Origin of the sequence: Streptococcus cuniculi, assembly GCF_004570575.1 — a bacterium.
GTDB lineage: Bacteria > Bacillota > Bacilli > Lactobacillales > Streptococcaceae > Streptococcus > Streptococcus cuniculi_A.
This window is the reverse complement of sequence record NZ_SPPD01000012.1, coordinates 1-57,256: the sequence shown is the minus strand read 5'-3', so window position 1 is coordinate 57,256 and position 57,256 is coordinate 1. Positions and strand designations below refer to the sequence as shown.

At 39.9% G+C, this 57,256-nt stretch carries 63 protein-coding genes and 5 pseudogenes (1 of these 68 cut by a window edge); 53 read left to right on the top strand and 15 right to left on the bottom strand.

Going from position 1 to position 57,256, the window contains the following annotated elements; translation table 11 throughout:
- The 6 genes from E4T82_RS08440 to E4T82_RS08415 form a co-directional block, all read left to right on the top strand.
- Positions 1–583, top strand: partial view of a DNRLRE domain-containing protein gene (locus E4T82_RS08440; RefSeq protein WP_135182394.1) — the final stretch only. It extends 9,167 nt beyond the left edge of the window; the window shows 583 of its 9,750 coding nt (coding positions 9,168–9,750); its start codon lies off the left edge, out of view; it ends in the stop codon at positions 581–583.
- Complete coding sequence (locus E4T82_RS12670; protein ID WP_194185883.1) at positions 580–987, top strand: hypothetical protein; 408 nt, start codon at positions 580–582, stop codon at positions 985–987. The genes E4T82_RS08440 and E4T82_RS12670 overlap by 4 nt, the downstream gene beginning before the upstream one ends.
- Positions 984–1,427 (top strand): NADAR family protein, encoded by a 444-nt coding sequence (locus E4T82_RS08430; RefSeq protein ID WP_135182393.1) that lies wholly within the window; start codon positions 984–986, stop codon positions 1,425–1,427. Before E4T82_RS12670 ends, E4T82_RS08430 begins: the two co-directional genes overlap by 4 nt.
- A gap of 93 nt (positions 1,428–1,520) precedes the next feature.
- Positions 1,521–2,915 (top strand): hypothetical protein, encoded by a 1,395-nt coding sequence (locus E4T82_RS08425; protein WP_135182392.1) that lies wholly within the window; start codon positions 1,521–1,523, stop codon positions 2,913–2,915.
- A 16-nt stretch (positions 2,916–2,931) separates the two neighbouring features.
- Positions 2,932–3,618, top strand: a complete 687-nt coding sequence (locus E4T82_RS08420; protein ID WP_135182391.1) for a PoNe immunity protein domain-containing protein — start codon at positions 2,932–2,934, stop codon at positions 3,616–3,618.
- Positions 3,619–3,620: 2 nt separating this feature from the next.
- On the top strand, positions 3,621–3,947 hold the full coding sequence (locus E4T82_RS08415) for a hypothetical protein (RefSeq protein WP_135182390.1): 327 nt from the start codon (positions 3,621–3,623) through the stop codon (positions 3,945–3,947).
- Positions 3,948–4,061: 114 nt separating this feature from the next.
- On the opposite strand, the pseudogene E4T82_RS08410 reads toward E4T82_RS08415, so the two are convergent.
- Positions 4,062–4,697 (bottom strand): annotated as a pseudogene (locus tag E4T82_RS08410) (XRE family transcriptional regulator).
- Positions 4,698–4,843: 146 nt separating this feature from the next.
- Positions 4,844–6,073 (bottom strand): DNA (cytosine-5-)-methyltransferase, encoded by a 1,230-nt coding sequence (gene dcm / locus E4T82_RS08405; protein WP_135182389.1) that lies wholly within the window; start codon positions 6,071–6,073, stop codon positions 4,844–4,846.
- A 62-nt stretch (positions 6,074–6,135) separates the two neighbouring features.
- Here dcm and E4T82_RS12840 point away from each other — a divergent pair, with 62 nt between their 5' ends.
- Together E4T82_RS12840 and E4T82_RS08395 are read left to right on the top strand one after the other, a co-directional pair.
- A complete protein-coding gene (locus tag E4T82_RS12840) occupies positions 6,136–7,773 on the top strand; it encodes an AAA family ATPase (RefSeq protein ID WP_228065116.1) in 1,638 nt (545 codons plus the stop codon).
- Entirely contained in the window at positions 7,754–9,034 is a 1,281-nt protein-coding gene (locus tag E4T82_RS08395; RefSeq protein ID WP_135182388.1) for an LlaJI family restriction endonuclease, read from the top strand. Before E4T82_RS12840 ends, E4T82_RS08395 begins: the two co-directional genes overlap by 20 nt.
- Before the next feature lie 21 nt (positions 9,035–9,055).
- On the opposite strand, the gene E4T82_RS08390 is transcribed toward E4T82_RS08395, so the two are convergent.
- Both E4T82_RS08390 and E4T82_RS12835 read right to left on the bottom strand, forming a co-directional pair.
- Positions 9,056–10,006 carry a hypothetical protein gene (locus tag E4T82_RS08390; protein WP_228065115.1) on the bottom strand — a complete coding sequence of 317 codons (951 nt, stop codon included), beginning with the start codon at positions 10,004–10,006 and terminating at the stop codon, positions 9,056–9,058.
- Positions 9,979–10,209 (bottom strand): hypothetical protein, encoded by a 231-nt coding sequence (locus E4T82_RS12835; protein ID WP_228065114.1) that lies wholly within the window; start codon positions 10,207–10,209, stop codon positions 9,979–9,981. Before E4T82_RS12835 ends, E4T82_RS08390 begins: the two co-directional genes overlap by 28 nt.
- A 345-nt stretch (positions 10,210–10,554) precedes the next feature.
- Between E4T82_RS12835 and E4T82_RS08385 the strand changes: the two genes are divergently transcribed.
- Positions 10,555–11,151 (top strand): hypothetical protein, encoded by a 597-nt coding sequence (locus E4T82_RS08385; RefSeq protein ID WP_135182387.1) that lies wholly within the window; start codon positions 10,555–10,557, stop codon positions 11,149–11,151.
- A gap of 57 nt (positions 11,152–11,208) precedes the next feature.
- On the opposite strand, the gene E4T82_RS08380 is transcribed toward E4T82_RS08385, so the two are convergent.
- The 4 genes from E4T82_RS08380 to E4T82_RS08365 all read right to left on the bottom strand — a co-directional run bounded on the left by E4T82_RS08380 (position 11,209) and on the right by E4T82_RS08365 (position 15,388).
- Positions 11,209–13,152 (bottom strand): DNA polymerase, encoded by a 1,944-nt coding sequence (locus E4T82_RS08380; RefSeq protein WP_135182386.1) that lies wholly within the window; start codon positions 13,150–13,152, stop codon positions 11,209–11,211.
- Between the two features lie 231 nt (positions 13,153–13,383).
- Positions 13,384–13,947: a DUF2815 family protein gene (locus tag E4T82_RS08375; protein WP_135182385.1), complete on the bottom strand. Its 564-nt coding sequence runs from the start codon at positions 13,945–13,947 to the stop codon at positions 13,384–13,386.
- 3 nt (positions 13,948–13,950) lie between these two features.
- Entirely contained in the window at positions 13,951–15,072 is a 1,122-nt protein-coding gene (locus E4T82_RS08370) for a DUF2800 domain-containing protein (RefSeq protein WP_135182384.1), read from the bottom strand.
- Positions 15,065–15,388: a hypothetical protein gene (locus E4T82_RS08365; protein WP_135182383.1), complete on the bottom strand. Its 324-nt coding sequence runs from the start codon at positions 15,386–15,388 to the stop codon at positions 15,065–15,067. Before E4T82_RS08365 ends, E4T82_RS08370 begins: the two co-directional genes overlap by 8 nt.
- A 358-nt stretch (positions 15,389–15,746) precedes the next feature.
- Between E4T82_RS08365 and E4T82_RS08360 the strand changes: the two genes are divergently transcribed.
- The 43 genes and pseudogenes from E4T82_RS08360 (at position 15,747) to E4T82_RS08155 (ending at position 52,999) form a co-directional block, all read left to right on the top strand.
- Positions 15,747–18,032 (top strand): phage/plasmid primase, P4 family, encoded by a 2,286-nt coding sequence (locus tag E4T82_RS08360; protein ID WP_135182382.1) that lies wholly within the window; start codon positions 15,747–15,749, stop codon positions 18,030–18,032.
- A gap of 347 nt (positions 18,033–18,379) precedes the next feature.
- Positions 18,380–18,661: a VRR-NUC domain-containing protein gene (locus tag E4T82_RS08355; protein ID WP_135182381.1), complete on the top strand. Its 282-nt coding sequence runs from the start codon at positions 18,380–18,382 to the stop codon at positions 18,659–18,661.
- The gene (locus E4T82_RS08350; RefSeq protein ID WP_135182380.1) at positions 18,642–20,018 is read left to right on the top strand and encodes a DEAD/DEAH box helicase; all 1,377 of its coding nucleotides are present in this window, start codon (positions 18,642–18,644) and stop codon (positions 20,016–20,018) included. The genes E4T82_RS08355 and E4T82_RS08350 overlap by 20 nt, the downstream gene beginning before the upstream one ends.
- Positions 20,011–20,520 carry a hypothetical protein gene (locus E4T82_RS08345; RefSeq protein ID WP_135182379.1) on the top strand — a complete coding sequence of 170 codons (510 nt, stop codon included), beginning with the start codon at positions 20,011–20,013 and terminating at the stop codon, positions 20,518–20,520. The genes E4T82_RS08350 and E4T82_RS08345 overlap by 8 nt, the downstream gene beginning before the upstream one ends.
- Before the next feature lie 235 nt (positions 20,521–20,755).
- Complete coding sequence (locus E4T82_RS13190; protein WP_416222659.1) at positions 20,756–20,893, top strand: DUF6900 domain-containing protein; 138 nt, start codon at positions 20,756–20,758, stop codon at positions 20,891–20,893.
- 41 nt (positions 20,894–20,934) lie between these two features.
- Entirely contained in the window at positions 20,935–21,972 is a 1,038-nt protein-coding gene (gene metK, locus E4T82_RS08335; RefSeq protein WP_135182378.1) for a methionine adenosyltransferase, read from the top strand.
- A gap of 1 nt (position 21,973) precedes the next feature.
- Entirely contained in the window at positions 21,974–22,339 is a 366-nt protein-coding gene (locus E4T82_RS08330; RefSeq protein WP_135182377.1) for an HNH endonuclease, read from the top strand.
- A 287-nt stretch (positions 22,340–22,626) separates the two neighbouring features.
- Positions 22,627–23,082: a helix-turn-helix domain-containing protein gene (locus E4T82_RS08325; RefSeq protein ID WP_135182376.1), complete on the top strand. Its 456-nt coding sequence runs from the start codon at positions 22,627–22,629 to the stop codon at positions 23,080–23,082.
- Positions 23,054–24,310, top strand: coding sequence for a site-specific DNA-methyltransferase (locus E4T82_RS08320; protein WP_135182375.1), 1,257 nt, complete (start codon positions 23,054–23,056; stop codon positions 24,308–24,310). The genes E4T82_RS08325 and E4T82_RS08320 overlap by 29 nt, the downstream gene beginning before the upstream one ends.
- Positions 24,307–25,566 (top strand): DNA cytosine methyltransferase, encoded by a 1,260-nt coding sequence (locus tag E4T82_RS08315; protein WP_135182374.1) that lies wholly within the window; start codon positions 24,307–24,309, stop codon positions 25,564–25,566. The genes E4T82_RS08320 and E4T82_RS08315 overlap by 4 nt, the downstream gene beginning before the upstream one ends.
- 64 nt (positions 25,567–25,630) lie before the next feature.
- A complete protein-coding gene (locus tag E4T82_RS08310) occupies positions 25,631–25,819 on the top strand; it encodes a hypothetical protein (protein WP_135182373.1) in 189 nt (62 codons plus the stop codon).
- 66 nt (positions 25,820–25,885) lie between these two features.
- Positions 25,886–26,149, top strand: a complete 264-nt coding sequence (locus E4T82_RS08305; protein ID WP_245167494.1) for a hypothetical protein — start codon at positions 25,886–25,888, stop codon at positions 26,147–26,149.
- 70 nt (positions 26,150–26,219) lie between these two features.
- The gene (locus E4T82_RS08300; RefSeq protein ID WP_135182372.1) at positions 26,220–26,471 is read left to right on the top strand and encodes a hypothetical protein; all 252 of its coding nucleotides are present in this window, start codon (positions 26,220–26,222) and stop codon (positions 26,469–26,471) included.
- Positions 26,468–26,677: a DUF4314 domain-containing protein gene (locus E4T82_RS08295; RefSeq protein WP_135182371.1), complete on the top strand. Its 210-nt coding sequence runs from the start codon at positions 26,468–26,470 to the stop codon at positions 26,675–26,677. Before E4T82_RS08300 ends, E4T82_RS08295 begins: the two co-directional genes overlap by 4 nt.
- 48 nt (positions 26,678–26,725) lie before the next feature.
- The gene (locus tag E4T82_RS08290; RefSeq protein WP_135182370.1) at positions 26,726–27,199 is read left to right on the top strand and encodes a phage terminase small subunit P27 family; all 474 of its coding nucleotides are present in this window, start codon (positions 26,726–26,728) and stop codon (positions 27,197–27,199) included.
- Positions 27,196–28,788 (top strand): terminase large subunit, encoded by a 1,593-nt coding sequence (locus E4T82_RS08285; protein WP_135182369.1) that lies wholly within the window; start codon positions 27,196–27,198, stop codon positions 28,786–28,788. The genes E4T82_RS08290 and E4T82_RS08285 overlap by 4 nt, the downstream gene beginning before the upstream one ends.
- A gap of 104 nt (positions 28,789–28,892) precedes the next feature.
- On the top strand, positions 28,893–29,237 hold the full coding sequence (locus E4T82_RS08280) for a hypothetical protein (protein ID WP_135182368.1): 345 nt from the start codon (positions 28,893–28,895) through the stop codon (positions 29,235–29,237).
- 53 nt (positions 29,238–29,290) lie between these two features.
- Entirely contained in the window at positions 29,291–30,574 is a 1,284-nt protein-coding gene (locus tag E4T82_RS08275) for a phage portal protein (RefSeq protein WP_135182367.1), read from the top strand.
- On the top strand, positions 30,567–31,262 hold the full coding sequence (locus E4T82_RS08270; RefSeq protein ID WP_135182366.1) for a head maturation protease, ClpP-related: 696 nt from the start codon (positions 30,567–30,569) through the stop codon (positions 31,260–31,262). Before E4T82_RS08275 ends, E4T82_RS08270 begins: the two co-directional genes overlap by 8 nt.
- A 12-nt stretch (positions 31,263–31,274) precedes the next feature.
- Complete coding sequence (locus E4T82_RS08265; RefSeq protein ID WP_135182365.1) at positions 31,275–32,480, top strand: phage major capsid protein; 1,206 nt, start codon at positions 31,275–31,277, stop codon at positions 32,478–32,480.
- Between the two features lie 2 nt (positions 32,481–32,482).
- Entirely contained in the window at positions 32,483–32,740 is a 258-nt protein-coding gene (locus tag E4T82_RS08260) for a head-tail connector protein (protein ID WP_135182364.1), read from the top strand.
- A complete protein-coding gene (locus tag E4T82_RS08255; RefSeq protein WP_135182363.1) occupies positions 32,740–33,078 on the top strand; it encodes a head-tail adaptor protein in 339 nt (112 codons plus the stop codon). The genes E4T82_RS08260 and E4T82_RS08255 overlap by 1 nt, the downstream gene beginning before the upstream one ends.
- Positions 33,071–33,439 (top strand): HK97 gp10 family phage protein, encoded by a 369-nt coding sequence (locus E4T82_RS08250; protein WP_135182362.1) that lies wholly within the window; start codon positions 33,071–33,073, stop codon positions 33,437–33,439. The genes E4T82_RS08255 and E4T82_RS08250 overlap by 8 nt, the downstream gene beginning before the upstream one ends.
- A gap of 8 nt (positions 33,440–33,447) precedes the next feature.
- Positions 33,448–33,774 carry a hypothetical protein gene (locus E4T82_RS08245; protein WP_135182361.1) on the top strand — a complete coding sequence of 109 codons (327 nt, stop codon included), beginning with the start codon at positions 33,448–33,450 and terminating at the stop codon, positions 33,772–33,774.
- 2 nt (positions 33,775–33,776) lie between these two features.
- The gene (locus tag E4T82_RS08240; protein ID WP_135182360.1) at positions 33,777–34,346 is read left to right on the top strand and encodes a major tail protein; all 570 of its coding nucleotides are present in this window, start codon (positions 33,777–33,779) and stop codon (positions 34,344–34,346) included.
- A gap of 11 nt (positions 34,347–34,357) precedes the next feature.
- Positions 34,358–34,777, top strand: coding sequence for a hypothetical protein (locus E4T82_RS08235; RefSeq protein WP_135182359.1), 420 nt, complete (start codon positions 34,358–34,360; stop codon positions 34,775–34,777).
- Positions 34,778–34,809: 32 nt separating this feature from the next.
- The gene (locus E4T82_RS13015) at positions 34,810–34,941 is read left to right on the top strand and encodes a hypothetical protein (RefSeq protein ID WP_265588323.1); all 132 of its coding nucleotides are present in this window, start codon (positions 34,810–34,812) and stop codon (positions 34,939–34,941) included.
- A gap of 44 nt (positions 34,942–34,985) precedes the next feature.
- Positions 34,986–38,105, top strand: a complete 3,120-nt coding sequence (locus E4T82_RS08230; RefSeq protein ID WP_135182358.1) for a phage tail tape measure protein — start codon at positions 34,986–34,988, stop codon at positions 38,103–38,105.
- Positions 38,102–38,824, top strand: coding sequence for a phage tail protein (locus E4T82_RS08225; RefSeq protein ID WP_135182357.1), 723 nt, complete (start codon positions 38,102–38,104; stop codon positions 38,822–38,824). The genes E4T82_RS08230 and E4T82_RS08225 overlap by 4 nt, the downstream gene beginning before the upstream one ends.
- Positions 38,824–41,745 carry a phage tail spike protein gene (locus E4T82_RS08220; protein WP_135182356.1) on the top strand — a complete coding sequence of 974 codons (2,922 nt, stop codon included), beginning with the start codon at positions 38,824–38,826 and terminating at the stop codon, positions 41,743–41,745. The genes E4T82_RS08225 and E4T82_RS08220 overlap by 1 nt, the downstream gene beginning before the upstream one ends.
- A gap of 12 nt (positions 41,746–41,757) precedes the next feature.
- Complete coding sequence (locus E4T82_RS08215) at positions 41,758–41,964, top strand: hypothetical protein (protein ID WP_135182355.1); 207 nt, start codon at positions 41,758–41,760, stop codon at positions 41,962–41,964.
- A gap of 5 nt (positions 41,965–41,969) precedes the next feature.
- Complete coding sequence (locus E4T82_RS08210; protein ID WP_135182354.1) at positions 41,970–42,326, top strand: hypothetical protein; 357 nt, start codon at positions 41,970–41,972, stop codon at positions 42,324–42,326.
- Entirely contained in the window at positions 42,304–42,708 is a 405-nt protein-coding gene (locus tag E4T82_RS08205; RefSeq protein ID WP_135182353.1) for a phage holin family protein, read from the top strand. Before E4T82_RS08210 ends, E4T82_RS08205 begins: the two co-directional genes overlap by 23 nt.
- A 1-nt stretch (position 42,709) precedes the next feature.
- Positions 42,710–43,618: pseudogene (locus E4T82_RS08200) on the top strand (LysM peptidoglycan-binding domain-containing protein); the annotation flags it as partial.
- 131 nt (positions 43,619–43,749) lie between these two features.
- Positions 43,750–43,893: a putative holin-like toxin gene (locus E4T82_RS08195; RefSeq protein ID WP_167753599.1), complete on the top strand. Its 144-nt coding sequence runs from the start codon at positions 43,750–43,752 to the stop codon at positions 43,891–43,893.
- 432 nt (positions 43,894–44,325) lie between these two features.
- On the top strand, positions 44,326–45,567 hold the full coding sequence (locus E4T82_RS08190; protein WP_135182350.1) for a recombinase family protein: 1,242 nt from the start codon (positions 44,326–44,328) through the stop codon (positions 45,565–45,567).
- Positions 45,455–46,816, top strand: a complete 1,362-nt coding sequence (locus E4T82_RS08185; RefSeq protein WP_245167495.1) for a recombinase family protein — start codon at positions 45,455–45,457, stop codon at positions 46,814–46,816. Before E4T82_RS08190 ends, E4T82_RS08185 begins: the two co-directional genes overlap by 113 nt.
- A 172-nt stretch (positions 46,817–46,988) precedes the next feature.
- Complete coding sequence (locus E4T82_RS08180) at positions 46,989–47,339, top strand: hypothetical protein (RefSeq protein WP_135182349.1); 351 nt, start codon at positions 46,989–46,991, stop codon at positions 47,337–47,339.
- A 31-nt stretch (positions 47,340–47,370) separates the two neighbouring features.
- The gene (locus E4T82_RS08175; protein ID WP_135182348.1) at positions 47,371–48,804 is read left to right on the top strand and encodes a PIN domain-containing protein; all 1,434 of its coding nucleotides are present in this window, start codon (positions 47,371–47,373) and stop codon (positions 48,802–48,804) included.
- Between the two features lie 499 nt (positions 48,805–49,303).
- Positions 49,304–50,378: pseudogene (locus tag E4T82_RS13185) on the top strand (recombinase family protein).
- 267 nt (positions 50,379–50,645) lie between these two features.
- A complete protein-coding gene (locus tag E4T82_RS08165; protein ID WP_322783542.1) occupies positions 50,646–51,233 on the top strand; it encodes a TetR/AcrR family transcriptional regulator in 588 nt (195 codons plus the stop codon).
- Entirely contained in the window at positions 51,233–51,745 is a 513-nt protein-coding gene (locus E4T82_RS08160; protein ID WP_135182347.1) for an HdeD family acid-resistance protein, read from the top strand. The genes E4T82_RS08165 and E4T82_RS08160 overlap by 1 nt, the downstream gene beginning before the upstream one ends.
- 39 nt (positions 51,746–51,784) lie before the next feature.
- Positions 51,785–52,999: a chloride channel protein gene (locus E4T82_RS08155; RefSeq protein ID WP_135182346.1), complete on the top strand. Its 1,215-nt coding sequence runs from the start codon at positions 51,785–51,787 to the stop codon at positions 52,997–52,999.
- On the opposite strand, the gene E4T82_RS08150 is transcribed toward E4T82_RS08155, so the two are convergent.
- The 7 genes and pseudogenes from E4T82_RS08150 to E4T82_RS12665 form a co-directional block, all read right to left on the bottom strand.
- A complete protein-coding gene (locus E4T82_RS08150; RefSeq protein ID WP_135182403.1) occupies positions 52,996–53,364 on the bottom strand; it encodes a potassium channel family protein in 369 nt (122 codons plus the stop codon). The genes E4T82_RS08155 and E4T82_RS08150 overlap by 4 nt on opposite strands.
- Positions 53,354–53,617, bottom strand: coding sequence for a GIY-YIG nuclease family protein (locus tag E4T82_RS08145; RefSeq protein WP_135182404.1), 264 nt, complete (start codon positions 53,615–53,617; stop codon positions 53,354–53,356). The genes E4T82_RS08150 and E4T82_RS08145 overlap by 11 nt, the downstream gene beginning before the upstream one ends.
- A gap of 137 nt (positions 53,618–53,754) precedes the next feature.
- Positions 53,755–55,170: a Y-family DNA polymerase gene (locus E4T82_RS08140; protein ID WP_135182345.1), complete on the bottom strand. Its 1,416-nt coding sequence runs from the start codon at positions 55,168–55,170 to the stop codon at positions 53,755–53,757.
- Positions 55,171–55,174: 4 nt separating this feature from the next.
- Entirely contained in the window at positions 55,175–55,303 is a 129-nt protein-coding gene (locus E4T82_RS13010; RefSeq protein ID WP_014636309.1) for a hypothetical protein, read from the bottom strand.
- Positions 55,293–55,520, bottom strand: a complete 228-nt coding sequence (locus E4T82_RS08135; RefSeq protein ID WP_135182344.1) for a hypothetical protein — start codon at positions 55,518–55,520, stop codon at positions 55,293–55,295. The genes E4T82_RS13010 and E4T82_RS08135 overlap by 11 nt, the downstream gene beginning before the upstream one ends.
- A 2-nt stretch (positions 55,521–55,522) precedes the next feature.
- A pseudogene (locus tag E4T82_RS08130) lies at positions 55,523–55,917 on the bottom strand (S24 family peptidase); the annotation flags it as partial.
- Positions 55,903–56,232 (bottom strand): annotated as a pseudogene (locus E4T82_RS12665) (helix-turn-helix domain-containing protein); the annotation flags it as partial. The pseudogenes E4T82_RS08130 and E4T82_RS12665, both read right to left, overlap by 15 nt.
- A gap of 229 nt (positions 56,233–56,461) precedes the next feature.
- Between E4T82_RS12665 and E4T82_RS08125 the strand changes: the two are divergent.
- The gene (locus E4T82_RS08125; protein ID WP_209304578.1) at positions 56,462–56,809 is read left to right on the top strand and encodes a flavodoxin; all 348 of its coding nucleotides are present in this window, start codon (positions 56,462–56,464) and stop codon (positions 56,807–56,809) included.
- The last annotated feature ends 447 nt before the right edge of the window (positions 56,810–57,256 follow it).

Genomic DNA, 57,256 nt, shown 5'->3' with positions numbered 1-57,256 from the left:
AAAAGCTGGAGATGTGCCAGTTACGAAACCTCGCAAGGATGTGACTCCTGTTCAACAGCTAGCCTTACCTGGGCCGACTAATAAGCCACTAGCTTTGCCAGCGCCAGAGCCTGTGTTAGCCTTACCAGCTCCTAAATCTACACCTAAGACAGATTTTTATGTTGATTCAAATGGAGTAGCTACTAAAGCAAATCTAGGAGAGCCAGTCACTTTATATAGAGGAGATCGTTCAACGGTTTCACCAGATATTGTGTTTGATTCAGGTTTTAAGTCCAAGGGCACTTCGAATAATTTACAAAACCATGTGAGTAGTAACACAACTGCAGGAAATTTTGTTTCAACAAGTTCTAGTCCAGATATTGCTACAGGATTTGCAGGAAAAAATGGCTACATTTATGATATTTCAACTAATAGAGGCATAGATGTAAATTCAACACTGGGAGTAAATGCTCCTTATCCTGAGCAGATGGAATTTTCTGTTCCTGGAGGAATCGATGCTAGTGAGGTAAGAGGAGCATGGCCAGTTAATAAGAATGTAGTTGGTAGCTATATTTCAAATCCAAACTTTGGAGGTAGAAGATGAGACTAGTAACATTATTTGTTTCTTATGTAGATAGAGATGAAGAAATTACTTTGAATTTGATTGATGATGAGGAATTTTGTATTATAGAAATACTGAATGATAACGATAATGTGAAATATGAAGCAGATTCCTTTTTTGAAGCCCTAACTAAACTTCGAAATGATCTCGAAAAATTAGGTGGTATTATTCAGTGTAACGGATCAGATAAATATGTTTTCCCTTCCCCTTTACAAATGTCTATGGGTGGGGAAAAGGCATATCACTTAGAACTTGAGAAACCCGCTAGTTTAAAAAATATATATGAAATTTTTGGCACAGATAAACCTAGTCTTCGGTGTGTCACTGTTGAAGAACAGAGAGAGTTCTATGATAGATGGCTTAATAGTATAGTTAGAAGAGTATGAAAAAAATTTTATTTTATAAGGTAAGAGATCCATACGGCGAGTTTTCAAATTTTTCTTCATTTGGGTTTACTGATGATGAAAATATGTACTGGCCAACTAGTGAACATTATTTCCAAGCTAAAAAATTCAAGTCTTTAGTTCTTCAAGAGAAAATTAGAAATTTGAAATCCCCTATGGATGCTGCTATTGAGGGGAGGAATCGTAAAAACCCTTTAAGACAGGATTGGGAAGATATCAAATATGATATTATGTTTTATGCTGTTTATCAAAAGTTTAATCAAAATTCAATATTGAAGGAACTACTGCTTTCTACAGCTAATCTTCCAATTATAGAACATACTGCTAATGATTCTTATTGGGGAGATGGAGGTGATGGAACAGGTCAAAATCAACTTGGTAATATTTTAATGGAAGTACGAAATAAACTGAGAAGTAGCTAATTACTAAGAGGATAAATTTGTTGTATAAATTAGTTAGTATAGCCATTAACTTTTGGAAAAAGGCACTCAATTGACTTACTCCACAAGCTACTAATGCCCAAAATTGGGCAGAATAAGTTTACTCAGACGTCAGTTTATCTGGCTGGACAACAAGCCTATCAAAGTGCGAGTGATTATGCCCAAGCTCAGTACCAGCAGATGCAGGCTCAAATTCAAGCTCAACGTGAGCAGGCTGTTCGAGATGAGTTCACTCAAGCAACAGGTTTGAAAGACGCTCCTAAGGGTCGAGAAGGTAAGAACCTTCTACGCAACTGGGGTTCAGCATTGGCTAAGACCTTGAAGCATGTATGTACGACAGCCAAACGTGTTGGTAAGCAGATTGTTAAAGCTGCTAAGAAGATTAACTGGAAGAAAGTTGCGATTGTAGCAGTAGCTGCCGTTGCGGCAACAGCTGTCACTATTGCGACAGCAGGAGCAGCAGGACCTGTTATTGCAGGATTTGTGAGCGGTGTTGGTTTAAGTGGTGCAGCAGCAACTGTTGTGACTGCGGCAGCTGTTGGTGGCGTTGCAGGAGCAGCAGGTGGAGCAGTTAGTGGCTTTACGACAAGTGTTCTTTCAGGAGATAAGCCTAAAGATGTTTTCATGAATACTTTGGGTGGTGCTTGGAATGGACTTAAGTCAGGAGCCATGACTGGTGGTCTTCTTGGAAGCTTTGGCGCAGCAACTTCTTCAGTGAGTGGTCCAGTAGCTCGTTATGCGGTTGATACCTTTGGGGAAACTGCGGTTGATACGATTGTGGATGCGGCACAGGGTGGTAAAGTCACCCCTGGTAGCATTATGACCAGTCTAGCGATTAATGCGGTATCTGAAGGCATCTCAGCTCGAGGAGCTAAGGGGGCTAAGGCAGATGTAGCTAAGAATAAGCCGAAGTCTGGGGATGTACCAGCCGGCAAAGTAACAAAGCCTGCTTCTTCTGAATCAGCTGAAGATATTAGACATAGAGTTCTTTCTAATATTGAAGATAGCAGAAAAGCAAGAAATAGTTCAAACTTTGATGAACATCTTCGTCGTGAACAGACTATAAAAGCGATTCAAAATGTTGAGAATGGTACAACACCTCTGACAAATAATAACCAAAAAGGTAATTATGGAGAGTTGAAGATGGATCGTTATATGGAAGAGAGAGGCTTTACAAGAGTAAGCAAAGATAGGGTATCAAGTATAGATGATAAAGGACATCAGGGAATTGATGGTGTTTATTATAATAAGAACACAGATACTTATGTGGTAGCAGAAGCTAAATATAATACGGCACAGTTAGGAAATACTAAAAATAGTGGTAAGCAGATGGGAGATTATTGGATTGAACCTAGATTGTCTAAAGCGGTTAATCCAGATGTATTAAACAAACTGGAAGAAAATGGATTTGATAAACTACTTGTTAGAGTACTACCAAATGGTAGTGTTTCTTCAAATGTATTGCCTTAAAAGGAAGTAGGTTAGCATGAGAGATTCACTATTTGATAAAACTCACTTTGATAGTTTATATAACCATTATAATGAAAAAATTAGTAATTTAGAAGATTCCATATGTCAGGATACAGTTAAAGATAAAGTTCGTAAAATAGCTCCAATACGACTATTTAATTGGAAGTTCCAACAGCTCAAAATTATGTACTCAAGAGGAGACTCTCTAGATGATATAAAGCAAGCTTATTTAAAGTTGTTTGATAATTTTATAGATATTTTCACTCCTGATATTAATATTGACATTCAACATTTCGTTGCGTTAGGTGTGTTACTTAATATTCCTAAAGAAAAGTTGACCTTACTAAATAAGATTAAGGATAATAGAAATATCATAGATGGATTTATTGCCTTATGTTTATCAGAGTATCAGATTTTGTCCAAAGTTGATTTAGAAGATTTTTTAGAAAATTATGATAGCTTGTTTAATATTTATAATTCATCTACTTTAGATAAGAAAGAAAAAACAATGGACTATTTGCAAAATTGGTATAATAAAATGAGAGGAACATATTTTTGGGGCTCACACAAAGATACAGGTTTTTTATATACTGGATATTGGTCCTTTGAAGTTGCCGCACTGGTAAAGATACTCAACATACCTGATGCTTCTTTTAGAGACCACAAATATTACCCTTATGATTTAGTGCATTTTGGAGGTTAAATGTGTTTAAAAAATTATTTCAAAAACCGAGAGAAATAGAACCTAATTTTTACGAAAATGGTTCAGAATTCGTAGGTGTATTTCCTTTAGTGGAGAGTGATGAGAAAGTCTCTTTCCCAAAATATCCTGAAAGGAAATACCAAGTAGATGGGAACCCAATAGAGGAGTTTCGTTTGTTAGTTATGTCTGAGATAAAAGACTTAGTGATTGCGGATATAGCTTTTAGAGATGGTTTGGAAAAACTATCTAGCAAGGTTCAAAAAGAAACGGCTGACTCAATCATTGTTTCTGCGCTGACTACTGATGATTTGCTAGCTCTCTTTTCATGACAGTTGAATGAATAATGAGAGTGAGTAAGAAACTCAAGTAGTGAGTTGTTTCATCTAAATGTATTAGCATTTAGAGACTAAAAACCCAGCTTGTCGTGTGAACAAGCTGGGATTTTAAGTCTCTATGGGCATAAAATTTCTGATAATTTTTCCAACGATACGAGGTTCTTCTTCTGCTGACACAAAGAGGTCCTCGTATTTTTTATTGAGGGAAACAAGTTGATATCTGTTTTCTGTTAGGATGCAAACTTCCTCATTTCAGGCTACCGCATAAATAGTTCCGTCATAGTCAAATCCACTAGCACGAATAAGAGCTACCTCACCGTTTTGATAGACAGGTTTCATAGAATTACCGCTAATCCACGAAGCAATGTCGTAACCGTATTGTTCCTCATCAGAGTAAACTGTCTCAGTTTCAAACTCGTCAAAGAATCCTGCACCAAGACCAGCAGATAGCTGAATATCTGATAGTACTTGTACGGAGAAGAGTGGAGTGATATTGGAAGTTTGTTGGGAACGCAATAGTTCTTCAACACAGTCTCCTGCCTTTACTTGATTGTCAGGAGATGACTGAAGGTAGTTATTAACGATATTATATTCAGATTTGAAATAGGTGACTGGGACATTAAGGATTTTGGCGAGGGTAGTTAAGTTTTTGTGATTAGGGATATTTCTTCCGTTTTCCCAATTATGGTGAGCTGAACGGTGAACATTTAATTGAACAGCAATTGCAGTCTGTAATATCTTAATTTCAAGTCTTCATTGTTTTAACTCTTGTGTGAAAATACTAGCAGCTCCTTTGTTCAGCTATAACTCAACAAAATTATATCAGATTTTTTATTTTGCAACTAGAATGAAAAAAAGTCTATCAATACAAATCGATAGACTAATATTTACTAATCGTTTTTAAGGACGGCTAGTATTTGTTTGGCAATTTCATGAATTGTTGGCACACATACAGAATTTCCGAATTGCTTGTAGGCTTGTGTATCAGAGACTGGAATTATATACTCTTCAGGGAATCCTTGAAGTCTAGCTGCTTCCCGTGGAGTAATTTTACGTGGATTTTTATCTTTTTGTTCTATTAAAATTTCACTTCCATCTTTATAGTATCGAGCAGAAAGTGTATTTGTGTATGGACTGTCAGCGTTAAATAGTGAGTAACCGAATCCATTTCCTTTTGTTTTATGCTCGGCTTTCCTTCGTTGATGTCCTTCCCAAAGTTTATCAGAGATGGTGTATTTTTTATCAACATTACTTTGTAGAATATTTCCTAGTTTAGTTTCTAATTTTAACGGTTTGGGGAATTTGAATTCTCTATAATTCTTTACACAAGTTTTATCAAATCCAACAATGTAAATCCTTTCTCGATTTTGCGGTACACCAAAATCTCTTGCCTTAAAAAGTACAGTAGAAGTACTATATCCTAAATTCTCAAGAGTTGAGATGATTATCTTGTAAGTCTTCCCTTTATCATGTGTCTTTAGATTTTTGACATTTTCAAGTAAAAAAGCTCTTGGACGTTTAGCCTTTATGATTCTAGCAACATCAAAAAATAGTGTTCCACGAGTATCTTCAAACCCTAGACGTTTACCGGCTTGTGAGAATGCTTGACAAGGAAAACCAGCGACAAGTATATCATGATTCGGTATTGTGTTTTCATCAATCTGAGTAATGTCACCTTCTGGAGTATCTCCAAAATTTGTAATGTATGTTTTTTGAGCAAATTTATCCCATTCACTTGTAAATACAGTTTCTACTTCATTTGTTAATTGGAAACCTAGTCTAGTCCCGCCTATCCCAGCAAAAAGATCAATCATTTTGAACGGAAGATTTTCGTTAATAGTAAATGGTGGATTTTTTAAAGAATTAAAAAATGCCTGAATACTAGACTGTTCCAGTTTTGAAGGACGTGTTTCATCTGCTTCCCACCGTCTAATAGTTCTATCTCCAAATTTTTGAAGACCGAGGGCATCAGCTAATTCTTTTTGAGTGAGATTATATTTTTTTCGTAGAAATTTTATATCATTTCCCGAAAGATTATCTACAATTGGAGATTTTTTTGATAAAATATTGGTAGTAGTCAATTTTCTTTTACTTTCTAAAATGTGTCTATTGAAGGTCAATTTGTCCTATGATTGACACTTTAACACATTTTATAATATTAGTCAATCTAGGAGGCCTAATTATGCTAAAGGATTTAGCAGTTATTTTTGATGAACAAAGTAAAATTGCATCGGAATTTCTATTAAAGAATGACACTGAGGTGATTCTCTCTACTGAATTTAAAGCGAAATATAACGAACATCTTGATACCCTAGGTGATGAAATTCGTTTTGAACAGTATAATTCGAAATATATCACTAATGGTAAGTTTATAATAATTCCGAATCAGTGGTTTTATCTTGCTTTTATAGCGGCGCCATATTACAAAGAATTTCTTAAATATAAATCAATCTTGTTGGATGCACTATCAGGCGATGATTTTAAAGCATTTTGTCAATCAGCTAGAAATGGTGAATTAGATGAAAATGTATTTGATTCTATCTCAGATGGTTTATCGGAAATTGAAAAGTTATTTCTAAAGAAATTTGTTACCGATTATCATTGGTGGCACGGAGGGAAGGAAATCCACAGGGGTGATAGTTATATATCACCAATTTTAGCTTTATTAAAGCTAATTAATGCTTCCTCTGAACATGTAGCAATTATTGTAAAGTATCTCGTTGATGCAGATTTTGATTTAAGTGATGTGAATAAGTACTTTGAACTAGTTGAATTGGAAAGTCAAAGCCTAGATACTACCACTTATGACAATACTAACCCTGTGGGGGATAATATTCTTCTCTATGGGGTTCCAGGATCTGGAAAAAGTTATAAAATTGCTACCGAATATTGTAATGATGAAAATAGAATGGAGCGATTAGTTTTTCATCCAGACTATATGAATACTGACTTTGTCGGTCAAATAATGCCTACTGTAAAGGAAAATGGAGATATTACCTATCTTTTTTCACCAGGACCTTTTACAAGAATTGTGAAAAAAGCAATTGATAATCCTAGTGAACACTATTATCTTGTAATTGAGGAGTTAAATCGAGGCAATGCCCCCGGAATATTTGGAGAAATCTTTCAATTATTGGATAGAAGTGCTAGTGGTGAGAGCGTCTACGGCATTAACAATTCAATAGTTGCTGCGGAAATTTATGGTGATAAGTCACATCAAATTAAAATTCCATCTAACTTATCGTTACTTGCGACAATGAATACAGCTGACCAAAATGTATTTACTCTTGATACAGCATTTCAACGTCGATGGACAATGGAAATGATTGAAAATGATGTTGATTCATCGGAATATGGGAATTATTATATTGCTGATACACAATATTCTTGGAAAGTATTCAACAAAGTTATCAATAAAAAGATTCTTGAGACTAGTAGCCAGACTCTAACTTCAGAGGACAAGAGAATGGGAGCATACTTTATTTCTGGTAATGTATTGAATATTGAACGGATACGCCAAGTACCAGAAGGTGATTCCAGTAAAGATTTCAATAGAAAAAATAAACGCTTTGCAGAAAAAGTTTTGAAATATCTTTGGGATGATGCCTTCAAGTTTAATCGTGAAGATATTTTTGATGTTGCTTTGTATCCAAGTTTAGAGGCAATTATTAAGCGTTTCACAGATAATGATAATCCTGAAAATGGGCGTTTTGATGTTTTCGCAAAAGATATCAAAGAGGAGTTAGATAATCTTAGGGAAGCAACTTTAATAGATAATAACATCGACATAGGAGAAGATGATGCTGACAGTTCCGAATAAAACCTTACTGGATATGTGTCGTGTTGCAACAAATATGGAAGGTGATACGTTTGTTGGTATTAAAGCTGAGATAATAGATGGTATACAAGAAGTTACTGTAAATTTTCCATTAGGTTTTGAACTTGCAAAAGATGCAGAAACTGCAAGAAGGGATATAATTGCCCTTGTTTCCGTCTTACAAGCTCATAATGATGAAGAATCTCGTCTAAGATCCGTAAACGTTAACCAAGCTTTAAAAACATTAAACTTTCCAATGGAGGCTTACACATTTGTTATACACGATTTTATTAATCGTGGTACATACTATAAGGAAACTGAAGAGTACTATATTCAAACTTTGGGAGGTCGAATTAATTGGTCAAGAACTATAAAACGTGTTCAACCAGTTGTTCAAGAAAGTGGATTCAAATTTTTGAAAATGGAATCTAAAAAGCAAAGTGATACTAATATCACTCTTTTAACGGAAATAAACAAATTCTGTGTGTATGAAGCGTTTCTAAATATGGGGTGGTTGTATCAGCTTCCTCAACCTGAAAAAGCTTGTATTAATTACAATAGATCTCAATTTGAGTCTATAATCAAAAAAAAGATGGCAACAACTTTTAATGATATGGAGAGAAGACTTTTCCAAAGTATGATTGACATACTTAATTATAAGGATAGGCAAGAGGAACCAGATAAGTTTTATTTTGGAACTAATAATTTCCAATACATTTGGGAAAATCTTATAGATTATACATATGGAATTGCCAATAAAACCTTATATTTTCCTAGAACAAAGTGGGATTTAGTTTTTGAGACAAAGAGTTCAAAAGGGTATGCTTTAGAACCGGATACTATTATGGTTTATAATGATAATGTTTTTGTCTTAGATGCAAAATACTACAAGTTTGGTCAAACTAACTTAATGAAAGATTTGCCTCCGTCAACAAGTATTAATAAGCAAATTACATATGGTGAGTATGCAGCAAATCAAGATTCGCTTAAAAAAATACATGGACAGAATTCAAGAATATATAATGCATTTTTAATGCCATTTTCAAAGAGTCACGAAATTTTTCAAACTGATGGAATGTATCAGTATATTGGAGAAGCTCTTGGTGATTGGAAGGGTCAAGATAAAACTTACGAGCGAGTTCAAGGTATTTTAGTTGATGTAAAAACTTTGATACATAATTCCACTAGAAATCGGACTCAGTATATCCAAGAGTTATCCGATTTAATCTCCGAGAAGGTTGATGAAAAAATAGCGAATATGTAAGAAGACTTTTAGTGATTATTATCACTGAAAGTCTTTTTGTTTATTTCTATATCTTCTCTGGGAGGAGGCATTTTTACAACTTTCAGAGCAATATTTTTTAATTGTATTTGACCTTTGGACATAAAATGGGGTGTTACATCCGATATTTTCACAAATTTTATACATTGCAATTTTAGGGTTTGAGTAAAATAAAGTGAAGTAAAATGCTGAAATTAAATCTGGTAAATTCCAATCAGGTAGTAGAGTATCTAAATTTATTTTAGGTTGCACTTTAGCTAATCCACTATTAATTTCCAGTGCAAGTATTTCCTTTGACAAGATTAATAGTGCATTTTTTAATTCACTTGATTTCATAAAATTTGATAAGTCTTCATCTTCAAAATCTAAATTTGCATTTGTAATGTCGCAAATACCAACCTTACTGAAGAACAAATATATGAAGTCAATAATGTGTACTGTTATTGGTTCAAGATTTGCAGGTTTGTTTACATACAGATAAAAAATATCCTTTATAAAATCATCGTATTGTGAATTTTCAATTATGTCTTGATAAAGTAAAATATCTAAATCACATGTAAATCCGTTTTCGGAAAATTTATTCTCTACCTTTATGTACGTTGTTATTTTACCAGTTGAAGAGGTATGTCTTGATGTCATATCATTTAAGTTTTTTTCTGGTATTGAATTGCGAAGTCCATGAAATGGAAACAAAGAAGGGAATATGTATTTACTTTTTCCAAGATTTAGCTCTAATTGTGGCTTACCAATTAATAAGAATGTACTTAATAATAATTCTTTGTATTCAATCGATTTGGCGATATTGTTGAAAATTGATAAAAGAAGTTTAAGTCTGATTTGGAATTCAAGAATGTAATTAAACTCAATGCTATCAAAATTTTCACTACTTTCCCAATCAAATAAAAATCCATATTTATTTAAATAATCTATAAAGGTACTTTTGTTAATGGACAAGAACTCACCAAACGGATTATTTTTTTTGACTCTACATTACTTGTAACAAGACCCGTTAAGCTATCAAAATTATATTTTGCATAATCAGGTTTAGGCAAATGTGAGCAATATAATGTAAGAATCTCCTGACCAGAGTTAGGATCAAAAGTGTCTGTTAATGAATACTTTTCAATCTTATTTTCAAATGTAAATTTACTTTCCATATATAGATTACTTTCTGGATTATTATAAACTAATTTTAATCTAAAATAAACAAAAAAACAATAACGATATTAAATAATAATCGTTTTAATCGTGAACTTCAATTACGTAATGTTTTCTATTACAATTTAACTATGAGATGAGATATCTCTAAACGATTATCATTACAAAAACTGAGTCGTGACGACGACCATAATTTCAGAAGTTTTGGTATAGATTACTTATTTCAGCTTGTGAAATTGGCTGACCGATAACATAGAGGAAAGTAACTGTGCGGTCAAGAATATTTTTTGCATGCCTTGATTTGTCATGTGTGCTTTCGGTATTAACTGGAAAGTCAATCAATCATGATAAACAAGGACAAGATTTATAACGAATGTCAAAAGCAAGAATGCTCGCTAGAAGTGGAAGTATTAGAGGGACAGGTGTTAGCTCCTATGTTGGTTGAGAACCAACAAGTTATCGAGGATATGAAACTCAAACGAGAAACCCTTCGCTCTTGGCGACCTGCTAAACAGTTGAATGTTTATGTATTGGTTGCTTTTATTCCAGTGTATCCTGAAGAATATGCTCAAACTGAACGAATATATAAAGATGCTGTTGAGAACTTTTTGAATGAGTTTCGTCAGCGTAAGTCAAAAAATGTGAAAGAGATTATTTCATACGAAGCATGGATTGATACGGATGAATCCAGTCTTTACAGTTCTACTGAAGAATTGGAAGGGTTTATGTTTGCAGAAATGCTGCAAGATTTGCTGGAGAAAGTAAGGCAAGCAGATAGGGATTTGTATGATATCACTTTAGGGTTACTAGCTAAAGAGTTTGATGAGAGCATTGAGGATGTGTTTGCGAGAATTGGGGTTAAACGTTCTACAGGTTTCTATCGTTTGCCCAAAGCTCGTGCTCTGCTGGCAGCACTATTGAAAGAATTAGATCCGAAATAATGAATAAACGAAAAAGGTTCATTACCAAATTCAGGTAGTGAACCGTTTTTTTGTTGTTTAGTCTTTTTGGTAGAAGGAACATTCATATCCATCTGCACGAAGATTGATATCAGGCATCCAGTCTGGTGCATTACTCATCAAGGTTGCGATTTCCTCAAGCCTTTGGTCTTGGTCACACTCAATGATTACCTCATCATAGATGTGACCTACAATCTTGAAGCCTTTCAGTCGTTTCATAGCATACGCAAGAATATCACGACTGATAGCTTGAACAATGTTCTCGACAAATTTTGGTCCATAGCTTTCAAGTATTTCCCAACGTTTGGCAGTACCTGTTCCCTCATAGGTAACGGATTCGCCACCAAATTGGTTTTCCCCCATTTTAGGTTTGACATAGGAGAGTTTTCGGCCTGATGGAAGAGTGATGAATAACATCCCTTTGATGACTTCAAATTGCACGCCGTGGGTTTCCGTCTGAATTTGCTCTTTTACTGCAGTTTTTACAGCCCTGTCTACATCCCACCAAAAAAGGACAACGTTGGGGTTAGCTTGTCGCCAAGAGTCTACAAGTGGCTGGAGTTCTTCTTCTGATAGCCCCATTTCAATAGCTCCCATGGCTTTTAATGCACCAACAGATCCGCCATAGCCACAGGCTAACTCCGCAATCTTTCCTTTCTGACGCAGTTCGACATTTTGGCCATGTTTTTCGACAGGAACTCTAAACATCTGAGAGGCGGACATGCAGTAGATGTCCTTGCCCTGTTCAAAGACCTTGCTCCGCCATGTCTCTCCTGCGAGGTGAGACAAAACACGCGCCTCAATGGCAGAGAAATCGCAGACGATGAACTTCTTACCGTCATTTGGTACAAAAGCAGTGCGGACGAGTTGAGATAGGGTCTCTTGGGTATCGTAGAGTAAGTTAACAGTGGTATAGTCTCCATTTTTCACTAAATTTCTTGCCTCTGTTAAGTCGCTTAATTCATTCCTAACGAGGTTCTGAATTTGCACCAAGCGACCAGCCCAACGCCCTGTACGGTTTGCGCCATAGAATTGGAACATTCCCCTTGCTCGGCCGTCCTTACAGACACAGTTCACCATGGCTTGGTATTTGGAGACACTGGATTTGGCAGCTTGCTGACGAAGTTTGAGAATTTGTGCTGTTTTCTCGTTGACTGTTTTGATAGCTTTCTTATCGAGAGAATCAGTCGTTACTCCGTGTTCTCGTAGCCAACCTATCATCTGAAGAACAGAGTTTGGATTTTCAAGACCAGTAAGTTCTTTAAGCTCTTCTTGGATTTTAGCTTTGCTTTCTTTGTCAATGGCAATAGCTGCTTTGACAAAGTCCACATCAATACCAATCCCACGGTCATTGATAACCTGGTCTTGATGATATTCGTCCCATACAAAGTCAGGAACAGGGTGGTTACGGAGTTTGTCTTTGATAGCTAATTCAACTTCAACGTCTCGTTTGTTGTAGGCTATAAAAGTACTCCATTTATCTGGGGCATGGTGTGGGTAATTCCGTGTCCGTCCACCATTGACCTTAGTTGGTTTACAAGGGAGACAGAAGTAACGGATCAAATCCCCACCAGTTTTGAGTTTCTGGTCTTTGAGTTTGAGAACAGTACCAACTCCATCAAGTGAGAGTGGCAGTCCAAGGTATGCTGACCAAACCATACTACATCGCCATGATTTTGGATTTAGGAAGCTATCGGACAGTAGTTCAGGGTGGTGTTTCTTCAACCAGTTAGACAGGCAGATACGTTCAAAGGAAGCATTAAAAGCCCACTTGATAATAGTATCGTCAACTAAGGCTTGAATAATCTCGTTAGGAAGTTTTTCATTAGTTAGATCATGAATAGTGACTGGACCATTATCAATAGAAATAGCTAGAAGAAGAATTTCAAAGGAATCATCTTCTGCATAGCGATAGACGCCAGATTTCCGTAAATCAACTTCTGAATACGATTCAATATCAATACTCAATTCTTTCATTGTCAATTCTTATCCTTTCTTAAAAAGGTGGCAGGAGTGCTGCCACCAGAAGTATTATCGGCTACAACGTAGCGGAGTTGAGTTGCTTTTTTGAAGTTTCTTCTCTGCTTTTCGTTTCTTTTCCTGACGGATGTCATCTCTAATTAACATATAGTTAAAGTAGAGTCCGAGAAAGATGTAAACCCCAATCAAAATATAACTCAAAATAATATCAAACATTTACTATACCTCCCAATCTTAGTTCAAGAAATCATCATCATCTTCAATCGCAAAATCATCTTCTGCACGAGTACGCCCACCAAGTAGTTCTCCGTCACGGAGTTTTTGCAGGTTGTTAAGTCCACAGGCGATTCCTTTATTCCCATTTGAGTTAAAAGTGTAGAAAGTGATGGAGGCACGCCCGTAGATACCTGAGTAGAGTTCAGAAGTATCGATAATCTCTTGGCGATTACCATCCACCACTCCTGGTTTATGTGGTGAGTTGGCGTTCACAAAATAGGCGTTTTGATAGGCTTCATCATCTGGACGTTCTAGATCACCGTCACGCAGTGGTGTTTTAAGGATAGAAAGTGCAGGAACAGTTTTTCCATTACCTTTGAGTTTGGATTCGCCTTCTTTGTAGGCTAATTCAATAGCTGCTTTGATTTTATCAATAGTTTCCACATCATCTTTTGGAATGATGAGAGAGACACTGTACTTGGGAGTGCTACCATTGATGGATTTTGGTTCATTGGCATTCAAGTAGCTGAAGCGAGTGTTTTTACCAGTAATTACTTTTGTTGTGTTTGCTTTTGTTGACATATGTTAATCCTCTTTGAATTCATTTGTTGCTAGGTTCATCTCTTGACGACTATCGTCAAGAGGAACGAGTGTTGGTTTACCGCTTGGTTTTATGATGAGACTACCAAGTAAGTCATTAAAGGTTTTCTTGCCAATGAGCTTTGTCATGGCAGTAATGGTAAGAAGTTTCTTTTCGTAAGGGTTAAAGCCAGCTTCAATCACAGCCTGACTGACGGCAACTTCGTCCGAATACTTACGAACAGAACGTCCTTCTACCAGTTTATAACCAGGGATTTTATTACCTTCAGTGGCTTCTTTCAAAGCATAGGCTTTGACATCATTAGCCCAAGAAACCAGTAAGTCTAGTTTAGGTAATATCTCTGCAATATCCTCGTTATCAAGAGTAGCGGGATCCGCAAACTCCATCTTGGCGAGCGCTAAATTATCCTCCGCCCGTTTGCGACAGACATTCTTGAGTTTGCAGAACTGGCAGTGTTTGCCTGATGTCAGTTCTCCCTCTCCCTTGAAGGCGAGTGTTGCTTTGGGTGAGAGTTGGTTTTCAGCCCACTCAAGGAGTTCAGCCTTATCCATCTCAAAGGTAGAAATGTTATTCTTTCGTGGTTGAAAGATGGTCATGGTGACCTTATCAAAATCATAGAGTCCATCAAACATTTCAAGAGCACCTAAGGCATAGCACATCATTTGTGGGTTGTGGTCTGCATCAACCAGAACGCCAAGACCGTGCTTGTAGTCGATAACTTGAAGAAGTCCATCTGCCACAATCAAACAGTCGCTTGTACCGAACCCTTCAGGAACCCATTTGGAGAAGTCAAGTCGCTGTTCGACCAGAACCGTTGGGTCTCGAGAGTAGCCTTTGGCTTTCTCCACTTGTTCCATGACGAAGTTGCGATATTCTTCGGCACAAGCCTGCATTTCTTCATTGTAGAAAGCCAAGTCCTCTGTTGGGTCTCGCGCTTTTCTTCCAAGTGCTTTCTCAACAAGGTAGGCACAAAGCTCGTGAGCGTCAGTTCCTTCGAGGGCAAACTCAGAGGTCACATCAGGCATATCTTCCGTTAACCGAACGGAAGGTGGGCAAGCCATCCAGCGGTGGGATGCTGAAGCAGACAGGATGGCATGACTAGGCATTTCCAATTCCTCCAGCTTCTTCAAGAACCGCTACGTAGTGTTCAGTAGCTAAGGCTGATAGGGATTCTGCCCCATATTTGTTTAGAAGAGCACGGACCTCATTTTTATAGCCATCTTTAGCTTTGGTCGCAAGGACTGCACGGATATCTTCTAGTTTGAGTTCCTTTTGTTGTTCAGATTTTGGTTCTTCCGAAGTTGCTCCAGTTTTTTCCTCGGTAGAGAGGAGTTTCTTGAACTCGTCTACCAAGCGAAGGTAGTATTTAGCTGTGCCTTCCATCTCGGTAATCAGTTCAAGTAGTTGTTTGTGTTGACTCATTTTGTTTCCTCCTTTTTTAATTTACGAGCTAAGAGCCTAGCGATAACGCTGATAGCGATGAGTGTGTCTGTCAAGTCTTCTTGTTCTTGACGATTCATGGTGTTTTTCATAGAAAGTCCTCCTTTAGGTTTGTTTGGGTTATTCTTTCCCTTACACCTACTAGGGGGACTTTTTTGCGTTTTAGTCTAAACAGATTCAAAAAATCATAAAAAAATTGAGCGATGGGAGGTCGCTCAATAGCTATTTATAGAAGAAAAAATTTTTTTGAAACTTTTTGGACTAAATGTCTTCATTCTTCCCCTAGTAGGTAGGAAGGGAAACCTTCACAGATTATTTTCCCAAATGGAGGCTATGATTTATGCAATTTACCCTATCTCATTCAGGACAGACTGGAGTTCAAACAACTACGGTCTATCCTTATCAAGTAACGATTACCGATAAAGCAACCTTACAAACCACTGCTCAGTATGACCATGTAGCCAGTTTGTTTACAAACAACACCCGCTCCAATGCCAACTTCATCAAGTCGGATGTGCTGGTCATGGATATAGACAATGACCACACAGATAAGTCCGATGAATGGGTAACAGAGGAGCTACTTAAAGATATCTTTGCGGATTACAACTTTGCCTTGGTGACTAGTCGAAACCATATGGTTCAAAAAGGGGACAAGGCTGCTAGACCTAAATTCCATATTTACTTCCAAATTGATGAAGTTATGGATAGGGATGCCTATACATTACTTAAAGAAGAACTCGTTAATCGCTATAGTTTCTTCGACACTAATGCCAAGGATGCGGCTCGGTTTTTCTTTGGAAATCCTAACGCAGAAGTCCTATGGCATGACTCTTGGTTAACCATCGACGATGACTTACGAGATGACACGACTGCCCAAGATACTGAAGAGGACTTCGATGTTGATTTCTACACACCACCTACTGGGCCAATCAATGAAGGCAGTCGCAATTCAACCATGTCAGTCTTTGCCGCAAAGATTTTAAAACGTCTTGGTGTTACAAGAGAAGCTAGAGAAGGATTTGATGAACAAGCTCTAAAATGTGTTCCCCCTCTTGAGAAAGCAGAGCTTGATACCATTTGGGGAAGTGCCGTTCGATTCTATAACAAAACGATTAAGCAGTCACAGGGGTATGTATCGCCTGATGCTTATCAACAAGAAGCCATGCGACCTGATGACTATACCGATATTGGTGAAGCAGGTTTACTAGCTCGTGAATATGGAGACCGAATTGCTTTTACTCGTGAGACTGACTATCTTGCTTTCAATGGGAAACACTGGGTGGAGGATGAGCAATTGGCCATGCGACAGGTTCATGTTTTCTTGGATGAGCAACTAGCAGTGGCAGATGCCAACCTAGAGGATAAGACAAAATGGCTCATCCAAACAGGTATTTCAGAGGAGCTGATTTTTAAAGGGCTTAAAGCTATCGAAAAAGCTATTGATAGTCCAATTCAATCATCAGCCTTTAAGGACTATAAAAAAGCATTTGATTTCCATAAATTCGTCATGAAGTATCGAAACTATCGTAATATGTCAGCTATTGTCAAAACAGCCAAGCATATGGTTCGTATGAGTGTGTCTGAGTTTGATAACAATGAAATGTTGCTCAATACTCCTAAAGCCACCATTAACTTATCGCAAGGCTTAGCTGGTGTAAAAGACCATGATTCGACTGACTATATCACTAAGATGGCAACAGCCTCACCAAGTGATAAAGGAAAAGGCTTGTGGCTAGAGACTCTAGCAACTTTCTTTTGTGGTAATCAAGAACTAATCGACTACGTTCAGATGGTGGTGGGTATGGCTGCTATTGGAAAGGTCTATCAAGAACATTTAATAATCGCTTATGGTAGTGGAGCCAATGGAAAGTCAACCTTCTGGAATACCATTGCTCGAGTACTTGGGAACTATTCTGGAAAATTATCGGCTGACGCTCTGACTATGAGTGTTCGACGAAATGTCAGTCCTGAGATGGCTGAGTTGAAAGGAAAACGCCTCATCATCGCTTCTGAGATGAGTGAGGGAATGAGACTCAACACTTCGATGGTGAAACAACTCTGTTCAACCGATGAAATCCTAGCAGAGAAGAAGTACAAGGCACCTTTTCATTTTGTACCATCACACACGCTGGTTCTTTACACCAATCATCTACCTAAAGTAGGTGCGAACGATGATGGGATTTGGCGACGTCTGATTGTTATTCCTTTTAATGCCAAAATCACTGGGCGTTCAGATATTAAAAATTTTGCGGACTACCTTTACGATGAAGCATCCGAGGCAATTATGTCATGGATTATTGAAGGTGCAGAAAAAGCAATCAATGCCAATTTCAAGTTAACTCTGCCAAAGGTTGTTGCTCAATCTGTGTCTGCCTACCGAGAAGCTAATGATTGGATGGGACAGTTTCTTGGTGATTGTTGTGAGATCGGCGACCAATTAACTGAGAAATCAGGAAAACTTTACTCGGCTTATCGAGCTTATTGTGCTGGTATCAATGAGTACACGCGCAGCACGACGGATTTTTACACAGCTCTTGCGAATGCTGGTTTCACCAAGAAAAGAACAAACAAAGGCGTTATAGTGAAAGGTTTACAGTTGAAATTAGATGATGATTTCCTTGATTAACAGTGTAAATCAGTGTAAGTTGCCTCTAGCATTAGGAGGTGTTAGTGCATGTCGTGATAGTTAAGTCACAGAGTGATTACCAGAGTAGCTGAAAGTTGCTGTTTTTAGTGACGAAAAACGTTTATGCAAAACTATCACGACTTTCACTGGGGTTAAAAAGTGCAGGTTGAGAAGGTCACATACAAAAGTTACTATAGGAGATTTCAAGGTGTAGGTTTAGTTGGTCTTTTCTATAACTTAGATATAGAGAAAAATAAAAAAAGATAAAAGAGATATAGGAAAGTAATGTAACTGACTGTCGTGAATTGCACTTTCCTCTTGGCGATGTTTTGACGAAAGGATTGGTTATGAGAGAAAGATTCGTAGAGCAGAAGGTGGTAAGTGAAGTGAAAAAGCGTGGTGGAATTTGTCCCAAGTGGGTATCGCCATCTTTCGCTGGTGTGCCGGATAGGTTGGTGTTTTTCCCCAACGGAAAGTTTGGTCTGGTGGAAGTAAAAGCCCCTGGCGGAAAGCCACGCTTGTTACAAGTGACAAGGCACAAGATGTTTGAAAGTTTAGGCTTTAAGGTTCATGTGCTAGATAGTGTTGAGAAGATTGGAGAAGTGTTAGATGAGATTGAGTTTACATGAGTATCAAGAAGTCACTAAGGACTTCATCATAAGAACCCCTTATGCGGCAGTCATCCTAGACATGGGGATGGGAAAAACTGTCACCACTCTATCAGCCATTAACGAGCTGATGTTTGACCGATATGAAGTGCATAAGGTATTGGTCATCGCTCCCCTTCGTGTCGCAAACACGGTATGGAGTGACGAGATTGAGCAATGGGCAGAGTTGCGTCACTTACGGTATTCGAAAATTGTCGGCACTCCAAAACAACGGAAAGCAGCTCTAGAGAAAGATGCGGATATTTACATCGTCAACCGTGAAAATCTCCCTTGGTTGGTGGAGCAGTGCAGCCCCTATTTCAAGTGGGATATGGTAGTCATTGATGAACTCTCGTCTTTCAAGTCATGGCAGTCTAAACGTTTCAAGGCTTTCATGGGCATGCGTCCCTACATGAAACGTGTGGTTGGCTTGACTGGGACACCAAGTTCCAATGGACTGATGGACTTGTTCGCAGAGTTCAAAGTCATTGATGGTGGTGAGCGTCTAGGTCGATTTATCGGAGAATACCGTAGTCGATATTTTGAGGAAGGTCGTAGGAACGGCAATGTCGTCTATGAGTATATCCCAATGGATTATGCGGAGTACCAGATTTACGACAAGATTGATGACATTACCATTTCCATGAAAGCAATGGATTATCTTGAGATGCCTGAGCTGATTTCAACCAAGAAGTTAGTACGACTAACGGAGAAGGAAAAAACAAGCTACACCCAGTTCAAAAAGGACTACATCTTGGCTGACCTTGAAGAAAGAGAAGTTACGGCTGCCAATGCGGCTAGTCTGTCAAACAAACTGGTACAAATGGCAAATGGTGCCGTCTATTCAGATGACAATCAAGTGGTGACTCTTCATGACCAGAAACTGGATGCCCTTGAAGATATTATCGAAGCAGCCAACGGTGAGCCAGTACTGGTTGCCTATTGGTTCAAGCATGACCTTCAGCGTATCGAGGAGCGTTTGGCAAAGCTCAATGTTAAGGGCACAGCCCTTAAAACTGAGGGGGATATTCGTGAGTGGAACAAGGGGAAGATTTCTGTTGGACTCTTACACCCTGCAAGTGCCGGTCATGGACTGAACCTTCAAAAGGGCGGACACCATTTGGTTTGGTTCGGTTTGACTTGGTCCTTAGAGCTTTACCAACAAACCAATGCCCGTCTGTGGCGACAAGGACAACAAGCTGAGACAGTTGTCATCCAGCACATCGTAACGGAAGGCACCATTGACGAAGAAATCCTCAAAGCACTGGAAACCAAAGATGCCCAACAGTCACGGCTGATTGAAGCTGTCAAAGCACAAGTAGGAGGAAGGGATGGATAGAATTGAGTATTTGATGAAAAATTATAGCGATGTGAAGTTGAAGTTTTCCTTGGTGGAAAATCAACTGCTAAACTTTCGTCCAATCAGCGAGGAGAGTGTGATCCAGTCATTGGTTTATGAAAAACCAGATATGGAGAGGGTAAAAACTTCTCAGACCAATTCACGTTCAGAGAATATTGCACTCAGTTTCCGAGAAAAGTTGGAGAAAGAAAACAAGGAATATTGGGATAGTTTGATGGCGTGCTATCATTTTCTTAAGACTGAACTAGAGTTCTTTGAAAGTATGGTTAACCTTATACCAGATGACTTGAAGCAGTTTGCGAAGGACTTGATTTTCAATGAGATGAGCTGGGACGATATTTCTAGTCACTATGAGATTAGTCGTTCCACAATCTCTTACCGTAAACGTAAGGTACATCAGCAACTAAAGAAATGTTATGGTTGGATGAGCAGGAACATTGATTTAGATGAATCAGCGTTTCAAATTCCTCTTTCGAACTAATTTCGAACCGAAATTGAACTAAATTCGAACTGTTTTCGAACCAAATTTATACCAAATTCGAACTGTTTTTATTTTGAGACTGTGCTATACTTAAACTGTCGAAAAATATAAAAAATCTTCCAGTAATGACTGGATATACCTTCGCTTGTACGGTAATATACAGCTACAAAAACAAGAGGAGGTCATCAAAATGACAAAACGACAACAAGAAAAACTCAATGCTCTTTGAACAGCGATTGCTCAAGAAGAACTTTTGGTTGAAACTTTAGAAACTCGCATGAGTGACAACCTTGATTTCTATGATGTTTCGGTTTGGGGAATCAAAAGAGCACTCGAGCGAGCCTACGAAGCAGGCCAACAATCAGTAAACTAAAGCCTAGCCACAAGGGTTGGGCTTTTTGCGTGGAGGAAAACATGATTTTTACCAGTGAACAAGTTTCAAGCGGACATCCAGACAAACTCTGTGACCAAATCTCAGATGCGATTATGACGGAATGTCTCAAGCATGATAAGAACAGTCGGGTGGCTGTTGAGACACTTATCAAAGATAACCAAGTAATTGTAGCAGGAGAAGTCTCAACCAAACATTTATTTAACTTAGAAGGAATCGTAAAAAATGTTCTGGAACCTTACGGCATGACGGATGTGATGGTAACTAATCTTCTTGGTGTTCAAAGTCCAGATATTGCACAAGGTGTTAATGCTGGTGGAGCTGGTGACCAAGGCATTATGTTTGGTTATGCGACCGATGAAACACCAGAGTTCTTGCCACTCCCTTATGTGTTGGCGACTCGTGTTCTTGAAAAGTTAGCCAACCTTGGTCACCCTGCCTTGGGTAAAGATGCCAAGGCTCAAGTCACTTACGATTACAAAAACAAGCGTATCGACACCTTCCTCGTTTCTATTCAACACGATGAAGAGGTTGACCTCGCATTAGTGAAACGCATAGTCACCCAAGCCATGATGTCGGTTGCTCAATGCTATTGTCAGAACCTTGACTTCAGGGTTTTGGTTAATCCAACTGGTCGCTTTGTTCTTGGTGGCTCTTATGCAGACGCTGGTGTGACTGGTCGTAAGATTGTGGCAGATACCTACGGTGGCTTTGCCCACCACGGTGGTGGAGCTTTCTCTGGTAAGGATCCCTCTAAGGTCGACCGTTCAGCTGCCTACATGGCACGGAAGATTGCCAAGGACTTTGTTCGTGAGGGTTATGCCAAACGTTGTGAAGTGCAGTTGGCTTATGCGATTGGAGTTGCGGAACCAGTTGGTGTTTTTGTTAATACCTTTGGGACAAGTGATTACCCAGCTGACCAACTGGAGTGGGTGGTTCGTGAACGCTACGACTTGACCCCACAATGCATCATCAAGGAGCTAAATCTTTTGGACGTGGACTACACCAAAACCACTTGCCTTGGGCATTTTACAAAGCCTTACCTGCCTTTGGAGCAGTAAGATGCCACGTCGACCAAGCACCCCATGTAAGCAGAACGGTTGCCCTAACATTGTGACCTATGGAAACAAATACTGTAATGACCACAAGACTAACCACATGTTTGACGCCAAGTCAACCAAAGCTAAAGGTTACAATGCATGGTGGAACAAGGCAAGGCTTCGTTACTTAAAGCTCAATCCTCTGTGTGTCTATTGCCAAAGAAAAGGAAAACTGACCAAGGCAACGGTGGTTGACCACATCACTCCCCACCGAGGAGACCAAGAACTCTTCTGGAATCAATCCAATTGGCAATCTTTATGCAAATCTTGTCATGACAGAAAGACCAAGACGACTGACCGATATGTGGAATATAGCTATCGGTTTTAATATTGGAGTTTCGTTACAAAAGTATCCCTTTTTCTACCCTTGGGGGTAGGGGGGATCAAATCTCTAAACCCTTGTCTCACAAAGACCGACGCCCTCTCAAACGTGTAATTTCGCAAAATTCGTTAACGGGTACATCACATGAATTAGAAAATGGTGTAAAACCTTGAAATAACTACTTTTTAGCTTGGGGTATTATCGTCTTTGGATTACCAAAAAGGGTGGTTTTTGAACGAAAAATAGACTGAAAAACATAAAAAACAAGTATTTTAGATTAAGGAGAGAGACCTATGGACGAAAATCAACGTAGGCAGATTTGGAATCTGCGAAGTGAAGGATTTAGCTATGGAAAGATTGCGACTACGCTGAATATGTCTTACAATGCTGTCAAGAAATATTGCGGACGATTTCCTGAGTTAAAGGGTTATGGAAATGTTGTGAAGCAGATGTTTGACGAAGGAAACGGGAAGTATTGCAAACAATGTCATCAGCTGTTGAAACATCATCCCAAGGGTAGACCTAAAAAATTCTGCTCTGACTATTGTCGCAAAACTTGGTGGAATACTCATTCTGAAGAACATGACAAAACCAAAACTGCATATGATGAATTGACTTGTCAGAACTGTGGCAGGTCTTTTTTGTCCTATGCCAATCCAAAAAGAAAATATTGTAGCCACGAATGCTACATTCAAACACGATTTTATAAAGGAGGTCACAATGATCAATCAACCAACTATGGAGATTAAGGAGTTCCCTCTAAGTGACTTACAGCCAGCCTCGTACAACCCTCGAAAGAAACTCAAAAAGGGGGATAAGGAGTACGAGAAAATCAAGCAGTCTCTTCTCAAGTTTGGCTACGTGGATCCTATTATTGTCAATAAAGATTTGACAGTTATTGGTGGTCACCAGCGATTGACTGTATTGAAGGATTTGAATTATGAAACCGCTAAATGCGTCATCGTCGATTTATCCAAGGAAGATGAAAAAGCACTCAACATCGCTCTTAATAAAATCACAGGTCAATGGGATGAAGATCTTCTAGCCGATTTACTTTTGGATTTGCAGGAGTCGGATTTTAATCTCGATCTGACAGGTTTTGAACCACCAGAGATTGATGACATTCTCTCAAACGTTCATGATAAGGACTTGTCTGAAGATGACTTTGATGTGGAAGAAGAGTTGAAGAAACCGAACTTTTCAAAACGAGGGGACATTTGGCAACTCGGTAAACATCGAGTGATTTGTGGTGATTCCACTAAAGCAGAAACCTACGACCAGCTACTGGGCGATAAGAAAGCCAACCTAGTTGTGACGGATCCCCCATATAATTGTGATGTCGAAAAAACAGCAGGCAAAATTCAAAATGACAATATGTCAGACGGAGACTTCTGTCAGTTTCTTTATGACATGTTTACTCAAGTGGAAAATCACATGGAAGCCGATGCCTCCATCTACGTCTTTCATGCCGATACTGAAGGACTTAACTTTCGCAAGGCTTTCAAGGACGCTGGTTTCTATTTGAGCGGTTGTTGTATTTGGAAGAAGAACTCATTAGTACTTGGACGTAGTCCCTACCAATGGCAACATGAACCCTGTCTCTTTGGTTGGAAACAAAAGGGAAAACACCAATGGTTCAGTGACCGCAAGCAAACAACTATCTGGGAATATGACCGTCCCAAGTCTAGTAAAGACCACCCGACCATGAAGCCGATTCAGCTCATGGCTTATCCAATTCAAAACTCCTCCATGCGAGGAACTCTGGTGTTAGACCCATTCCTTGGTTCAGGGTCAACCCTTATGGCAGCTGACCAGACTGGTCGAGTTTGTTATGGGATTGAACTTGACGAGAAGTTCGTGGATGTCATTGTCAAACGTTATATGGAGTCAACTGGGGATACAGACGTGTCAGTCATCCGAGATGGTCAGATATTGACTTACGATGAAGCAAAAAGAAAGATGGAGGAAGAGGCATGACTCTAACTTTTCTTGATTTCTTTGCAGGAGTGGGTGGGTTTAGACATGGTTTAGAATTAGCTGGTTTCAAATGCATCGGTTACTGTGAAAAGGATAAGTTTGCACGGAAATCTTATGAAGTAATGTATGATACGAAAGGAGAGTGGTTTCATGATGACATCACAACTATTGACCCAATACGACTACCAAAAGCAGATCTCTGGTGTGCGGGAAGCCCTTGTCAGAATGTGTCTATCGCAGGCAAGCGAGCAGGCCTACGAGGTTCACGAAGTGGACTCTTTTTTACATTTGTTGATCTCATCCAAAGCCAAAAAGAAGAAGATAAACCCGAATGGGTTCTCCTTGAAAATGTTAAGGGACTTTTATCAAGTGGCGGGGGACGAGATTATCTCGACTATCTCTCTATCTTGGATGAAGCAGGGTACGACCTTGAATGGCAAGTGTTCAACTCAAAAGATTATGGAGTCCCCCAAAATCGAGAACGGATCTACACTCTCGGACATCTTAGAAGCCGAGGTCGACGAAAAGTATTACCTATCAGCGGAGAAAGCGGTCGCCATCTTAAGCAACTTATAGGTGGGATGCAGAGTTACCGTGTCTATGACCCGAGTGGGATTGCGACAACTCTTGTCGGTGAGGGTGGAGGACTGGGTGCTAAGACTGGTCTTTATTTGATTGACCAGTCTTTAACTGAACCGAAGCTGACGGAAGAAGCACGGTGTCTCACAGCTCGCTACACCGCAGGAGCTACCAAGCGTACGGCTATGAATTCTGGTGTCCTTGAGGTTCAACCCATTTTGACACCCAATCGAATCAACAAGCGTCAAAATGGACGTAGACTCAAGGAACAGGATGAGCCAATGTTCACATTGACCTCTCAAGACCGCCACGGTGTCCTTGAAGGCATTAAGGTCAGAAATGGGACAAAGCAGGGCTACCAATTGGCAGAGGTTGGAGATTCGGTGGATTTATCTTATCCAAACTCTCCAACGAGACGAGCAAGAGTAGAAAAAGGTATTGCCCATAACCTCTCCTGTGGTGGTCAAATGGGAGCTGTGGTTTGGAATGGTCGAGTGGTGAAAATCAGACGCTTGACCCCACGAGAGTGTTTCAGACTCCAAGGTTTTTCAGATGATTTATTTGAAAAAGCTGAAGCTGTCAACTCCGATGCCCAGCTCTATAAACAGGCTGGCAATGGTGTGACGGTAACCGTGGTTTATGCGATTGGCAGAGCCATAGAGACAAAATCAAAATAAATTTAGGTCAATTAAGCATTTTTTGAAACTTTTCTCGAATAGATAAGTTGAGAGGTGGAAGACTATGCTTGATTTGAATGATTTTTTGAAAGAGGTAAAGAGTGGACGTATCTCTAAAGATAGTGTCAGGGTGGCTCGTCGAAATGGTGTGATTATCGATTACGTTCTTCCTCAGGAATCTGTGAGCGAAAACGAGGTTGTTGAAGTAATGTCTTTGAATGATATAGTGGCGGAGATTTTTGAGCTTTGTTAGCAATTACTACTGGATATACTCTGAGAGGTACGGTAATATACGACTACTAAAAGAGAAGGAGTCAATATGATGACCAAAGCTGAAGCAAATCAGATGATGGATTATTGTTACGTCCACTTGATGGTGATGAAACACTATTATGAAAAGACCAGAGAATTTGAACTGGATATCATTGAAAAAGCTAATTTAGAACAGATTGATGAATTGCTTTCTGCTATCCAGAATGGGATTGATAGAGGGTATCTTATAGATATGGAAGTGACTTGTATCAATGACGATGCGACCCAATTATGGGAAGAAGTGTCGCAAATTTTCTCAAAAACTAAGTAGAAATGACTGGATATCTCTTTGCTTTAGAGTTAATATGAACACAATAACATGATGAAAAGGAGCAAAAAAAATGTACCTGACAACTCTAAAGAGTCTAGAAAATGATCAGAATATGCAAGTGATTCACTTTAATGATTGGGTGATTGTACTCGAAGATATGTTAGTAGGAGATGTTTCTGTTGATATTTTTAAACTCTATCCTACAAGTAATTGGTGTGAGGAATCGGATACTGCAGTAAAATTAATTCATAGTTCAGAAGACCGTTTTGAAGATTCAGGTCATGCCATAAAATGGGCGTTCGAAATGATTGAAGAGAGCTGAATCATAAAATTCTAAGCTCTTTTCAGTCGACCTACCCAAAAGACACAAGGGTGGGGTTAGTCCAGATGGATGATCCTTGCCCAGTTCAAGTAGGAACGCTTGGTACGATCCTTGATGTGGATGACATTGGTTCACTCATTGTCTCTTGGGACAATGGTCAAAGCTTAAACGTATTATACGATATTGATAGTGTTGAAAAGATTTAAAAGGTTTCTGTTGAAGCCTTTTTCTTGTGCCCAAAAGGAGGTGAGACCGTGGCAGTTAGAGGGCGAAAACCAAAGCCTACCAATTTGAAACTACTTGAAGGAAATCCTGGGAAACGACCTCTACCGACTAACGAGGTTAAACCCAAACAGAAAGCACCACGTTGCCCACAGTGGCTTGAAGACGATGCCAAGAAGGAATGGAGGCGGATGGGTAAAATCCTTGAACAGATGGGGATATTAACGGAAATGGATATGACGGCCTTTGCAGGGTATTGCCAAGCCTATGCGAGATGGAAGGAAGCTGAAGAGTTTCTTTCCAAACACGGTTCCATCATTAAGACTCCAAATGGTTATCTCCAACAAGTGCCACAGGTTTCGGTTAGTCAGACTAATCTGAAAATCATGCTCAAGTTCTGTGAGCAATTCGGTCTGACGCCATCTGCGAGAAATCGCTTAGCCACTATGGATGCGGAGGTGGGTACTGGAGATGAAATGGAAGATTTGTTAGGAGGTATTCTATGACTTATCATTATGAACCAAGTCCCTTTATGCTTCCGACTTCTCGTTACGACAAGGCAAGGGCAGATAGGGCTGTCACTTTTATCAATAACCTCGCCCACACCAAAGGCAAGTGGGCAGGGAAAAAGTTTGACTTGTTGCCGTGGCAGGAACAGATTGTCCGTGACCTCTTTGGAATTGTAAAGGAAGATGGCAACCGTCAGTTTCTGACGGCCTATATCGAGATACCAAAGAAAAATGGCAAGTCTGAACTCGCTGCAGCGATTGCTCTCTACCTCCTCTATGCTGACAATGAAGCCAGTGCTGAAGTGTATGGAGCTGCTTGTGATCGTAACCAAGCCTCGATTGTCTTTGATGTCGCAAAGCAAATGGTACTGATGAGTAGACCTCTTGAAAAGCGTTCCAAGATTATGGGTGCGACCAAGCGGATTGTGAACTATTCTAATGCTGGTTTTTATCAAGTCCTCTCTGCTGAGACAGGAACCAAGCACGGACTAAATGTGTCAGGGCTTGTCTTTGATGAAATCCATGCCCAACCCAATCGCCATCTCTATGATGTCTTGACCAAAGGTTCTGGTGATGCTAGGGAACAACCTCTCTTTTTTATCATCACAACAGCAGGAACAGATAAAAACTCTATCTGTTATGAACTTCACACCAAGGCTCTCGATATTCTCAAAGGCAGGAAAAAGGACACGTCTTTTTATCCTGTGGTTTATGGCTTGTCTGACGAAGATGATTGGAATGATGAAGCAAACTGGATGAAAGCCAATCCGTCTTTTGGGCATACCATTGGTATTGACCGTGTGCGAGAAGCCTATAGGCAAGCCCTTGATAACCCAGCTGAGGAGAATGTCTTTAAGCAACTCCGTCTGAATATGTGGACAAGCTCGAGTGTGGCTTGGATACCTGAACATGTTTATGACAAGGGTAAGACACCCATTGATTATGAGAGCCTTAGGGGTCGTGAGTGTTACGCAGGTCTCGACCTTTCTAGTACGTCTGACATTACAGCCTTTGTCTTAGTCTTTCCGCCTCGACACAGTGGGGAAAATTACATCATCTTGCCTTTCTTTTGGTTGCCAGAAGATACCTTAGAGTTGAGATGCCGTAGAGATCATGTCCTATATGATGTTTGGGAGCGTCAGGGCTACATCAAAACTACGGAGGGTAATGTTGTTCACTATGGTTTTATCGAAAAGTTTATTGAAGACCTATCGGAAAACTATCATATCAAGGAGATAGCCTATGACCGTTGGAATGCGACACAGATGGTTCAGAATCTAGAAGGAATGGGCTTGACCATGGTGCCTTTCGGTCAGGGCTATAAAGATATGAGTCCACCTTCTAAGGAACTCTACAAACTGATGATGGAAGGTAGGATTCAACATGGTGGGCATCCAGTTTTGAAATGGATGGGACAAAATGTGGTCATGAGACAAGACCCTGCTGGCAATATCAAGCCAGACAAGGAAAAGTCAGTCGAGAAAATTGACGGAATTGTGGCACTCATTATGGGACTTGACCGTTGCATTCGTCATCAAACCGATGAAGGAAGTGTTTATGATGAACGTGGTATTTTGAGTTTTTAGGATAAAAATGATGTCATATTCTTTAAAAATATCGCAGAAATAACTGGATAATTCTCTCCTTTAGAGTTAATATGTGTCTAACAAAAGAAGAGGAGAACAAAACAATGTCAACAACAGCACAAATTGGAATTTTAAGAGAAACCAGAACAGCAACATTGATTGAGGTTGCTTCAGACGGTTATCCAGACTACATGAAGCCCTTACTAAAAGACCATTACAACACTTTGGAAAAAGTCAAAGAATTACTTGCAAATGGAAATCTCATGTATCTGGATGAAACATTAAAAGCCAGTCCAAAAGATACGGTGATAACAACAATAGGTTGCCTACAATTTGTAAGTAGTGCAAGTGACATTGACACAGGTCGATTAGTTGATTATCAGTATATCTTCAAGGAAGAAGATACAAGATGGTACATCATTGACAACGGAGAATTTAAACCATTATAAAACGCAAAAGCACTTCAAACGAGGTGCTTTTTTCGTACTCAAAAGGAGGAATTATGGGACTACTTGATTTACTTGGACGAAAAAGGGCTAGAGATAAGCCCCTAAATAGCTATGAGGGTCAGGATTTCTCCTACCTGTTTGGGCGAACGACCAGTGGTGAGAATGTGGATGAGTTTAAGGCCATGCAGACGACAGCTGTTTATGCTTGTGTCCGCATCTTAGCTGAAGCAGTAGCCTCACTCCCCATTCATGTCTACGAGAGAACGGCAACTGGAAAGGAGAAGAAGGTCGAACATCCGCTTTATTTTCTCTTACATGATGAACCTAACCCTGAGATGTCATCCTTTGTCTTTCGAGAAACGGTGATGACCCATCTTCTGATATGGGGAAATGCTTATGTACAGATTATTAGGGATAAGGCTGGACGAGTGATTAGTCTCTATCCGCTATTACCAGACAAGATGTCTGTTCATCGTGATGATAGCGGAAAGCTTTATTACAAATATCAAAGGCAAACGGAGGAAAATCCAAACTTCACGGATAAGGGAGTTGTTATTTTAAAACAGGAGGATGTGCTCCATGTGCCAGGCCTTGGTTTTGATGGGCTGATTGGCTATTCTCCCATCGCACTTGCGAAAAATGCCATCGGTATGACTCTAGCAACCGAAAACTACGGAGCCTCATTCTTTAAAAACGGGGCTAATCTAGGAGGTGTCCTAGAACATCCTGGAATCTTAAAAGATCCCAAACGAGTGAGAGATTCTTGGAATGCCGTTTACAATGGGGTTACAAATGCCCATAAAGTGGCTGTATTGGAAGAAGGCATGAAGTATACTCAAGTGGGAATTCCTCCAGAAGAAGCCCAATTCTTGCAAACACGGAAATTTCAAATCAATGAGATTGCAAGGCTCTACCGCATTCCTCCTCATATGGTGGGTGACTTGGAGAAATCCTCATTTTCAAACATTGAGCAACAATCCCTTGAATTTGTGAAATATACCTTAGACCCTTGGGTGGTTCGTCTGGAACAGGCCTTCAAGCGATCTTTGTTTTTACCCGAAGAAAAAAAGACTCACCTTGTCAAGTTCAATGTGGATGGTCTACTTCGGGGGGACTATCAAAGTCGGATGAATGGCTATGCGATTGGTAGACAAAATGGCTGGCTATCAACGAATGATATTCGTGAACTTGAGGACTTGAACTTACTTTCGGATGAGGAAGGAGGAAATCTCTATTTGATTAATGGAAATATGACGAAGTTGAAAGATGCAGGTGGATTTATGAAACAAACACCGCCAGAACAAGAAACTCAATCTGAGGAGGACTTTGATGCATAAATTTTGGAATTTTACAGAAGATGATAGCGGACGAACGCTTCGTATAGAAGGTCAGATTGCGGATGAAACATGGTTTGGCGATGAAGTTACCCCGCAACTCTTTAAGAATGACTTACAAGCAGGAACAGGAGACATCACCCTCTGGATCAATAGTCCAGGGGGTGATGTTTTTGCGGCCGCTCAAATCTATAACATGTTAATGGATTACAAAGGTGATGTCCATGTCGCGATTGATGGCTTAGCCGCAAGTAGCGCTAGTGTCATCGCCATGGCAGGTACAACGGTATCCATGAGTCCAGTTGCTATGATGATGATTCATAACCCTTGGACAGTAGCACAAGGTGAGGCCAAGGATATGGCAAAAGTGATTGAGATGTTGGGTGAAATCAAAGAATCCATTATCAATGCTTATGAGCTGAAAACAGGGCTTTCAAGAGCTAAGCTATCTCATCTCATGGATTCAGAGTCTTGGTTCAATGCCAGAAAAGCTGTGGAACTTGGCTTTGCGGACAGGATTCTCTTTGACAAAGAAGAGGATCAGGATTTGGAAACCAAGAGCTATTCATTCAGTCGAACCGCTGTCCATCACGATTTACTTGTAAAAATGCAGGCAAAACTGGAACCCCAACAACCAACGAAAACAATCCCTCTCAATCAGTTGGAAAAACGATTGAACTTGCTTAAATAAGGAGAAATACCGATGTCTAAACTACTTGAATTGAAAGAAAAACGAAACCAAGCTTGGCAACAGGCTAAGATCTTCCTTGACTCAGTCCGTACAGAAGACGGTCTAGTGTCAGAAGAAGATTCTAAGCGTTATGATGAGATGGAAACCAAAATCAATCTCTATAATCAAGAAATTGCTCGATTGGAGCGACAAGAAAAGATTGACCTTGAACTTGCTCAACCAGCCTCACAGCTACTAACCACTCAACCAACCACTGTCTTGAAAGACAAGCTAGCAGAAGATGAAAAGAAAGGTGTTGCATCAGACGTCTATGCCAAAACATTTTGGACCAGTGTTCGCAAACGTCATTTCTTTGATGTGAAGGATGTCCTTCGTGTCGGAGAAGATACAGAAGGTGGACACCTTGTTCCAGATGAGTATGAGAAGAAATTAGTTCAAGGCTTGCAAGAAGAAAACTTCTTCCGTAGCCTTGCGACTGTTATCAAAACATCTAGTGGTGAGCGTAAGATTCCAGTTGTGACAGGACATGGCTCAGCCTCATGGATGGATGAAAATGGTCTTTATCCTGAAACGGAAGAATCCTTTGGTCAGGTGACACTAGACTCCCATAAGATTGGTACAGCCATCCGCATTTCAGAAGAATTATTAAATGATTCTGTCTTTGACCTAGAGTCCTATATGACGACAGAGTTTGCTCGTCGTATTGGTACGGAAGAAGAGAAAGTTTTTCTCATTGGTGATGGTTCTAAGAAACCAACAGGTATCTTTACGCAAGCTGATGTCACAGGTCCAACAACCGCCACAAAGGATATTACTTTTGATGACATGATTGAACTGTATCATTCTCTACCAGCACCATATCGTAAAAATGCGGTCTGGATCTTACATGATACAACTGTGAAAGCCATTCGAAAGCTCAAGGACAATAACGGCAACTATATCTGGCAACCGTCAACCCAAACTGGACAACCAGATTTGATTTTGAATCGTCCTTACTACACATCGACCTTTGCGCCACTTCCTGAAGCAGGAAATAAAGCCATTGCCTTTGGGGATTTTTCTTACTACTGGATTGCGGACCGTCAGGGTCGTACCTTCAAGCGTCTCAATGAGCTTTACGCCAATAATGGACAGATTGGTTTTCTTGCCAGCCAACGGGTGGACGGTAAACTAGTTCTTCCAGAAGCGGTGAAGACACTAACTGTAAAGGCTAAGTAGATATGGTTAGTCTAGATGAAGCAAAACTCTACCTCAAGGTAGAACATGACGGTGAAGATGACTTGATTGAGCAATTGATTGAAACCAGTCACCAACTCTGTGAAGAGATTCTTCGTCAAACGAGTAATTCAGAAGTTCTAAAGACGGCAATCCTTTATGGGGTTGCCTATCTTTATGAACACCGTGAAGTTGCCAACCACAAGGAGTTGAAGGAGACCCTTTATCATCTTCTTTTGGCAGAACGAAAGGATGTGTTCTGATGAAGATTGCGCCATTACGAGAGCGACTAACCTTTCAGGTGTGTCAGATTGTTCAAGATGAGATTGGCAATGAATCGTCTATGTGGATCTCCGTATTTGAACGATGGTGCTCAGCACGACCGCTTGCCTTGACAGAAAGTGATGGCAGTGCGACTAAATTTGTTCATAACAAGGTGCAGTTTATTCTGCGTTACGACAAGGCGGTATTTGCCTTGAACAGTTTAACCATAAGGGTGTCCTTTCGTGACCAAATTTATACCATTGATTCCATAGATGGCGACTCAGTGCCACGAACGTTGATTTATATCGTTGCGACCAAGGAGGAGAGTCATGACTAAGATTGGACTAGATGAATTAGACACAATCATCACAAAAGAGTTGGAAGAATATGCCAACAATACCACTGATACCATGCGAGAGGTGGTTGAGGAAGTGACGGATGACGCTGTTGAAACGTTAAAGATGACGTCACCCAAACGTCGTGGCAAGTATGCCAAAGGCTGGAAGAGTAAGGCGACGACTGACACCAATACAGCTTTGACCAAGACCATTCACAACCGAACGCCGGGGCTTACGCATCTTCTCGAAGATGGGCATGCCAAACAAAACGGTGGTCGGGTTGAAGGGAAAAAGCACATTGCACCAGTAGAGAAACAAGCGATTCAGTCTTTTGAAGAAAAACTGGGAAAGAAACTGTGAGGTGACGAATGCAAGTTCAAGAACTCTTTTTAGTCCTTAAAGAGACCAAACTCCCAGTAGCCTATCATCACTTTGAGGAAGGACATAGTCCCAGTCCTCCCTTTCTGGTGTATCTGGTGACGGATTCAGCGAACCTTGGGGCAGACAACTGGGCTTATCACAAGCAAGAAAATGTTCAGATTGAGCTTTACACAAGTAAGAAAGATTTAGCAACAGAAGAAACGGTGGAAACATTGTTTGATACCCACCAACTTTATTTTGACAAGGTAGAGACCTATATTTCATCAGAAAAACTCTACCAAATTACCTATTACATCATACTAAATGGAGGATAGCGATGGCTGAAAAGAATAAAGTCACCTTTGGACTGCAAGATGTCCATTGGGCAGAAGTTACGAATGAGGGAGCAGATGGTGCTCTCACATATGGAACGGTTGAGCCCTTGCGTGGTGCGGCAGAATTAACTCTTGAACCAACTGGAGACAAAGGTTCTTACAAGGCAGATAATATCAACTTTTACACCTCAGAATCAAATGATGGCTATGAGGGCACACTCAAGGTAGCTTTACTGTCGCAAGAGTTTCTCACTCGTGTGCTCGGAGAACAGTTGGATACGACCACCAACACCATCTCAGAAGTGGCGAATGCCGAGAAGAAAAACTTTGCTTTGATGTTCCGATTTGAGGGAGATAAGAAAGAAACCTTACATGTCCTTTATTACTGTTATGCTTCACGCCCTGCGGTTGGCTCAAAGACCAAGTCAGGATCGGATATCAATGAAGTTGAGCTTTCTTTTACGGCCAGTCCACGACCACTGGACAAGGTGGTACGTCGCAGAACCACAGAAGAGACCAGTGATGAAGTCCGACAAAATTGGTTCAAGACTGTCTTTGAAGCTCATAAATAAGGGAGAGGAATATGAGAGAAAGTATGACTATCGCAGGAACGACCTATGAGTTAGCCACCAATGCCTATACACCAATTGCTTATAAGGAGCAGTTTGGCAAGGACTATTTCCAAGATTTATTTTCGATGGTCAATAGCCAAGCCATATTGGATAAGCTAGACCAGTTGGAAGAGGGTGAAGAGCTAAAGGCAGATCAGATTGATGTTTCGATTCTTTCTGACTTTGACATGACCTTTTTCCATCGCATTTTCTGGGTTTTTGCCAAATCTGCCAACCCTCGAGTCAAACCGTTCATGGACTTCTTTATGGAGATGGAGGAATTTCCGGTTCAGGAAGTAGCACCAGTTTTGATGTCTATGCTTAACCAAGGGATGTCAACTAGAAAAAAGCAGATAACTCAGAGAAAGCGAGCGAGGAAATCTTCACAGTAGAGAGTTATTTTTCCTGTTGTAAGGAGACAGGTTTGACCATTGACGATTTAAAACATATCTCCATTGGGATGGCTCTTGACTATCAAACGGATTATGTGGACATGCGTACTAGAGAAACTACACAAACTCGAAGAGCGACTCAAGCAGATTTTGATCATTTTTGATAGGAATTGAATACGGGCTACAAACTGTGTAAAGAGGAGGGATTATGGCCGGAAACATCAAGGGAATTACGATTGAAATCGGTGGCGATACCCAGCCCTTACAACAGGCCCTAAAGGGTGTGAACAAGGCGTCCAGCGAAGCCACCAAAGAACTACGTCAAATCGATAAGGCTTTGAAATTTGATACAGGTAATGTTACCCTCCTAACTCAAAAGCAGGAAGTCTTAGCTAAACAAGTTGAAACCATCAAAGAAAAACTAGCCACGCTTCGCCAGGCTCAATCTCACGTTGAAGCCCAGTTCAAGGCTGGAAACATTGGTGCAGATCAGTACCGTGCCTTTCAACGTGAGGTGGAAAGTACACAAACTGTCCTGAAGAGTTATGAATCAAAGCTAGAAAGTGTGACCAAAGCTCTCTCAGAAAACGGAGCGCAGGTTAATACGAATCAATCAAAACTGAATAGTCTTCAAAGTGAACAAGCTCAGTTGGTGTCAGAGAGTGAGAAACTCAACAGTTCCTTCAAGTTACAAGAGTCTGCATTAGAATCGTCTGCCAGTGAATCGGATAAATTGGCATTGGCGCAGAAAAAGATTACTTCGTATTCAGAAATCCTTGAAAGACAAATTCATAATCTTGAGCAACAACTGTCTCTTACCAAGGATGAATATGGTGAGAACTCTGTTGAAGCTAATAAACTTGAGAAAACACTCAACGAAACAAAAACAGCCTATAACCATCTCCAACATGAAATGGAGGAAATGGCTTCTAGTTCTCATTCTGTCCAAGAAAGCCTATCAGAAACCAATAACCTTCTTAAAGCTGACCTACTCATGGAATTTGGGGAACAATTGGGAGAGTTGTCCCAGAAGTTGATTGACTTTGGTGGACAGACCTTGGATGCCTTTTTAGAGGTTGATGAGGGAATGGACATTATTGTCACAAAGACTGGAGCGACTGGATCAGCCCTTGACGAGATGACAGACATCGCAAAGGCTCTTGCGACGAAGATTCCAACAGATTTTCAGACTGCAGGTAGTGCCGTAGGGGAGTTGAATACGCAATTTGGCCTAACAGGAGATGCCTTAAAAAGTGCATCGAGCCAGTTGATTCAATTCTCTGAAATCAACGGGAGTGATGTGACAAGCTCTGCGATTTCTGCTAAACAAGCGATTGAAGCCTATGGGCTTAAAGCGACTGACTTATCACGTGTTTTAGATACGGTTACGTACACCAGTCAGGCAACTGGTGTCGGTGTTCAAGAGTTGATGGACAAGGCAGTAGCTGGAGCACCACAAATCAAAGCACTCGGACTTTCCTTTGATGAGGGTGTCACTTTGATGGGTCGGTTTGAGAAAGCAGGTGTGGATTCATCTGCGGCTCTCTCTTCATTATCAAAAGCAGCAGTAGGTTATGCCAAAGATGGCTTGACTCTGAAAGATGGTTTGGCTGGAACGGTAGAACAAATCAAACAATCCACCAGTGAAACAGAAGCCCTGTCATTGGCATCAGAGGTATTTGGCAGTAAAGCTGCCCCACGAATGGTTGATGCCATTAAACGAGGAGCCTTAACATTTGAAGCCCTAGCAGGAACAGCAGAAAAAGCTGCAGGTATCGTTACTCAAACCTATGAAGGGACGCTTGATCCCATTGACCAGTTCACAACAGCACAAAACAGTGCCAAATTGGCCATGGCAGAAATAGGTGACGCCATTGCTTCAACGCTTGCCCCAATCCTTCAGGTGCTAGCGGAGCTATTGCAAGAGGTAGCGACATGGTTTTCTGGACTATCAGAGCCTGTGAAACAGTTTATGGTCATTGTTGGTCTTTTGGTTGCTGGCTTTGGGTTATTACTCCCTGTTTTTCTTGCCCTGCAAGCTGCCGCTGTGGCAATGGGGACAACGATTGTCGGTTTACTAACTGCAGCAGCTCCGATTGTTGGTATTATTCTTGGTATCATTGCCGTTATTGCCTTACTGGTTGTTGGGATTCAACAACTCTGGCAACATCACGAAGGCTTTCGGACGGCTGTCATGGAAATATGGACAGCTATCTCCAGCTTTATCTCAACCGTCATTCAAGAAGTTTCCCGTTTTATCATGTCCATTTGGGGAACACTCACTACTTGGTGGAGTGAAAATCAACAACTGATCCTCGATGCCGCAAATACCGTATGGAATGCCATTTCAATGGTCATCACAACAGTTCTGACTATTCTTGGACCATTGATTCAAGCTAGTTGGGAACATATCAAACTCATCATCACAACCGCTTGGGAAATGATCAAGATAGTGGTCGAAACAGCTATCAATGTGGTTCTAGGAATTATCAAAGCAGTGATGCAGGTCATAACTGGTGATTGGTCAGGAGCTTGGGAAACCATCAAGCAGGTTTTATCTATGGCATGGGAGGCGATCAAATCATTCATTTCAATTGTGCTAAGTACCATTTCACAGTTGATTTCCAATGCGTGGAATGGAATCAGAGGGACGATATCCAATCTTATGTCTACGATTCAGGGTATTATCTCGTCTATTTGGAGTAGTATTCAATCCTTTATTAGCTCAATTTTATCGGGAATTAGTGGAACGGTTTCTTCGGCTTGGAATAATATTAAGGCTACCATTTCTGGTATTTTAAACGGTATTTCGAGTACCGTATCTTCTATTTGGAATGGTATCAAAAATAGCATCCGCAATGCCATTAATGGGGCAAGAGATGCAGTTAGTTCAGCTATTAATGCGATTAAAAATCTCTTTAACTTCCAAATCAGATGGCCGCATATTCCTCTTCCTCACTTTCGAGTGAGTGGTTCCGCAAATCCCCTAGACTGGCTCAAGGGAAACATTCCCAGTATCGGCATTGATTGGTATGCCAAAGGAGGGATTTTAACCAAGCCAACCGCCTTTGGGATGAATGGCAATAGTCTCATGGTTGGTGGTGAGGCTGGACGTGAAGCAGTATTGCCTTTGAATGAACAGACGCTTGGTGCAATTGGTCGAGGAATCGCAAATACCATGATAAGTAACCTACCAACCATTCACATTACCATTACAGGAAATACGGTGAGAGAAGAGGTAGACCTTCACCGTCTAGCGGAGATGGTTGGAGAAAAACTAGTGTATGAGTTAGAACGACAACAAGGATTGAGAGGAGTGAAACCATGATTCGACAGAATGCATTAACCATTAGTGGAGTGTCCACGGCTAGTTTTCCATTTAAGGTAATCGTGGAAGATAGCCCTTCTGTTACAGTGAGTGAAAGCAAGACACAATTGATAGAACACCAAGGCTTGTCAGGAGCAGTTCTTCAAACCAATCCTCGCAGAAGTGTCATGGAACTGAGCTACACCCTCTATCTTGTTAAACCAAGTGAAGAACAGCTATTTGCCTTTTTGAAGCTATTTTTGAAGGAGGGATTTTGGCTTGAGAATGCTAGTTTTACGACCATACGCTTTTGGTGCTACAAGGTTCACCATACTCCAGTTCAGAAGGATAAGCTGGGTGTGTATGAAACCAAGGTTACCTTTTCTTGTCACCCGACCAAGTGGTTCAAAACGACAAACATACAGGTGTTTAGAACTAGCAGCACATTACGATGTCACGGTTCAGCCATTGCTTTTCCAAAAATTACCATAAGCGGCAACTCAAGTAGTGAAACGAGCTTTACGATTGGAGATGATGTCATCCGCTTGGAGCGATTACAGGAAACACTCATTATGGACAACAATCCAAGTCAGCCACGTTTTAGGACACAAAGAGGTCAGCTTATCAAATGGGCGGGCGATTTTATTTCTATTGATGCAGGCAGAAATGACATAGTTGGAGTGGTCCTTGGTCCAGGTATCACATCATTAACGATTGAGACGAATTGGGGGTGGGCTTAGTGTTATCTTTATTAGACAAAACTGTTCGAACGGCAAAATGGCATGGGCAACCACTCCCTGAGACTAGTCAGGCGAGTGTCAAAGAAACCTTGAATGGTGATTTTGTCCTGACCTTTACTTATCCCATCACGGATAGTGGTTTGTATCATAATCTTAAAGAGGACTACCTCATTTGTAGTCCAACTCCAGTATTGGGACACCAATTGTTTCGGATAAAGAAAGTCATTGAAGGCGATACCAGTCTTGAGGTGATAGCTTATCACATTTCAGATGACATCATGACGAGGTTGGTATCACCTTTTAGGTGTGAACAAGTATCGTGTGCGACAGCTCTATCTAGCATGGTCATGGCAAGCAAGTCACCATTGGGAGATTTTTCCTTTACCAGTGACATTGTCAAGAACAGAACTTACACAGCTGATAAGGAACAGACGCTTTATTCCGCCTTGCTTGATGGGAAACATTCCATTGTTGGTACGTGGGAAGGTGAGCTTGTTAGAGACAATCTTGCTCTTTCCATTAGAGCTGAGCGAGGACAAGACCGTGGTGTGGTGATCTCAACACACTATAATTTGAAAAAGTATCAGAGAACAAAAGAAAGTTCACAGATTATTACTCGCATCCATGCCACTTCACCCTTCAAACAGGAAAGTCAAGACGAAGAAACCGTGCTTCAGGTGACGGTGGATAGTCCATTGATTACGCAGTATCCTTTCATCAATGAAGTGACCTATACCAATAACAACCTGAAAACCAGACAGGAGTTGATAGAGTGGGCAAGCGCTAAATTTCGCTTGGAGGGGATTGATAAGCCGAAAGATGCCATCGTCATTGGGGCCTTTGAGTTGGATGGTCAATCCGTTCATCTAGGCGATACCGTCACTTTAAAAAGCAAGTTACATGAGATTGACATGAAGAAGAAAGCCGTCGCCTATGACTATGACCCATTGGCGAAGAGTTATCGTGCCATTACCTTTGATGATCAGGCAGGTGTTGCCTCTAGCCCATCCAGCGGTAGCTTATCCACTTTGGCAAGTAATCTCATTGATGGGAACAAGCGGAGTGAAGATGTGGCTATTGATCGTGCGATTGAAAATGCCAATAGAGCCATTGAAGCAGAATTTGAGAAACGAAAAGTAGCGATTGACGACGCCATCGAACAGGCTCAAAGTCATGGAGAGGTCTATGCGGATCAACTAAAGGCTGGGATTGATGGTGAACTTTCTGCCCTTCAACAACAGATGCGGCAACAGGAAGAGGAGAATAATCGCACAATTCGTGACTTATTGGCAAAGGCTGGGGCAAACACCGACCTAGCAACAGAAGCTAAACAGCGAATCAGTACGGCTGAGAACTCAATTACGCAGACAGTTAATGGGCTGGAACAGCTCTCCACTCGGGTAACCGAATCGGCTGGTAAACTGAGCCAAGCAGAAACCCAGATACAGCAACTGGTTGGTGAGGTCTCAAGTAAGGTTTCTCAGACAACCTTTGCCAACCTGAAAAGGAGGGTTGATAGTCAGGCTACTTCAATCAATCAAAACCAGTCCGCCATTGCCTTGAAGGCAGAACAGCTCTATGTGGATGGGGTAAAAATGGTGGCAGATAGTGCCTTGTTACAGGCTAGTTCAAATCAGAGTCTCATTGTGCAAACCAAGGCCGAGTTGAGGGTCGCAATGGATGGTATTCAGTCTTCGGTAGCGAAAATAGACTATGACTCTTTGACAGGTCGTATCTCAAGTGCTGAGACAACCATACGAATGCAGGCAGGTGAAATCACCAAACGGTTGACGAGTACTGATGTCGACAGTAAACTCAAACATTATGCGACCGTGACCACCTTTCAGGAAGTTAAAGATACTGTCACTGGCCATACTCGAACGATTGGGGATCATACCAATCAAATCAGTCAAGTAGTTCAAACGGCTAATGGAATTGTGACACGAGTTGGCAATCTAGAAACAAGTCGCGCAACCACTGCGACAGTAACTGCCATTCAAACGCAGGTTTCAACCCTTGCAGGTTCGTGGGCAGTACGAAATTTGACTAGTAGAGGGACGGTATTGAGTCAACTCAATCTCAATAAGGATGGGACTGTCAAAATAGATGGGAAACTCGTCCAAATAACAGGTACCACCTATATTCAGGATGGGGTTATTGCAAGTGAGAAGATAGCCAGTCTGGATGCAGGAAAGATTACGTCTGGTATTATTTCAGCTACTCGAATTGGTGCAGAAGCGATTACAGCAGATAAGCTAAAGGTTGACCAAGCTTTCTTTCATAAGTTGACAGCTAATGATGCCTATCTGAGACAGTTGTTTGCCAAGTCTGCCTTTATTACGCAAGTGCAGGCGGTGACCCTCTCTGCCAATAAAATAGCTGGCGGGGTGTTAACTGCGACCAATGGTGCTATGAAGATTAACCTAACTCAAGGAAACATCAAGTTTTTCACCAACTCCCCCTCCATCTCTCGGGAAGTGACAGGCTATCCCCATCAGTGGGTTTCCTTTGAGACGGGAACCTCCAACGGCAAACCCTGCGGAGTGACGGTTATCGGCTCTAATAGATGGAACAATTGGAACACCAATGACGGTGGTTTTGTCGGAATAAGGGCATGGAATGGTGCTAATAATGACCAGATTGATATTGTGGGAGATAAGGTGAGATTAGCCAGTTCCCCTTATACTAATCCAGACGGCTGGTCGATTATGACCTTGCCTAAGCGCCTCAGTATCGATGCCTATGACAGTTCTGACAGACCAAGTTCTGTTCTAAACATTGGAGATATCCGTCTTTTTCGAAGTGGGACGAACTACGTCAGCTTAAAAGATGTCCTTCATCAATTCAATCATAATTTTAAACACTTAGTGAATATCACAGGTCGAGGGGATGTGCTTTTGACATGGGATACGATTAAATAAAGGAGTTCAAAAATGAATCTAGAACAAATCAACCAATCATTAAAACTAACCATTCAGGAGCTTGTCACAAAGCTCTCTGACCAAATGACTGCTAAGAACCTCATTGCCATCCAACTGGTGGAAAGAGATGAAGAACTTAGCTTATTGCGTAAAGAAAATCAGGAATTAACGGAACTGTTAGAAGTTCAGACAAAACCTGAAGAAGGGAAAGGAGAATAGATTTTATGGCACTCCTCAATATTGATAACGTAACAGAACCATTTGATTTAGAATGCGCCCTATCTTACATGCGAAAAAATGGCGAGTTTATTCGCTGTAAAACAGCAGAGCAGGATTTTTACATGTACCTAGAAGAAATCAAACGGCCTGCCATTAAAAATGGCAAGCGACAGTTGGTTACAACAGAAACGGTTTGGGCATTTAATCAGTGGGGAAGCACCACATTAACCTTGAATATCTCTGAGCTTTTCCAAGATTGTTTTTATCTGATGCGGTTTGATGAGAACGGTCAACCAGACTGGTCAGATCCTAGGGAAACAACAGAAAGTGAGGTAGCAGATGAAAGAATTAGTAACGCTTAATAAGATTTTATTCTCTGTGATTGGAGGACTGATTGGCAGTCTCTTTGGAGAGGTGGACGGTATCTTATATACCCTCCTTGTCTTCATTGTGATGGACTATCTGACAGGCATCTTTGCGGCGGTCGTTGAAAAGCAGCTGTCCAGCAGTATTGGGTTCAAGGGGATCTTTAAGAAGACTGTCATTTTGTGTTTGGTGGCAATCGGGCATCTGATTGATACAGCCATTATCCAGCAGGGTGGGGCGATTCGCACTATGGTGATTTTCTTTTACTTGAGCAACGAAGGCGTGAGTATTTTAGAAAATGCGGTACGAATCGGTTTACCTATTCCCGAGAAACTGCAAACACTCTTAAAACAATTCACGGAGAAGGAAGGAGATTAATATGGGAAAACATCTCATTATTTGTGGACATGGACAAGGTCCCAGTGGGTATGATCCAGGAGCGACCAATAGCTCACTTGGCGTTACAGAAGCAGGAAAGGTACGTGAGTTTGCGTCATTGATGAAACGATACTCTGGTCATCAGATTGATTACATCACGGACCAAAATGTTTACGACTATCGTAGTTTAGCTAGTCTTGGAAAAGGCTATGAGACGATAACAAAACTTCATTTCAATGCCTTCAATGGGCAAGCCAAAGGAGCAGAGGTATTACTTTATGCAGGGTACAATCCAGATGAGTTGGATCAGAAACTCCTTCATGTGCTCGCACGTCGCTTTACGAATCGAGGGTTCAAGAAAGTAGAGTGGCTCTACAATGCCAATGTCGCAGCAAGCCGTGGGTATAACTATCGCTTAGTTGAAATTGCCTTTATTGATAACAACAGCGATATGGCTATCTATGAACACCATAAAGATGCCATGGCTCGTGAGTTTGTACAAGCCATCACTGGGCAATCTCAAGCAGCTTCTCCCAGTCCCAACACTCCTCAATCAGGGGTTGCTTCCTATCACGTTGGTGATTCTGTGGTTGTTCAAAAGCATGCGACGCATTACCAGACGGGGCAAGGAATTTCGGCATGGGTAAAAGGTAAAACTTTTAAGATTATTCGTGTGAAGGATGTGAAACAATCGAACAGTAAGAAAGCCTATCTACTTGAAGGTATCCATTCATGGGTCTTGGAGCAGGATGTCAAAGGCACCACCAATGGTCATAGTGAAAAGACTTATACGGTTCAAAAGGGAGATACGTTATATGGTATTTCCAGGAAGTTTAAAACAAACTTAAAAGATTTGGTTCGATTGAATGAGATCAAAAATCCGAGTCTCATTTCTGTAGGTCAGAAGTTAACATTAAAATAAGCTACCGAATAGGCAGCTTTCATGGTATAATACTATTTGTAGAAAAGTGAAGACGGTGGCTCCTGAAACCGAAAGAGAGGTGTAGGGAGAGTCTGGGGATAGACTCTCCCTACTGGGCAATTCATCAAAATCTGACGGAAAGGAGGGAGCGCTTTTTGACCGCTTTTGAAGTCGTGCAGACGATTCTAGGCTTTGGTAGCTTTACCATTGCTTTGATTGGCTTGTGCTATAAAATCTTCAAAGATAAGGACAAAAAGAAATAGCCGTCAATACTTTGGCGAGTAACGGCTATTTCTATTAGCTTATAAACGAGCCACCGTCTTAGACGGTTCTACGTTGGAGTTTAGTTGGTAGCTCAGCTCCTTTTCTATACTTATTATACCATACTCCACGAAAATTTCAAATTATCTAGTGTATTTTTCAGCCTGACGACATGTTGGGCTTTTTCTTTTTATACTTTTTCTCAAAAAGTGCGGAAAAACATCTCTAACAATTACCTAGTAAGGTAAAGGGAGAAAATTTCCAACGATTTGGACTAAATCCCTTAAAACTGTACCTAGTAGATAGAAGGAATCATTTGTATTCCAATGACTATCGGCATAAAACGTTAAGGTTGAGATAGTTGGTCTGATAACTTGACTAATCCTCCTTTTAGAGTGATATATAGTGTGCCATTACATAGAAAGGAAGCGTAAATGACCGTAAAGAAGATTAGTGTTAATAAAAAAGTGTGTAAAAAACGAGTCTGTGCCTATATTCGAGTTTCAACAACGAATGGAAGTCAGTTAGATTCGTTAGAAAATCAGAAACAGTATTTTGAAAACCTGTATTCGAATAGAGAAGATATTGAGTTCATAGGTGTGTATTATGACCGAGGTATCTCAGGCTCTAAGGATAAACGTCCCCGTTTTCAAGCCATGCTAGAGGATTGCCGTGCAGGTAAGATTGATGTTATTCATACCAAATCCATTGCTCGCTTTGCCAGAAATACAGTTACTGTTCTTGAAATAAGTCGTGAACTGAAGGCGATAGGAATAGACATATTCTTTGAGGAACAACATATCCACACTCTTTCAAGTGAAGGTGAAGTGATGCTTTCAGTCTTAGCTAGTATTGCGGAGGATGAATTGAGGAGTATGAGTGGGAACCAGCGGTGGGCTTTTCAGAAGAAATTTCAACGAGGTGAACTAGTCATTAACACCAAACGTTTCCTAGGTTATGATGTCGACGAGAATGGATCGTTGATTGTCAATCCAGAAGAAGCTCTAATAGTGAGAGAAATATTCTCATTATATCTTGAAGGAAATGGTACACATCGCATTGCCAAACAGTTAAATGAACAAGGAGTTGCGACTGTTACGGGTGCTAAATGGCATGATACCACCATACGTCACATGTTAAGCAATGAAAAATACAAAGGGTCGGTCTTACTGCAGAAGTATTTTCATGATGGAGTGAATGGTCCTAAAAAATTGAACAAAGGCCAACTTGAACAATACTTGATAGAAGATAATCATGAAGCCATTATTTCGAAGGCGGACTGGCAAGCAGTCCAAGATAAATTAAGTAGTAGAAAATGGCAACAAGGTAGGAACAAAACCTATAGATTTACTGGGTTGTTAAAGTGTCAGCATTGTGGCTCGACTCTAAAGAGACAGGTTTCTTATAAGAAAAAGATTGTTTGGTGCTGTTCTAAGTACATAAAAGAGGGAAAGGTAGCGTGTCAAGGGATGCGAGTACCAGAAGTTGACATTTCAAATTGGACGATTGCCTCGCCTGTTACAGTGATAGAAAGGAATAAAGATGGGAAAAAATATTACAGTTATTCCGGCCAAGAAAGTACAGACCAGTGTTCTTCATCAGGTCAGGAAGAAAATCAAGGTAGCTGCTTATTGTCGGGTATCCACCGACCAAGACGAACAGCTATCAAGCTATGAGAATCAAGTCAATTACTACCGTGACTATATCTCAAAACATGAAGACTATGAGTTGGTTGACATTTATGCGGATGAGGGCATCTCAGCAACCAACACTAAAAAACGGGGTGCCTTCAACAGACTGATACAAGATTGTAGGGCAGGTAAGGTGGATAGGATTTTGGTCAAGTCAATCAGTCGATTTGCCAGAAACACACTAGACTGTATCAAATATGTCCGTGAGTTAAAAGAACTGGGTATCGGTGTTACCTTTGAGAAAGAAAATATTGATAGCCTTGATTCTAAAGGAGAGGTACTTTTAACCATTTTATCCTCCCTTGCCCAAGACGAGTCACGCTCTATTTCAGAGAATGCGACGTGGGGAATTCGCAAGAAGTTTGAACGTGGTGAGGTTCGTGTGAACACGACCAAGTTCATGGGATATGACAAGGATGAGAATGGTAAGCTTATCGTTAACCCTCAGCAAGCTGAAACTGTTAAATTCATATACGAGAAATTCTTAGAGGGGTATAGTCCTGAATCCATAGCTAAGTATTTGAATGACAATGAAATACCTGGTTGGACAGGAAAGGCAAATTGGTATCCAAGTGCTATACAGAAAATGCTTCAAAATGAAAAGTACAAGGGTGATGCCTTATTGCAAAAGACTTTTACAGTTGATTTTCTGACTAAGAAACGAGTTCAAAATGATGGTCAAGTTAATCAATATTATGTGGAAAATAGTCATGATGCGATTATTGATTCGGAATTGTGGGAGACGGTTCAATTAGAAATAGCTAGACGAAAATCCTACCGAAAAGAACACCGGCTCAAGTTTTACATCATGCAAGGTGAAGATAATCCTTTTGTCACCAAAGTATTTTGTGAGGAATGTGGGTCAGCCTTTGGTAGAAAGAACTGGACAACAAGTCGAGGTAAACGTAAGGTTTGGCAGTGTAACAACCGCTACAAGGTCAAAGGACAGATTGGTTGTCAGAATAACCATATTGACGAAGGAATGCTTGAGAAAGCCTTTATGAAGGCAGTTGAATTACTTCGGGAGCATAAAGATGATGTACTGGATAAGCGGCAAAGCCTAGAGAATGGAGCAAATCTTCTTCATAAGCACTATGCCAAGCAGACATATCAGTTATTGGATCTAGAGCAGTTTGAGGGAAATGTTATGAACCAGGTTCTCGATCACATCAGCATTTCAGAAGATGGGCAGATTATGGTAGTTTTCCTCGAAGGAACTGAAGTAGAGTTATAGAGGCTGTAAGACGGTAGTTATCACTATTGTTTTACAGCCTTTTTTGTGTTTTTGTGGTATACTTATTTTAAAGTAAGTATGTGGTGTGTTATGAAAACTCAGATTGATTTATTGATGTATTCTAGGTCTCAAAGAAATTAAATAGTATTTTTTATAGAAGTGAGGTGGTTTTATGTGTAAAGAGTGGTACACAACTGCAGCAGGTATTAAGCAAAAATTTGAGAAATCTGACGAATTTGAGAATTTAAAGTTCAAATTGAAAGAAGATGGAATTATTTTTGAAGGGGATTGTGGTGGTTTAGTCACCTCACAATTAATAGAGCACGGACACTTTGCACTTAGTGAGCTCTTCTTAGAAGGAGAGGAAATTGTTGATGAGTATGAAGAAAATGATTATAGAAGATATATTGGACATACAGATTTTCATCTTGGTTGGAATTACTATTTATATGATCCTGATATTTTAGATTTTGAGCAGGCTTATAGAATGGCAGAACGTAATTTTGAAGATTATCTACTATGATATACTATTGAGATGATAGAGGAGAATATTGATGAAAAATATTATAAGTGATAAAATACTAGTTTTCTTTGATACAAACATTTTTCGAAATACGGGATTTAATTTTCAAAATGAGTTTTATGTTAGATTGATGGAATTGAAAATTAAATTTCCTAATTTAACTATTTTGGTTGTTCCTGTGCTATATCATGAAATACTCAATCAGTTGAGAAAAGCTACAGAAATCCAAATCAAGGAAGTAGAAGCGGTAATGGAATCTCTAGAAAGGAACAAATTTGGAACTTATTCAGATAAATTGGATATTAGTCAATTTAATGCGGACGATTTTATAGATAGTAAAATTACTGAATTAAAGGATTTTCTTTTACATTTTACTGAAGCAAAATATTTTGATTTAGATAATGAGGAATTTTCGTATAATACTTCAGAAGTATTGCAAGATTTTTTTGATGGGAATGCTCCATTTTCGGGAAATAAAAAATATGAATTTAAAGATGCCTTTTTAATTCAGAATATAAAGCAGATTGTTTCGGGGGAGGCAGAGAATAGTGAGAGTCAAGTTATAATTGTTTCAGCTGATGTCGGCTTCAGAGAAGGAGTAATGTCAAAGATTGATAGAGAGATAATTATTTATGACGATTATAAAAAATTCTTTGATTTATTGTCCCAGAGAGAAGAAAAGTATCAGTCTTTTTATTCTTTTGTTTCAGAGAATGATTTTTCACATATAGTTAATGATAAACTTAGTAAATTTAAATGTAGTTTTGTTGAGAAATATATTCTGGAAAAAGAGGATATTGTGGTTGATGGAAGAGATTTAGATAAAAAGGGTTACCATCATGGATATGATTACAATGAAATCTGTATAAATACTTTTAAGATTATTGATAAGGAACCTAAAATTAATATTATTAGAATTGATGGTATGAGGGCAAATTTATCTATAAGTTACAAGTATCGAATATCATTAACAGGTATTGTAGATAATGGATATTATAATGAGAGTCAGACTGTTGACGAGGAGCATATTACCACTGTTCTACTTAATATGAAAGTAGAAGAAAATCATGAAAATTTTGATATAATTGAGTCAAATGTAGAAAAGATAGTTCTATATAAAAAAACATTGAGAAAGCGATCTGAGCCAAGATATGTATATTCGGGTGAGTATGTGCCGTCTTTGCAACCTGATTTATCTGAATTTACAATTTTGTGTGAAAATTGTAAAAAAGAATCGAATTTTGATAGTCCCACAAGTAGAGACTTTGAAGTTACAGCTAGTTGGGAAGGAAATATGGGAGATTTGGTTCAACATACTTACTATTTTAATGAAAACTGTTCTTATTGTGGAAATGATTTTGAAGGAGAATTTATTGTAACTGAGTATCCTTATTTGATGATTGACAATTGTGAAGCTAGTTGTAAGGGAGGCGAAGTGAGTACTTTGGATTACAGCTATTATTAAGTATATTATTTGATTCCGTTCCACAGTATCATTCTAAAATTACTTTCACTCTCTTTCGTCTATTAGTATAGAAGAAAGCTCTCAGCACACGTGGAGTGTGTTGCACTGCTCGTAAAAGCCTAGAAACCTTTGAACGAAAGGGATAGTAAAAAGCCTTGGTATCAAGGCTTTTTGCTTTATGGCGGGGAAGTATCAGAGTGAGTAATTTTTTGGAGTGATTAGAAGTGATAGCTAGAAATTATCCAATTCTATTTCCATTTACCCTGTGGGTATGTGTTTATTTCCATTGACAAGGTGTTTAGGGGAATAGAAACGTACCCACCTCTAATATCGCCAGAATGGTAGATTGAAGTAAGAGTATAGAAATTGATACAATTATTGGATTTGATACTTGTAGATAAGGCACCAAAAAGTTGGTGCTTTTCTGCTATATATCTGCTTCAATCCTATTTCTTAAGTACAATTAAAGAGTAGATTTCTAGAAAGGAGGTAAAGCCACATGGTAAGAAGGAAGAACCAAATACCAACTCGACAACAAGAGAAGATTCGTCAAGCTTTTGAATCAGAGCGTATTGTTGAAGTTATTCCAGCAAAGAGAGTGTTACCTCAAAGAAGCTAAAAGTAGCTGCATACTGCCGTGTTAGTACGTTTGATGAATCTCAGTCAGTTAGTTTTGAATTGCAAAAGCAGTCCTATACCAAGAAAATTAATGCGAATCCAGCATGGGTGATGGCGGGTATCTATGCTGATTAGGGAGCATCGGGAACCTCTATCAAGCGTAGGGAGCAGTTCAAGAGGATGCTTGAGGACTGTCGGGCTGGTAAGATAGATTTGATTATCGTCAAGAGCGTGAGTCGTTTTGCTAGGAATCAGCTTGATTTCATTGGTATCTGCCGTGAACTTAAAGGTCTGGCTAATCCTGTGGGCATATCATTGAAGATATCAACCTTAATACCCTAGATACCGACAGCGAGTTTATCTTGGGTATTATGGCGATTGTGGCTCAAGGGGAGAGTGAGCAAAAGAGTGCATCTATAACTTGATCAATCATTGAACGCTTCAAGCGTGGTATCCCAATTATGCCTACTCATTATTTGCTTGGCTATACAAAGGATAAGTACGGTAGAATTGTGATTGATGAAACCGAGGCTAAGATTGTACGCTTTATCTATGACTCATACATCAGTGGTATGTCTGCAAAGGATATTGCTGGTGAGTTGATGAAAAATGGTATCCCAACAGCTACTGGTCGGGATATCTGGTCAAATTTATCGGTCTATAACATTCTCAGAAATGAGAAGTATAAGGGTGAAATCATTATGCAGAAGACGTTCACGGTTGACTGTTTCAGACACAAGAGTCGGAAGAATAATTAAAAAAATGGTATCCCTTCAATCATACCTGAAGCGAAGTGGTACTTAGTGCAAGAGTTATTAACTCAACCAAGAAGACATTCGAAATCTACACAACGACTTAAGGCACCTAAGTTCTTCATCAAACGCATCAAATCAGGTATATTGAGGGATTTTATTGTGCTTGATTCTTCCTGGAAGAAGATAGGTCATTTATGTTAGTTCCTTTCAGACAAATGTGGTAGTTTATCTGAGCCTAACACAGATGGCATTTTCTGTCTAGCTTAATTTTACAAATTGGGATAGTTAAACTTGACGCAGTGATTGAGTGGGCTCAAATTCGCTGATGTTATCAGCTTTTACAGTCCCACTCTCATTTTTGTTGCATATAAAATTTAAAGTTGACATTATAGATTAAGTGGTCTATAATTATAAATCGGAGGGAAGACTATGAGAAAAGAATAAACAACAAGACTTCGCAGAGAAAAAATCATTGCCACAGCCCTGAGCGAATTTGCCTCAAAAGGCTATAAAGGATTTGTCATCAATGAACTTTGCAAGGTAGATGGGATTTCTAAAGGAGTTTTGTATCATAATTTCTCAGGGAAGTCGGATCTCTATCTGGCATGTGTTCAGGAAAGTTTTGAAAAAGCTTTGACCGTGTTTTTGGGGGAGGAAGGGCAGGTGCCCTCCCTGGTTGATTATATGGAAAGACGTCACCAATTTTATCAGCAATTCCCAGAACATAGTCACATTTTCTTTGAAGCAATGATTGCGACACCGGAAGAATTAGAGGCGGAGATTGCTCCTCAAAAGGAAGTCTTTTTGAACTTGAATGAACAGGTTTGTCAAAAATTACTATCAGAATCTAAACTAAAGGATCATATCGATGAGAAGCAGGCCACGGCTTATCTAAGATTGATACAGGATATGTTTCGTTCTTACTATCTAACCGTTTCGTCAGACAATAGCTTGACAAACTTGGTTTCGGGATATGAACAACAATTATCACACGTTTTGGAGATGATGATTTATGGAATAATAGAGGATGATCCCTCTAAAAAAGGAGAAACATAATGTCTAAAAATTGGAAATGGTTGTCACTACTTGTAGGTATTTTTGCTATATTTGCTGGATTTCGTATTCTGGTAAACCCAGCTATTAGTCTAGCTTCAATGACCTTCATATTTGCTCTTGTATTCGCAGTTCAGGGAATCTCTGAGATTGTGCAGTACTTCAAATCTGAAGAAAAGTATGGATGGAATTTATTCGGAGGGATTGTAACCCTCATCCTAGCCCTTACCTTATTCTCAGGTAGCTTTATTGAAATGGTAACCTTTGTGCCATTTATTATTTCATTCTGGGCCTTGACAAATGGAATTACAAAATTGTTGGTTGGTTTCAAGGTTCGTAAGGCAGACAAGTCGATCGGAACCCCACTAGTATGGATGGGAATCTTGGGAATAATCGCTGGCTTGATTATGATGGGGCACCCATTGATGACAGGACTTTTCATCAGCTACACCATTGCTTTTGTCTTTATTTATCAAGGCATTGCAGCTATTGTTCAATTCTTTAAAACTAACTAATAAAAAGAGGCTAAAAAGCCTCTTTCTTGTAGGTGGAATATGTTTGGAAAAAAAGAAATTTATTTGACCTTATTAGGTTTATTCTACAGCAGTATAATTGGGTTTGTTTCCTATAGTTTTATCATGGCTGAGAAGTTAGGAAGTCATTTGTTATGGGAGAGTCTTCCCCATCAGTTTCATTTTGGAACGATCTATTCGCTAGTGATCTTGGTTCTATTAACCTGTTTGGTTGTTTTTCTTAAAAATAAGTGGGGAAATTTGCCAAGGACTAGCCATGATTTGCTTCATGAATTGGATAAAAATGAAACGGTATCCTATCATAATACTTGGCAAAATCTTGTCTTAGCGCTTGTGATTTTGGTATCAGGCGCAGGAGTTGGTCCAGAAGCGCCTCTTTTAGGAGCGGTAATTGCTTATTCCATCTGGCAGGCGGATAAGCTACGCTATCTGGAAGCCAACTGGGAGCAGTTGAGAGGACAGAGGATAGGGATGTGGGTAAACTATCTCTTTCATCCTAGGTTTTATCTTTTGCCTTATCCAAGTAGCCAAAAGCAAACGGGGAAAAAATTACGCAATTTATTGATTGTAAATGGTTTTCTGGTTTTTTGGCTTATGATGAGATTGACAGATCAACCCTCTTTTGTGACCAAGTTGGGGGAAACTGATTGGTCATTGATGGATATTCTCTTTTTTTTACCGCTCTGTTTATATGGATTTGCAATCGGTAAGTGTTGTGCTTGGTTGAGAGGAGTTATTCGTGCCAGTTTAAATCGTTTCAACCTGACCTTAGCTATCAAGATTAGTATTGGAGGGGCCGCTATCTTTCTGGTAACAGTGTTAGCACCAACCTTACTATTTTCAGGTCAACATAGCCTACATTCCATGGTTGAACTCGGGTTGGAAACACCTGTTTTAAGCTTAATGATTTTGTCTTTTGTTAAACTGATTTTCTTAGAGATTTGTTTGTGGTCGGGTTGGACTGGTGGGGACATTTTCCCGGTAACTTTTGCAGCCTTTTTACAAGGGTTTGCAGTTGCGCAAGTCTTTCCACAAGTGGATAACTTATTTGTCGTTTTAGTCGTTAGTTTATCCATGGCTATTGCTCTTCTCGAAAAGGAGTGGTTGGCAGGTATCTTTATCAGTTTATTCTTTCCTGTCCAGCTCTTACCACTTTCTTTGCTGATGATTGGATTGACGATATTTGGACGAAAATTAGCATCGTCGCTTAGAAAAAATGAAAAAACTGATTTTTAAGAATCAGTTTTTTTCTTGTCAGTTTTAACGGCTAGGGAATAGTGTTTGCTGACTTCGGTGTAGTAGCTAACCACAAGGCCAGATAGACTTCCTAAGAAGAGAATACCATAAATGGCTAAAATAATACTGATTATCCGACCGAGCGTCGTTGTGACCAGCAAATCACCATAACCAACAGTCGTTGCTGTCACAAAACTATACCATAAGCTGTCCCCATAGTTTGTAAAGCCAGGTTCTAACCAGAGGAGTAAGCCAGCTGATAGAAAGATAAAACTAAAAAAGGAAGTAAGGAAAGTGGCGAAGCCAGTTACTCTCAAGAGTTGCCAAATGATGCGTAGGCGGTGAATTTGTTTCTTATTTTGAATCATTTTTTCTTCTTTCTGCAATATAATCTAATTTGCTCTGCCGATTGCGTTTCTTAAACAAGGCCTCGGCAGACATAGCTTCCTGCTTACTAGCAAAGGATTCCTGATAGAGCAGGCTGACAGGCAAGCGTGCACGGGTGTACTTAGCCCCTTTGCCACGATTATGGGTGGCAAACCGCTTCTCCACATCAGTCGTATAACCAATATAAAGACTCCCGTCGGCACATTCCAAAACATACAAGTCTAGTGACAAATCTGATATGTACGTTACTTTGTTTATAACATCAGAGAGTGCTGATGTAAGCTCAGATAGGAAAAAGCCCATCCATTTTTCCATCTTAGTATCCTGGTACTCTCTTGCTGACTGAAATGGCAAGTATGAACGGTCAATCATTTTAATCCCTCCAATCCACCAGCGGAATGACCGCCGATAAGTTTACTGCGTTCAATATTTCTGGAACCTTCAGTTAGGACGGTTCCTTTTTGTATGGCTAAAAAGCCATACTGTTCTCTGACAACATCAATTGCTGTCTGAAGTCTGTTTTCTTTTTCAATTTGTTCTACATCATCAAAAAGTGATAGCAGAGTATAGCTTTCATCTACGAAGCCACTATAAGAGACACCGATTTGTTTCACTGCACCAGAGGTGTATTTCTTTCGGAATAATTCAAGTACACGGCTCACCATTGTTTTTGGGAGATTTGCGGGGTCTATTTTTTTCTGAGCATTTATAGATTTTTTCATCTCAGTCCTAGAATAGCCAATATGGATTGAAACAACAGTTGCTTTCTTATGGGCTGAACGCAGTCGATTAGCAACTTGATCAGCCATTTCAGCTAATACGATTTCAATTTCCCTTTGGGTTCTATAATCTCTAGGAAGTACTTGTGAGTTTCCCAACCCTCGTGATTTTGGTTTATAGGGTTCATGGACATTGCTCTCATCAACACCGTTTGCGTGAAACCATAGCTGAACACCGACTTTACCGAATTCTTTTTTGAGAATATCAGGATTGTAATTGGCTAGCTCTTTGATTGAATGAATACTAAGTTTTTGTAAATGAATCTCGGTTTTACTACCAATCCCCCAAAAATCGGTTAGGTTTGGTATTGCCCAGACTTTAGTTTCCACATCCTCACAGGACCAGTTAGCCCTCATTGTAGCAGTTTTTTTAGCTTCATTGTCTAAAGCAAGTTTAGCCAGAAGAGGATTGGAATTGCTCATTCCTACAGTTGAGATAATACCTGTTTTACGGTAAATATCTCTCTGAATCAAGGCAGAAACATTATCCAACTTATCTTTCCTAGACATTGAACTATCAGGAATAAAATAAGAAAGTGAGCTTGTCAGGTCAATAAAGCCTTCATCGATTGAATAGGGCAGAATATCATCAGGAGCAGCATAGTCTTGAAAGATATGCTGAATCTCTAGATTCTTCTCAATATATCTGTCCATTCGAGGAGGAACGATGAGTGTACGCTTTGCCCAGTGTTCAATAAACGATTTATACTTTGGTGTTACCTCAATTCCCTGTTTCCATGCATTTTGATAGCTGAGTTTTCGAGTGTTGATATCAAATGGCAAGTCGTAGGAACGACCTACATTTGCTTTACCGAAGACTTTCTTAAACATAGGAGAAGAAGCGAGAATCAATCCTGCCGAGTTGTCTGCACGGATCATGACGCACAGTGATGTATAGAGTGGATGTAAACCTCTATCCACACATTCTACAGAAGCGTAGAAGGACTTCATATCGAGGAAGGCTATATCACTTTGAGGTTCAATAGAATAGTCGATATAGCCCATAGAATTATCTCCGTTTGAGTTTTTCTAGCTCTTCGATAAGTTCTCCGATATAGTCAGTGATGTCGTATTCAAATTTGTCAGGGGTGAAGATAATACGTTCGTCTTTGATGTAAATCATTTCTTTAACATTCATTGGTATTGTCATCCTCCTCGGTCATAGCAATTAAAATAGAATCCTCAATCAAAAAAGCGTAAGGATAAATTTTTGCATCCTCATTTTGAGGAATAAGAATTTCATCGAATCCTCCATTCTCTAGTCGCTCTTCAAAGTTGTCCATATTGAATATTTCAACTTTACAATCAGTGTTGAAACCAAACGTTCCAAGTTCTAAAATATCTTTTAATTTCATGACTACACTCCCTCGACAGGCATAAAGTGTCCCACAACTAGACCAACAATTCTTGGTTCATCCTCATAAGGGATGAACTTCTCAGGATAGTCCTTATTCAGGGAAAACATTCTAAATCCATCCTCATCACGGTAGAGCTTTTTGATATAGACAGAATCATTCCACGCTACGGCATAAATAGCTCCGTCGTAGTCGAAACCATTCAAGCGAATAAGTGCGACTTCACCACTCTTATAGACAGGCCCATAGAGTCTCCCTCAATCCATACTGCAATGTCGTAACCGTATTGTTCCTCATCAGAGTAAACTGTCTCAGTTTCAAACTCGTCAAAGAATCCTTCTCCCAGACCAGCAAACAGTTGAACATCTGATAGTACTTGTACGGAGAAGAGAGGAGTACCTTCTCTGGCTTCTACCAGCGTTTTTTCATATTGTTTTTGAGCCTGTTTCGCTAGATAGAATATCTTCTTGTATCCGCAGTTTTGTCTTCTCTTAGGACAGGCATTACAGACAAATGGGGCTTTCTCTAATAGAGGACAAACGAGTCCATCGCTGGTAGACTCTCTGACTTGTCTGTTTCGTTTGACTTCTTTTGAGATTGTTGTAGGATCTTTTAGGATAGACTGAGCGATTGCTTTGAAAGTTTCCTTTCGATCTAATCCCAATTGTATATCGTTTCGGTCTGAGAGAGTAAGGTGTTTGTGTTTCGTCATAGTAGGAACTCATTTCTAACTCAAACGTCTCAGATTTAATTCTACCACAAAAATTCATTTTAGACTAACTTCCACTTTGGAAAGGGAAGTGGAACTTACTTTGATAAATTACAGAAATTACATTCATGCGTATGGCGTGTCTTTATATTATTGACACTTGCCACTGCTTGTGCTATAATTTATCCTGTATTTTTATGTGATGTTTTCGGAGCGTTCGGAGGTTCGGCGCATGACATACAGCGATAACCGCCTATGCTTGGGTGCATCTGCCATTCTGAAAAGTGTTTATTTTAGGGCGTTTGCAGTAAATGTAAAAACGATAGCACTGGGGAAATATTTGTATCAATTTGGACACGCAATATGGTATGGCTGTGCTCCGAATGTGGTAAATACATTTTGCAAGGGATATGACTGGACAGGCAAAAAGGTGGTTGCTTGTGCTACTTCGGGAGGCAGTGGTATCGGTAAGACAGCGGACAAGTTAAAGCCATATGTGGACGGAGCGGTATCTGTGGATGTAAAGATTGTTCATAGTGATATGGAAGTGAAGAATTTTGTGGAGTATATAGAAGTGTGAGTAATTTTTAATGATGTAAATCGGGATTTGTTGAGGTGAATAATCGAATGAAGTTTAATTCTTTAATACCGGAATTGACGGTGGTGAATTTGGAGCAAACAAAGAAATTCTATATTGACATTTTGCATTTCAGCGTTGAGTATGAACGGCAAGAAGACAAATCCATTTTTATAAATCATTCCTTTCGTTTCACTCAAGGCACAACACTGAATGAAAAAGTGTTGTGCGCTTTATTTTGGACTATAATATAAAGAGAGAAGGCCTATTACTACTACAAATCACGGGGAGGAGAGTAAGTGAGTAGTTCAGCTACTACCTCACATTTTTATAGGTGTAGCTCTTCCTATCAAGCACAACTAACTGTGACTTTGAGCACGTAAACTTATAATTGGATAAGCGACTCGTTTGTGTAAGGGAAGAGCAGTCAAGGGATAGGCACTTCTCAAA

What these genes read in the sequence shown, in the direction of transcription:
- E4T82_RS08370 (WP_135182384.1), bottom strand. Translation starts at nt 15,072, where the DNA reads ATGCCTAGTCATGCCATCCTGTCTGCTTCAGCATCCCACCGCTGGATG.
- E4T82_RS08375 (WP_135182385.1), bottom strand. Translation starts at nt 13,947, where the DNA reads ATGTCAACAAAAGCAAACACAACAAAAGTAATTACTGGTAAAAACACT.
- E4T82_RS08275 (WP_135182367.1), top strand. Translation starts at nt 29,291, where the DNA reads ATGGGACTACTTGATTTACTTGGACGAAAAAGGGCTAGAGATAAGCCC.
- E4T82_RS08300 (WP_135182372.1), top strand. Translation starts at nt 26,220, where the DNA reads ATGTACCTGACAACTCTAAAGAGTCTAGAAAATGATCAGAATATGCAA.
- E4T82_RS08430 (WP_135182393.1), top strand. Translation starts at nt 984, where the DNA reads ATGAAAAAAATTTTATTTTATAAGGTAAGAGATCCATACGGCGAGTTT.
- E4T82_RS08385 (WP_135182387.1), top strand. Translation starts at nt 10,555, where the DNA reads ATGATAAACAAGGACAAGATTTATAACGAATGTCAAAAGCAAGAATGC.
- E4T82_RS08350 (WP_135182380.1), top strand. Translation starts at nt 18,642, where the DNA reads ATGAGATTGAGTTTACATGAGTATCAAGAAGTCACTAAGGACTTCATC.
- E4T82_RS08245 (WP_135182361.1), top strand. Translation starts at nt 33,448, where the DNA reads ATGCAAGTTCAAGAACTCTTTTTAGTCCTTAAAGAGACCAAACTCCCA.
- E4T82_RS08365 (WP_135182383.1), bottom strand. Translation starts at nt 15,388, where the DNA reads ATGAGTCAACACAAACAACTACTTGAACTGATTACCGAGATGGAAGGC.
- E4T82_RS08360 (WP_135182382.1), top strand. Translation starts at nt 15,747, where the DNA reads ATGCAATTTACCCTATCTCATTCAGGACAGACTGGAGTTCAAACAACT.
- E4T82_RS08425 (WP_135182392.1), top strand. Translation starts at nt 1,521, where the DNA reads ATGCCCAAAATTGGGCAGAATAAGTTTACTCAGACGTCAGTTTATCTG.
- E4T82_RS08225 (WP_135182357.1), top strand. Translation starts at nt 38,102, where the DNA reads ATGATTCGACAGAATGCATTAACCATTAGTGGAGTGTCCACGGCTAGT.
- E4T82_RS08230 (WP_135182358.1), top strand. Translation starts at nt 34,986, where the DNA reads ATGGCCGGAAACATCAAGGGAATTACGATTGAAATCGGTGGCGATACC.
- E4T82_RS08205 (WP_135182353.1), top strand. Translation starts at nt 42,304, where the DNA reads ATGAAAGAATTAGTAACGCTTAATAAGATTTTATTCTCTGTGATTGGA.
- E4T82_RS08190 (WP_135182350.1), top strand. Translation starts at nt 44,326, where the DNA reads ATGACCGTAAAGAAGATTAGTGTTAATAAAAAAGTGTGTAAAAAACGA.
- E4T82_RS08285 (WP_135182369.1), top strand. Translation starts at nt 27,196, where the DNA reads ATGACTTATCATTATGAACCAAGTCCCTTTATGCTTCCGACTTCTCGT.
- E4T82_RS08315 (WP_135182374.1), top strand. Translation starts at nt 24,307, where the DNA reads ATGACTCTAACTTTTCTTGATTTCTTTGCAGGAGTGGGTGGGTTTAGA.
- E4T82_RS12835 (WP_228065114.1), bottom strand. Translation starts at nt 10,209, where the DNA reads ATGGAAAGTAAATTTACATTTGAAAATAAGATTGAAAAGTATTCATTA.
- E4T82_RS08160 (WP_135182347.1), top strand. Translation starts at nt 51,233, where the DNA reads ATGTCTAAAAATTGGAAATGGTTGTCACTACTTGTAGGTATTTTTGCT.
- E4T82_RS08240 (WP_135182360.1), top strand. Translation starts at nt 33,777, where the DNA reads ATGGCTGAAAAGAATAAAGTCACCTTTGGACTGCAAGATGTCCATTGG.
- metK (WP_135182378.1), top strand. Translation starts at nt 20,935, where the DNA reads ATGATTTTTACCAGTGAACAAGTTTCAAGCGGACATCCAGACAAACTC.
- E4T82_RS08265 (WP_135182365.1), top strand. Translation starts at nt 31,275, where the DNA reads ATGTCTAAACTACTTGAATTGAAAGAAAAACGAAACCAAGCTTGGCAA.
- E4T82_RS08215 (WP_135182355.1), top strand. Translation starts at nt 41,758, where the DNA reads ATGAATCTAGAACAAATCAACCAATCATTAAAACTAACCATTCAGGAG.
- E4T82_RS08125 (WP_209304578.1), top strand. Translation starts at nt 56,462, where the DNA reads ATGACATACAGCGATAACCGCCTATGCTTGGGTGCATCTGCCATTCTG.
- E4T82_RS08325 (WP_135182376.1), top strand. Translation starts at nt 22,627, where the DNA reads ATGGACGAAAATCAACGTAGGCAGATTTGGAATCTGCGAAGTGAAGGA.
- E4T82_RS08320 (WP_135182375.1), top strand. Translation starts at nt 23,054, where the DNA reads ATGATCAATCAACCAACTATGGAGATTAAGGAGTTCCCTCTAAGTGAC.
- E4T82_RS08250 (WP_135182362.1), top strand. Translation starts at nt 33,071, where the DNA reads ATGACTAAGATTGGACTAGATGAATTAGACACAATCATCACAAAAGAG.
- E4T82_RS12670 (WP_194185883.1), top strand. Translation starts at nt 580, where the DNA reads ATGAGACTAGTAACATTATTTGTTTCTTATGTAGATAGAGATGAAGAA.
- E4T82_RS08260 (WP_135182364.1), top strand. Translation starts at nt 32,483, where the DNA reads ATGGTTAGTCTAGATGAAGCAAAACTCTACCTCAAGGTAGAACATGAC.
- E4T82_RS08210 (WP_135182354.1), top strand. Translation starts at nt 41,970, where the DNA reads ATGGCACTCCTCAATATTGATAACGTAACAGAACCATTTGATTTAGAA.
- E4T82_RS08280 (WP_135182368.1), top strand. Translation starts at nt 28,893, where the DNA reads ATGTCAACAACAGCACAAATTGGAATTTTAAGAGAAACCAGAACAGCA.
- E4T82_RS08140 (WP_135182345.1), bottom strand. Translation starts at nt 55,170, where the DNA reads ATGGGCTATATCGACTATTCTATTGAACCTCAAAGTGATATAGCCTTC.
- E4T82_RS08180 (WP_135182349.1), top strand. Translation starts at nt 46,989, where the DNA reads ATGTGTAAAGAGTGGTACACAACTGCAGCAGGTATTAAGCAAAAATTT.
- E4T82_RS08175 (WP_135182348.1), top strand. Translation starts at nt 47,371, where the DNA reads ATGAAAAATATTATAAGTGATAAAATACTAGTTTTCTTTGATACAAAC.
- E4T82_RS08305 (WP_245167494.1), top strand. Translation starts at nt 25,886, where the DNA reads ATGATGACCAAAGCTGAAGCAAATCAGATGATGGATTATTGTTACGTC.
- E4T82_RS12840 (WP_228065116.1), top strand. Translation starts at nt 6,136, where the DNA reads ATGCTAAAGGATTTAGCAGTTATTTTTGATGAACAAAGTAAAATTGCA.
- E4T82_RS08135 (WP_135182344.1), bottom strand. Translation starts at nt 55,520, where the DNA reads ATGAAATTAAAAGATATTTTAGAACTTGGAACGTTTGGTTTCAACACT.
- E4T82_RS13010 (WP_014636309.1), bottom strand. Translation starts at nt 55,303, where the DNA reads ATGAATGTTAAAGAAATGATTTACATCAAAGACGAACGTATTATCTTC.
- E4T82_RS08345 (WP_135182379.1), top strand. Translation starts at nt 20,011, where the DNA reads ATGGATAGAATTGAGTATTTGATGAAAAATTATAGCGATGTGAAGTTG.
- E4T82_RS08270 (WP_135182366.1), top strand. Translation starts at nt 30,567, where the DNA reads ATGCATAAATTTTGGAATTTTACAGAAGATGATAGCGGACGAACGCTT.
- E4T82_RS08255 (WP_135182363.1), top strand. Translation starts at nt 32,740, where the DNA reads ATGAAGATTGCGCCATTACGAGAGCGACTAACCTTTCAGGTGTGTCAG.
- E4T82_RS08395 (WP_135182388.1), top strand. Translation starts at nt 7,754, where the DNA reads ATGCTGACAGTTCCGAATAAAACCTTACTGGATATGTGTCGTGTTGCA.
- E4T82_RS08420 (WP_135182391.1), top strand. Translation starts at nt 2,932, where the DNA reads ATGAGAGATTCACTATTTGATAAAACTCACTTTGATAGTTTATATAAC.
- E4T82_RS08355 (WP_135182381.1), top strand. Translation starts at nt 18,380, where the DNA reads ATGAGAGAAAGATTCGTAGAGCAGAAGGTGGTAAGTGAAGTGAAAAAG.
- E4T82_RS08235 (WP_135182359.1), top strand. Translation starts at nt 34,358, where the DNA reads ATGAGAGAAAGTATGACTATCGCAGGAACGACCTATGAGTTAGCCACC.
- E4T82_RS08330 (WP_135182377.1), top strand. Translation starts at nt 21,974, where the DNA reads ATGCCACGTCGACCAAGCACCCCATGTAAGCAGAACGGTTGCCCTAAC.
- E4T82_RS08155 (WP_135182346.1), top strand. Translation starts at nt 51,785, where the DNA reads ATGTTTGGAAAAAAAGAAATTTATTTGACCTTATTAGGTTTATTCTAC.
- E4T82_RS08310 (WP_135182373.1), top strand. Translation starts at nt 25,631, where the DNA reads ATGCTTGATTTGAATGATTTTTTGAAAGAGGTAAAGAGTGGACGTATC.